Here is a 56,800-nt window from a genome sequence, read left to right as displayed (position 1 = left end):
GTGTTTTGGTCATACCCTCGATAGTAGGGAAGCTGCTACCTTGCTCTTTGAGAGGTATAAAGATCATCGTTACTTATATTTAGACTTTGCTGGGGTAGATTTTATGTCTCGTTCTTTTGCAGACCAATTTATAAAAGAGTCAAAAACTGCAAACTATAATGGAACAGTTGTAGAGTTAGAAAATATAGATAACGATTTGAAAGCTCTTCTTACTGCGGTGGAAAAAACGCAGCAAGGCTATAGAAAGGATTGGTTAGACATACCTAAACTAACATTCCATAACAAGGAGGAACTTTATCAACACCTTCAGACAATATAAAAAAAGGCGACTATGTTCAGTCGCCTTTTTTTATATTGTCTGAGTCAGTGTACCTAGACACTCGTAGGAGCTGCGCACGCTGCGAGGTCTTTGGGGGTGATTATAGCTCATCTTCTTCTATGAGTGGGGAGATGAGGGCGAAGTCGGCGGCGTTTTCTTCGTGGAAAGCTTTGTAATATTCTCTTCCTCCAAACCACTCCAGCACATCTTCCCGTTGCAGAGCTGTTTTACTTTTAGAAAGGATGCTGTGGTAAGAAGAGTAGGGCCAATCGCTGAAATCATCAAGCAGACCGTGATGCTGTGGGTTGAAATGAATATAATAGATAAGCGGGTGAAATAAGCCTCCGATGTCACTTCTTTTCTGCCGAACCGGTGCTGAAACAGCCGCCCAACACGGTCGTACCGGTTGTTTATTGTTTTAGCATAGGCATTCAGCAAGTGCGCCAGTTGTCGCGGCACACTGATTAACTTCGTTGGGTCCTCGGATAGTGTTAGCGGCTTCAGTGCCTCCTCCTCTTTTATTCGTATCAGGAAGTGCACGCGGTCCGGCAGCAGGCAATACGCAAACGTATCAGCGTAGGGCGCTATATACTTTCGGTAGAGCTGCAGGAAGTAAGCATAGTTATCCGGATGCCTGAATAACGTCTCTTTGTTGTTGCTCCGGGTGTAGAGGTGGTAGTATTTTCCTGGTTCCAGCGAAGTTGTCTTTTGCATCTATACCTGTACGAACTTACAGGAACAGTTGCTCAAAAAGACCTCGCAGCGTGCGCAGCTCCTGCGAGCGTCTGGGCCAGTAGCGCCTGCCTCAAATAATACCTGGTCCGCCAGAGCTTATTGCCAGAGAGTAACCTCAACAGAGTTATAGTAAAGTGTAGTAGTGCCTTCAAAGCCGGAGTCGGTGCCAACGATGAGCCACAGGCTACCGGTAGCGTCGGTTGTGATCTGGACGGGCTTTAGCAGATTGTTCCGGCGTACCAGCTGGTACTTTTCTTCCTGGCCTGGAATACCGATGCTGCCCAGCACCACCATGTGTTTACCACCTTGGGCTTGGTTCCCTTTGTCGATGTTCATTTGAATATCATCGCCTTCCTCAACCGCCATGGGTTCAACAGGCGCTCCACCTGCTTTCAGGTAAACACTTGCGCCGGGGCTACCTCCTATCCCAAAAGATGCCTCCGGATACTTCGAAGCGAATTCAACCTGAAAAGTGGCCCTGTAGGTATAGTTCGGCTTAAGCCCTGTTACCTTCTTCTTCATAAACAGGAACAGGTCATCGCTCATGTTCCGACCAGAGAGCATCATTCCCATCCCGTTTTTGTTTACCTCAGCAGGAAGGAACTCATGCGCAAAATCAAACTCCAGCTTCTCCTGGTCCCAATCCTTCGGAAAGTCAGCCATTCCCCCCTGCCACCCCTGGGCGTTCTGTTCGAAGTTGTACAAAAGGATGTGAGCTGGGAGTGGGATGTCTTCATCATCTTTGTTGCAACCAAAGCTTAATACAGCCAAAAGGCTCAGCAGGTAAAGTTTAAAACTTGTTTTCATGGCTCTTAAAGTGACTTGTTCCGATCATACTATATATACGATATCAGCATGAAAACGAAACACACAAAAAGCATAAAACAAGCTGTTAGTCAGGGCGTTAGAGGATGCTTGTAAGGTGAAAGCCTTGGGTAGTAGAGAGGAAGCAGCAGGTGTAGTGAAGGCAAAGATGGCTATTCTGAAACAAGCTCCTGCCTGTGCTACACGAGCTTGTGTAGACAATTGTGAAGGGGGTATTTCTTGCGAGCATCGGGGCCAGTTACTATTCCTCAAAAGGCTGCTTCAGCCAGGCCAATGCCATTACTTTGTTGTCAAAGTCTTTTGTCGCCAGGTCGCTCTGGCCCTCAGCCCGTTTGTAGATTTGCTCTACTGCTGATTTGTTAAAGAAGTCTTCAGATACCAGAACGGCATTGCGGCGCAGGCTGGAGTGCTGAAGCCGGGGCAGGATGTGCGCAACAAACCACTCCTGGTCTGCCTGCCGGATAACCCGCATCTTGCGGTTATCGCCCAGCCACCTCAGCGGTTTGTACTCCTCTATCATTTTGATGCAGGTAGTAATAGCCTCCCGGAACTCAGCACTGCTCAGGAAGCCTTCCCAGACAGCTGTTCCCAATTGCAGCTCTTTATCGTAAGAGATCGTAACCACATGATTCTGGAAATAATTGATTGACATAGCTAAAGACACAGCACCCTTTGATGAACCACAAAAATAATTTTTTGGGCACGAAGGGGCAACAGGGAAGTGCAGATAAATAGGTAAACAAGGTGAAAAAGCAATTCACTCAAAGCACGCCAGGCTTTCCGCTGAATTAGTTTGCATATGTGTCCAGACACCAGCAGCGGCATAAATGCTGACTATTCTATGCATCTATGCCGCTGCTGGTTCCCAGGAACGGTTGCTCAAAAAATGTAGCTCCTGTAAGTGCCTCAGCCGGGGTTGGAACTCCCTCATCAACAGCAGAAAAGCTGTTGCTATTTAACTTTAGCCTTAGCAGGAACATAATCCACCACAAAGGCATCCTCCAGAACATCTAGCTGGCCCAGCAGGGCACCAAACTTTTTATGCTCAGGGTGTGGCAGGTACGCATCACGCGCGGCTGCATCTTCAAACGTTAGCTGATACACGTGTGTGAAGCCCAGATTTTTGTTTTCAGGGCTATTGTTTATGCCGTGTTCATAGGCCGTAATGCCGGGTATCTTGCTTTTTAAATTAGCAAAAGCTTGTGTTACCTGCTCAATCTTTGCAGGAGCAGCATCGGGCTTGTATTTGAAAACAACAATGTGCCGCACCGGCTCTTTTTTTGAACCCTGGAATCCTGAAAGAAACGCTATCGTAGCGAATAGCGCCACTGCTAGACTAAGACCTGTTATTTTTTTCATGCTTCAATCTGATGTTCTACTGTGGTTAAACTTTATTCTAGTATAAACATAATTAACCGGATGTACAAAATAAGTATGCGCCCGCTACGCGAAAGCCCTGTCAATCTGTAAACAGAAGTGCTTGCTCCGAAACCTTATAGTTTGTCTGTTGGCAAGGAATACTCAGAGAGCCTTTACCAGCCATCCGGACCAGAGGCTGCAGCAAATTAATCAGAAGAAGTACCTGCACCGGTTAGGTCTGTTTTATCAAAAGGCTGCTTCAGCCACGCCATGGCTTCTGTTACGTTGTTGAAGTGGCGGAGAGAGATGTTGCCAAGGCCGCCACTGCGCTTCAGCATCTCCTCCATTGCCATGTTATTGAAAATGTCTTCAGAAACAACAGCGGCCATGCGGCGTAAGGGGCTTTCCAGCATTTTAGGGATATAGACTTCCACAGCCCATTGCTGGTCCTGCTGCCGGATAGCCTTCATTTTACGGCGGTCGGAGAGCCAGCGGGTAATCCCGTACGAATTTGCAAATTCGAGCGCGCGGAGTGCCATTTCCCGGAACTCACTGCTGCTCACAAAACCTTTCCATTCTCCCACTCCCAGCTGAAACTCCTCATCATAGCGCAGGCGTATGTGCTCGTTTTCGTAGTACGTTTTTAACATTGTTCATAAAGGCTGATAAATCCCTTTGCCGTAGGGGGGGGCGCAGGCTCAAAATGGCTATACGTAAAATACTGAAAAGCTACTTCTGTTCTGAAGAAGAATACTCTGGTATTTGTTAAAGAACTTACCCAGAAGCAGGTACGGGAGCCTTCAAGGCTACGATTGGTTATAAATACTTATGTGCTACGAGTTTATACTTAATATGCAGCCCTGACAACTATAAAGACACCTCCTGCTAAACCCCAGCCTCCTTTTCTGCGATCCCTTAAAAGGAACACTAAAGCGAAAACGAAATGGCAGCAGATCACATCACACAGGCATTATGGAGTGCAACCACTACATTCAAAACCTATCCGCAACTTTCAGGCGACATAGAGGTAGACGTTGCCATTGTGGGCGGAGGCATTACCGGGTTGAGCACAGCCTACAACTTAGCGAAAGCAGGCAAGCGGGTAGCGGTGCTGGAGGCACTGAAAGTAGGTTCAGGCACTACAGGCTCCTCCACAGGCAATTTATATGCCCCCATAGACGAACGCCTTCACTCCATAGCGTCAAAGCATAGCGAGGAAGCCCTGCGAACAGTGGCCGCTTCCCGAAGTGCTGCCGTAGATTTTATAGAGCAGCGGGTGCAGGAATTCAACATCGACTGTGAATTTGTGCGTGTGCCCTGGTACCTTTTTACTACCCCCGAAACCAGCAGCCAGAACAGCCAGGTAGAAAAGGAACTGGAGGCAGCAAAGAAAGCCGGTTTACCTGCAACCGGAGATGTGCCTGCAGGCTTTCCTTATCAGGTAGAGGCGATGACTAACATCCCGCACCAGGCGCAGTTTAACCCGCTTAAGTACGTGCAGGGCCTTGCAGCGGCCATAGAAAGCGATACCTGCCGGATATATGAGGGCACCAAGGTAATGGATGTGGAAGATGGAGAGCCTTGTGTGGTGCACACACAGCAAGGCAAAGTAACTGCAAAGCAGGTAGTGATGGCCACGCACTCTCCTAAGGGAATCTACATGGTGCATACTGAAATGGAGCCCTACCGCGAGTATGCAATGGCCGTACGCCTGAAAGGGGATGCCATCGCGGGCGGCGTATACTGGCACCAGATGCAGAGCCAGCAACACTCTGTTCGCCCTTACAGCAATGAGCAGGGCAACTTCCTGCTGGTGCTGGGCGAGCCGCACAAGGTGGGGCACAAGGAGCACAACGAGGATAGCTTCCTAAAGATAGAGGAATACATGACGAAGCACTTTGACGTGGACCACATTGTGTATAAGTGGGCTGCACAAAACTACAAGCCCGATGACAACCTTCCTTTTATCGGCACCAGCCCAATGCAAACCAACACCTACATTGCCACAGGCTTTGCTGCTGATGGACTGACCTGGGGAACCGTTTCGGGTATGATAATCAGTGACCTGATAACCGGCAAGGAAAACAAGTGGGCTGAAACGTTTGATCCGAAGCGTTTTACGCCTGTTGCGTCTGCCCCTAAGTTTGCGAAGGAGAACTTCCATGTGGCGAAGCACCTGATAAAGGACTACCTGTTCTACGGGGAAACCGATCAGCTAAAGGACATAAAGCCAGGAGAAGGCAAAACCATAGAGATAGACGATGAAAAGCTGGCAGCCTACCGGGATAACACCGGGCAGCTGCATGTGGTGTCATCTGTCTGCACGCACATGGGCTGCGTAGTGCACTTTAACAACGCGGAAAAGAGCTGGGACTGCCCCTGCCACGGAAGCCGTTTCTCAGTAGAGGGAGAGGTGTTGGAGGGGCCGGCGTACCATAACCTGGCGAAGCCAAACAGTACAAAAACAGAGTAAAGGGAAAAGGTGCAAATAAACAAAAGAGCCGGAGACGTTATTCAGAGTCTCTGGCTTTTTGCACCTCAGGCAGTTCCCTCAACCATGCCTCAGCTTCCCTGCTGTCTTCAAAATAGCGTACCGCCAGTTCCTTGTCTGTTACATTGGTTTTACTGTAGATAGTTTCGACTGCCTCCCTGTTCTGTTCATTTTCGGAGGGTAAGTTGGCTAATCGGAGCAATGAACTTTCCAGCAGTTTTGGCAGAAACACTTTAATGCTCCATTGCAGGTCATCAGGGCGTATAGAATTCATTTTGCGGTTATCACCAAGCCAGCCAACCAACTCATGCCTGTCTATCAGGTCCAGGCAAAGCAGCACAGACTCCCGGAATTCAGCGCCTATCAAATCGCCTTTCCAAACCGCTTTTCCCAAACCAAGGTCCTTATCAAAGTAAATATCAACAAAGTTGTTCTTAAAGTAAATTTGCTCCATAGGTAATACTGTGCTTACAGACAGGAAAAAGTGCAGGAATATAGCAAATACAATATTTTGTTTAACAAATGCAAATCAAACCTGTCCTGAAAAACTGATAAACCAAAAGCAAAAGGGAGGCTCATGCCTCCCTTTTGCTTTTGGTTTATCAGTTTGTGCGGAAATACTCATATGCCTGTATCCATTTTATGGCCCGTAACCACTACAGCCAGCATGCATCGGTGAAGTGATTGCAGCAATTACAGGCAGTTTAGGTACATGAGAAAATACTGTTACTGCTGCTGCTGTGGTTGCTGTTGCTGTTGCCTTGGTGTTGCCTGTGCCTCCTCTCCAGTAGCCACGGCTATAGCCACGCGCCTGTTCTTCTGGCGGCCGGCTGCTGTCTCGTTTGTGGCTCTTGGCTGGGCCTCTCCTACGGCATGTGTGGTCAGGCGGGCAGCGTCTATGTCTGTATTGTTCTGCAGCCAGTTTTTTACAGTGTTGGCTCGCTCCTGTGCAAGCTGCTGGTTATAAGAAGCACTGGCAAGGGAGTCTGTATGCCCGAAAATTCTGACTGGACCACTCGGGCTTGCTTCGTTGATAGACTCTGCAATGCTGCGGAGTTTGTCTTCTGCACCAGGGCGCAGTTCTGCCTTGTCCAGGTCAAAAAGCACACGCTCATCCATCAGGTAAAGGTCGTATCCCTGACCACGGCGTGTTTCTATATCGTTGCCCGTAATGCGTGGGTTGCTTACTACAGGTGCATTAACATCAATACCTGTCCAGAAGCTTTCGCCCATATCCTTTACTTCCAGGCCATCGGCAGTCAGCCTTTCCCGTGCCGCCATGTCCTGATACATTACAGCGGTGTCTTCAGAGGCCAGCTCACGCACGTCTCCGGTATCTTCCACTTCTTTATTTGTTTCACTGCAGCCAACCATAAGGCCTGCTGCCAACAATAGTGTCATTATTCTTGTGCTCATAGTTTTATTTGTTTTGGTTGCTTATTTGTACTAATTGAATCTACGGGGCTAAAAGAATGTGGTTCTAAAACTTCAGTTTACACCGACGCAGCAAGCATCCACCTGGTGAGTGCCCCGGTCTGGCGGCAGATAGCTGCAAATTTCACTGGCTTTGTCTGTGTTTTGTGCCGCTGTGCTTGCTTTAACAGGCAGTATATGGCTGCCATATGGCAGGTTGGAATGTCAATCATGCAGCAAGTTGTATTTACCAGTCCTGCATGCTGCTGCCATGCGCTTATTGAATTATATCGCTAATCTTGGTTTTTGAAAAGCATGACAATTTGGCCATGAGTTGAGGTGGTTATGCTGCAATGAGGTCATTTTGGCATACTGCATGACGTTTTCAGGATAGATTACGCACCTGGGCTATTTGGCATCGCATTTGCATTATTCTGTTTGTAAACGAAAAGAGGAGATAGAGATGAAATTGATAAAAGATAAAGAACTACTAAAGAACATAGCCCTGCAAATCGACTTGCTGAACACTTTGGGAGGCGGCGTGAGCGAAACCTATGTTGATATAAAGAAATATAAAAAAGGAGCTGTTATTAATGTTTGGGCAGCCGGTGTAGACCCTGAAGCATTTAAGGTGGTGCTGCACAACAACCAGTTAACTGTTTTCTCTGTGTTGCAGAGCAAAGAGAATCCTGAAATGGCCGCCCCTTTGTTTAACCGCATGTTCATGCTGCCTCCGCAAGTAGACTTAGGGCGCGTTGAGGCAGTATACCAGGAAGGCCAGCTGATGGTGAAGTTGCCCTTCTATGAGAGCACAGGCCAGCCAAGAGAAATCGAAATAAAACAACTATAGGAAAAAGACATTAAAACAAGAAAGGCTGCCGTAACAGGCAGCCTTTCTTGTTTTACTAAGTACTTACGCCAGGAATTTAGCTTTGATAATGGAGGTAAGGAAATCATATACTTCCACCGTCTCCTTGTCAAAATCGAAGGTTTTATAAGCTTCTGCGGATGTCTGCACGACACGGCAGCCATTCTCTATCATCATAAAAACAAGTTCCCGCAGGCGGTACGGATGACCTGCTATATTCAGCATACATACAGCATCGCTGCTTTCTACGTGCAGGAACATGTGCTGCACCTGGCTCTCATCGGCCATAACATTTTCTTCGGACATAGACACTATATTAAACGGGCCACAGTAATTAAGCAATTTTTACGCCCAAATAGTGCCCATTTTGGCAAGGCTTCTGTGTATTCAGTATAAATTCTTTAAACCGGTACGGCTGAATCTTTTTGGAATACAACACCTGCCGCCTGGCAGGGGCCCGAGGATGGGGTATACGGCTGCTGTTACCACACAGGGATGTGGCCCGAGAGTATGTATGAGCCGTGCGCTACTGCTGCAGCTTTAGCGGCGCGGGTGCTCCTTGCGCCATCCTACCACAAACAAAATAAACCAAATAGAATACAGCGGAGACAGGATAGTCGCGAAATAAGGGTCTACTACAAAAAACAGTATTACCTGCAACAGCAGGTTCAGCACCAATCCGATAATGGCAATTCTGAAGTAGCGGTTTTCTATTTTCATGCTTAAGTATACGCCTTTACCTCCAAAAAGCTGAACGGGTAAGTTAAGTAAGGCAGCGCTAGCGCTTTCTAAATTGGGCTATATCTCTTCCATCATACAACCTGGGCCACAAGGCGAGTGCTGGATCTGTTATTTATAAAGGGCGTGCTTCTGTTTAAACCCGGGAAATTGGATGTACTTCGGGAAAGGCGCCAGGAAGGTGCAATAGTAATGGGCCTGGGGTGCAAAAGGAGAGCGCAGGCAGCAGGCATACGAAAGCCCGTCCAGTTTATGGACGGGTATTCATTAGCCGAAAGGCCTGTGCCCTTGTAATATCCTTTTCTATAACAATAGGAGGGTCATCCTCTTTGGCTACTACCAGCTTATAAATGTTTTTACCATCCTGATAGTATATGAATGTAGTAAGGTCTTCATAACCTACACTAAATATTTTTCTGGCACTTCCCTCGCTATACAATTTATAATTATCTAATCTTATGTCACGTCTTAACTTCATGTCCCTGCAATCTCCTGGTATTTTAACGATATATACCCCTGTTTTTGTTTCAAGCCAGCGTAAAGTTTAGCACTGTTACAGGCATTTTAAACTACCTGTAACAGTGCTTTCTGGCGCATTTAAAAGTGCAAAAGCTGCTTTTTGATTTCTGGGTCTTATATTTGCCAGCACCTATACACATAGCTGCAAAAGAGCTGCCTTTCTGCAGTGCATCGCAGTTTTATATGCTTTTAATTTTCCCCCAGTGTCGATTATATGGCAACCTACAGTATACGCGAAATTACGAGTCTGCCTGAAATGCTGGCGCAGCACCACCTCATTCTGCAGCTAAACCCGCATATGGTGTTGTCCCGTTACGAGGAACTGTTGCGCCAGATGGTGCAAAACGGCTACCGTATGGTAGGGGCCTTCAACGAGCATGGTAACTGCGTAGGTCTCTCCGGGTTCTGGATCAGCGCGAAGCTGTACAGCGGCAAGTATTTAGAAGCAGATAACTTTGTGGTGGATGCAGCACACCGCTCCGGTGGGATAGGCAAGCTGCTGTCTGACTGGATGCTGGAGGAGGCGCAGCGGCACCGCTGCGATACCTTAATGCTGGATGCCTACGTTACAAACAGTGCTGCTCACCGGTTCTACTTCCGGGAGGGGTTTCACGTAAAGAGTTTCCACTTTTTCAAAAGCCTGTAAACATGAACTCTGGCAAGCACAGCTGGGCCCTTTGGCTGTTTTACTTTCTTATTTTTGAAGTAGTAGTTTTCTTCGGGCTGCAGTGGCTATTGTCAGGCATGGGGCTTAGCAACCAGTACCAGCCGGAAAATACAATTGTGCCCAACTGGGTAAAAGCAGTTACGTTTATCCTTTTATACCTGCTGTGTTTGTTGTTTATGGTGATGCTGATCAGCAACATGGTACCCAGCAAGCACCGCAGGCATCTGATGGTTTGGGTGTACCTGGCACTACTAGGTATGATCGTGATGTTATTTGTACTCTTTTGAGGTAAATTGTCTGCAAAAAGAGCACAATAATTTTGACTTTTCTGTGTTAATTAAAATGATGAAACATAGCTATTTAATTCTGATAATCTGCCTCCTGACAAGCTATGCCAGCTTTGCACAGACGGGAATCAACCGCCCGGGCAGACACTTTATACAGCTCCAAAGTGGAGACGTGGTATATGGAAATAAAATTCAGTACAAATCCCCTATCTTCAAGTCAAGCCATTTCCTGGTAGACGACTCGCTGAAGTATAACCCCAGCATGGTAAGTGCTTTTCAGAACGAGGATGGTTTTTTTGCCAGGGTGGAGGCTGGTAACAGCCAGGACAGTTTTGCCAAGCGAATCCTCGACGGGCCACGTATTGACAGGTTTTATACCAGCCGCACGTCGTATGACTATGGCTATCCTTACGGCGGCTACGGTTATGGTTACGGCTTCGGAGGCCCCCGCAGTAGCCGCAGGCGCATCTACTTCTTCTCGAAAGATAACGGGCCGCTTTACCTTGTGAATTACGAGAACCTGGAGCAGGTGCTTGCCGACAACCCCTCCAGTATGGCTCTGCTTCGCAGACACAGGAAGGACAAGCTCATCAACACAGGAATCAGCATCCTGGGCGGAGGCTTGCTGGCAGCCGGGGCTATATCCTCTTTTGGCAACTCGCAGGATTTAGGCAACGGTGGCGGCGTGAATGTTTCGCCCCTGATGTATGCGGGAGCCGGTGTGCTGGGTGCTCAGTTTGTTATCAACCTTTTTCAGAAGGACAAACTGACGCAGGCCATGGAGGTGTACAACTACCAACTGAAGCAGTAAGTAAAAGACTGCAGAAGCAGAAAAGCCGGAGGAGCATGTGAGCTTGTCCGGCTTTTTTTATACAAGTCGTTCCGGGAGGCCTAAGGTTTCCGCAGGGCCTGCCGTACCTTTGCTGGCAGCTTTGCCGCTACCAGTGCATAGGCCTGCTGGCTGTAATGCATCCATTCCTGCTTTGTCAGGCGGTGTAAGTTTTCAGCTAATACCCAGTGGTGCCTCGCCAGGTAGGGTGCAGGTGCAAAGCCTGCTCGGTCAGTCAGATAGGCAAACTCCTCCGGCGTAGCCTTGAAAGAGACCGTAGCAGGTGTCTGATTCAGCCCGATTACCAGAAACATTTTACCGCCTACACAAAAGCATAAGTCGTTCTCCCACTTCATGTCTTCTGTTGTGCCCGGCAGAGCCAGGCAAAGTTCCTGTAGTTCTTCTATCGTCATAGGGGTTTGGCTGCGCGAATAAGGCAGGGCGTGCGGCAGAAAACCTGGTGTAGCCTCACAACCTTCTGCTACGCAAGATAAAGGATTTAAACAGCAGGGCAGGCAATCTGTTCTTTTGTATAAAGCAAACGGCTTCGAATCATGATTTTTATGCCTCTAATGCTGTAACTTTGGTACAGCTTAACCACTACCCTTCATCATATGGAGAATTTGCTGCTGCTGCAGGTGCTTCCTGCCACCCGGCACCCCTTCGAAACTGTTACTGTGGATAAGTTAAGCCGGGAGATAAGACAATTCATAAAACAGGTTTCCGTTCAGTAATAAAGCACAGATTAGCTATGTCACAGGCCTTGCTACGTCTTTCCGCACCTTTGCAAACTGCTGTTATCGCCTGGGTAAAACAGGCAGTAGTTGCGGGCTGTCTGGCTGCTTGTATAAGTTCCTGTGCCGGTTCGGCCCCGGCTTTTGGGGAGCGCGGTTATACCGAGGAGGGAAAGGCCTCCTATTATGCCCGCAAGTTCCAGGGGCGCGACATGGCAAATGGCCAGCCATACCGCCGGGGGAAAATGACTGCGGCGCACCGCACCCTGCCCTTAGGAACCAAAGTAAAGGTGACCAACGTTCGGACAAACAAGAGCGTGAAGGTAAAAATAACAGACAGAGGCCCCTTTGTGAAAGGGCGTATCATCGATTTGTCAGAAAAGGCGGCGAGGCGGCTGGACTTTATAAAAGCAGGCGTGATACCAGTTGAGATGAAAGTAATTCAGCCTGCTAAAGGAAAATAGGATATCCTGAGTATCAAAAGTTGTATAGGTCTGCTTATCAGGAGAATATGCTTACTATAGCAAAAGTGGTGTTCTCTAAATTATCCTACTGAATTATTGTTGCTTATAAATTTAATATTTACTTTTGGGCATGAAAAATCTGTGGCAGCAAATGCGCGAATACTTACCAATGGCAGCTATACTGCTGTTGTGTATGATAATTGTGCCTACTGTCCAGGCAAGCACAAACAATAACGGTGGTAGCACTGCTGCTACACAGCAGGTTAGCACTTCTTCTGCCGTTTCTGATGATACTGCCCCTTCCAAAGCAAAGGAGAAAGTAAGCACCAAGCCTCGTGAAAAATCGATACTGGATACAGAGGTGCTGGAAAGCCCGATGGCCTACTTCAAAAACGCCTTCTCTTCAGACGAAGATGATTCAGATGCAGAGGCAAGCTCCGATGCCATTACCATTGCCTTGAAAGCACTAGTGGCAACACTGCTTTCCACTATCATGTAATTTTTACTCCCGGCGGAGATTTGTTCCCGATAATTAGCCCTGTGCACCTTCGTTGCGACTGGCTTTAAAGCCCTGCCTGCCCCGCAAAATATCAAAGAAAAGTTTAAAGTCTGATGCTAAGCTGTAAAACGGGTACCTGAACGTTGCCGGCTTATTGCGTTCAAAAAAGAAATGGCCCACCCACGCAAAGCCATAGCCAATAACAGGTATAAGTAACAGCCACTTAAATTCACCCAAAGCAACAGCCGCTATAGCCACCATCAATAATAAACCGGTACCGGTAAAGTGTAACACGCGGCTGGTCGTGTGCTGGTGCTCTGACAGGTAATAAGGGTAAAACTCCTTTAAGGAAGTGTAGCGTTTTGAAGGGGCAGGCTGCGGCATGGCTGTCTGTTTCTGTTGCTCTTAAGGAAGATACTGAAAATGCCACTTCTGCTCAAAAAAGATTCTGGTAAAATAATGCATTGCTGTGTAAACAATCACAAGCCGGGCCGGTTCTTATTAGAGCAGAGCTTAAAAGTTGTATCTTAAAGTTTTGTTGTTTGTTTAAGGTGTGTTCGGCCGGAGGCTTCCCCCTCTGGTCTTTCCTTTTTCCGGCATTCTGGCCGTAGCGGCTGGTGCCTCAGTTAGTCTTCTTCAGGGGCGTCTTCTGTTATGCTCCTCAGGTGTCGGTACAGGGCTCCAAGCATAAGGATAAGTGAATTATACTTTTTATCTTTACTTATACATCTCGGCTAGGGAAGTAAACCCTGCTGCCCTTATAAAACAAACTTAACAAACACATGAAATGCATCTCACTCCTTGGCTCTCTTCTCCTGTTATCGTCTGTAGTAATGGCGCAGCAGGCCTACACTGTTTCCCTTGACCTTAAGAATGTTCTGAACGACAAGGTGAAGGTGGTGGTGAATACGCCAGAGGTAAAAGAGGACAGGATTACGTACATTATCCCAAGCGTGATTCCGGGTTCTTATTCCCAGAAGGACTATGGCCGTTTCATCAGTAAGTTTAAAGCTTACGACGCTAAAGGAAAAAAGCTCAAAACCACGCAGCAGGGAAAGAACCTCTTCGTAATTGAGAAGGCAAAAAAACTGGCCCGCCTCGAGTACCTTGTGGATGATACCTGGGATGTGGAGAAAGACGATAATTATATCTTTCAGCCGGGTGGTACCAACATTGAGGCTAACAGTAACTTCGTCATCAACCACTTCGGATTCTACGGCTACCTGGAGGGGTACAAAATGCTTCCTTATATGCTGCAGATTCAGAAACCGGAACACCTGCTGGCAGCTACCTCGCTGCCTGTCACGCACCAGTCGCCGGAGCAGGATGTAGTACAGGCGACCGACTTTGTGCGCCTGGCCGATGCCCCCATTATGTACAGCCGCCCCGATACCGCCAGCTTCCGCACCGGCAACACCACGGTTTCAGTAGCCGTGCACTCCGAGACAGGCATGGTGCAGGCCGATACAATCCGGGAGATGATAAAGCCGCTGGCTACAGCGCTTACTAACTTCTTCGGCGGCATGCCTGTGGACCACTACCAGTTCATCATGTACTTCCCGAAGATGGGGCAGTCTGCAGTTACCCGGTATGGTGGCTTCGGCGCTTTAGAGCACTCTTACAGTTCTATGTACTTCCTGCCCGAGCAAACCGGCGATGATTTGAAAAGCATGGTACTGGACGTCGCCTCGCACGAGTTTCTGCACATCCTCACGCCGCTGAACATACACAGCGAGGAAATTGAGTATTTTGACTTTAAAGATCCGAAGTTGTCGCAGCACCTGTGGTTGTATGAGGGAGTGACAGAGTACTTCTCGCACCTGGTGCAGCTGCAGGAAGGGCTAAAATCGTACGAGGCGTTCCAGGAAGAGATGATGGAGAAAATGCGCCGTGGCAGTGAGTACAAAGGTGTGTCCTTCACCGAAATGAGCCGCCGTATTATCGAGCCCGAATACCAGGAGATGTACAGCAATGTGTATCAGAAAGGGGCACTGATTGGTTTCCTGCTCGACATCCGGCTGAAAGAGCTGAGCAACGGGCAGATGGGTCTGCGCGAACTGATGCTGAACCTGTCGAAGCAATATGGTCCTAACAAGCCCTTTAAAGATGATGCGCTTATTGATGTGATCGTGGCGAATACCTATCCTGAAATCCGCCAGTTCTTTGAGGACTATGTCATAGGCAATAAGCCGCTGCCCTACCGGGAGTATTACAACAAGATTGGCTGGGCCTATGCAGACCAGAAGGAGGGCACGAAGCTTACCTTCGGGGAGTTCCGGCTGGGCTACGAAAAGGACAAGAAGTTTTTCTGGATAGCAGAGCCAATGGATAACAGGTTTGGCCTAGAAAAATATGACATTCTGTATGCAATAAATGGCGAGCCTCTGACAGAGGAAAACATTTACCAGCTGATAAAACCGCTGATTGAGGTGGAGGGTAAGGATGCTGTGGAGCTAGCCTATCTAAGGCAGAACGAACTACACAAAAAGACTTTTACCCCGGTAGAAGAGCGTGTGGAGCTGAAGTTTGTAGTAGAAGATAACCCGGAAGCCCTTCCAGCGCAACAGCAACTGCGCCAGCACCTGTTGCTGAAAGCGCCTCAGGATTTATAGGTGTTTAGCCTTAGCCTGTAAATCTTGATCTGAATCAAGGAATCGAATAGGTGTGCCACTTAATTTTGCTCTACAACATAAAACGATACACATTATGAGCACTTTAAAGCAGTTGAGCCAGGTTACACGCAGCCTCTCCCAAACCGTTTCTACTGAGTTCGCGCCGCTGGACCTGGGCGCCCTCAGCTTTAAAACTGCCCCCGATCGCTGGAGCATACTGGAGTGCCTGGAGCACCTGAACCGCTACAGCCGTTACTACAACCCTGCCTTCGCCAAAGCCATTGCCAACAACGCTGATAGTGCCTCTATACAACATATCAGTTACAGCTGGTTCGGCAGATATTCGCTGGAGATGGTGCGGCCCCAGAACCTGAAGAAGCATAAGACGGTGAAGCACATGAACCCCAGCAATAGTAACCTGGGCCGTGCCACAGTAGAGGAGTTCTTAGAGCACCAGGCAGAGTTGCTGAGCCTGTTGAAACGTGCCGGGAAAGCAAATATAAATAAGAAAGCCGTTCCGGTAGAGTTCTTTAAGCTGCTGAGGCTGCGCATTGGCGAGGCGCTGGAGTTTGTCGTGCTGCACGAGGAGCGCCATGTGCAGCAGGCCCTGCGCGTAAAGGCGCAACTTACAAGGCAGGCAGCAGCATAGGGCATTTTTTATTTGTCAGTTGTTATTTAACACTAAGCTGAACCGCGTCAGCTTTTTAGTCCATTAGCAGCCTATAGCACTAGGGGGCGGCCTGTAAGTATACTCTAAACAGGTCACCTCCCAGGGCTGTTTCGTTATGGCATTTCATTCATGATTTAACTCCTTTTGCTGCCGTGCTTTGTCTCCTCTATACCTGTTCCCGTATAAATTCGCTTTCTTGCGACGTTTTTGTCTGTTGTGCAGGCAGGATGAAGCAGTTAGTTATGAAGAAATGCGTGATCGGGTAATACAGTATACTTTCTTTTTTCTGGGTTTAGTTTTATTTGGCTTAGGCAATGCCATTGCTGTTAAGGTAAAGTACCTTGGGCTTCACCCTTGGGAGGTGCTGAATGTGGCACTTTTCCAGAAGTTTGGCCTCACAATTGGGGCGTGGAGCGTTATCGTAGGCCTGCTGGTGGTGGTGGTGTCGTGGTTCATGAACAAGAAGTACATCAACGTTGGCACCTTCCTGAACGCCTTGCTCATTGGTCCCATCATGGACTTCTTCCTGTGGGTAGGTATTCTGCCGGATGCCTCCCACACGCCCTGGGATTATCTGCAACTGGCATGCTCCATTATTATTGTAGGTATCGGCGCGGGTTTATATGTGGCCGGAGGCATCGGTGCAGGTCCCCGCGATGGCTTTATGCTTTCTATTGCTGAAAGAACAAAGCTGTCGGTGAGCCGAGCCCGCATTGTGGTGGAGTGCATTGTGCTGGGCATCGGCTGGCTTATGGGCGGACCGGTGTTTGTGGTTACGTTCTTCTATACCTTCATCATCAGCCCAATCTTCCAGGTTACGCTGCGGTTCTTCCAGAACCTGCGCGCCTCCCTCACTGATGAGGGAACAAAGGCAGAAGCGGAGAACTTAAAAGCATAAAAAACATATAACCCATAGGTGAGGCGCTTGTGTGAGCGCTGGATTTAGGTAAGGCACAAACATCCCGGAATGACGAAAGAAGCAGAAAGGTTTTGCATTACATCTATGCTAAAGCCGGACGACAACCTCTTCCTTTTCGCCGGTGTGCGGCTCTACCTGAAATAGCTGATGACTGTTGGTGCTGGTTACCCACAACTGCCCGTTCAGAAAAAGAACGTCATTTGGCTCGCTGAGGCCATCTGTAACTGTGTGCACCCGCAGCCTGCTCATGTTCAGCATTTTGACTTTGCCATTGTAGGTGTCGGCAATGTAGACGTTGCTGTCAACAATCTCCAGCCCTACGCAATGCTGAAGCAGTGCATCGTCCACGTGCCCGTCCACATCGCCAAAATCAAAAAGGCCTTTGCCCAGCGGCGTCAGCACCATACCGGTATTAATGTTCACCGTCCGGATAGCACTGGCCTCGGCATCGGCTACATACAGCACAGGACCGTTGTTGGCTAGTCCGCTGGGTTGGTTAAAAGCCGCCTCTAACAGATAACCGTCTGCAAGGGCTTCGTGGCCGTTGCCGGCAAAGCGGTACACCTTTTCAGTGTTCAGGTCCATGCGCAGAATCTGGTGGTTGCCGGCATTGGCAATGTAGAGGTTGTTTTCCCATAGCAGCAGGTCCCAGGGGCTGTTTGGGTTCACAGGTACATCTGCCTGATCCTCCATAAAGTAGTAGTCCAGTTCGCCTGTGCCGGCGGCCGTGCTGACGTGGCGCTGTTCTAAGTCTACTTTCCGGATGGCGTTGTTCTTGGCATCGGCCACATACAGGAGGTGGCCGTGCAGCGCCATGCCGTGGGGCTCGTAAAAAGATGCCTCTGCATAACTGCCGTTGTCGAAGCCCTGCCTGCCGCTGCCGATTACTTCCAGCACCTGCCCCTCCTGGTTCAGCTTCAGGATGCGGTGGTGGCCGCTGTCAGAAAGATAGATGTTGCCCTCGCTGTCGCTGATGAGTTTGGACGGGAATGACAGCACCGTCTCCTCCTTTGGCTGTTCTGGCTGAAAGTTGATTGGCTCCCGGTTTAGTTGATCTTTAAACTCCTCTAGCAGCCGCTGGATGTAGGGCTGCACTGTCTGGTATACACCCTCGCCGGCATGCTGGCCTATTACCTTCCCGTTTGGGTCGATGAGCACGGTAGTTGGCCACGCCCGTATGCCATATTCGTTCCATAGCTTGTAATTTGCATCGTTGACAACGGGGTGCTCTATGCCGAATTTTTGGGCGGCCTGCTGAATAGTCTCGCCCTGCTTCTCGGCGTCGAACTTGGCAGAGTGTACGCCCACTACCACCAGCACATCCGCATACTCCTCCTCCAGTCGCTTCAGGTCTGGTATAATGTGCTGGCAGTTAATGCAACCGAAGGTCCAGAAGTCAAGAAGCACAACCTTGCCTCTGAAGTCTTTAATAGACCAGTTACGGTTGGTGTTGAGCCAGCCATATTCTGTTTGTATCTCTGGTGCGTTAACACGTCCGGTTAGCATATGTATGTTTCTTTTACCTTTCCTGGTTAGTACGGGAAGTTGTGGCGCTGTGGCTAGCTTTACAGGGGGCATAAAAAAGGCCTGCTCTTTAAGCAGGCCCTTCTGAAAATCTGGAAATGTGGTGCCGTTACCGGCAGCTACAACATCTTTGCAATTAGAATATAGCCGGAGTAAAGGGCTTGCGTGAGAAAACAGTTGCTTCGTCTACATCTTTCAGGCGGCATATAAAGCGGGTCATGCGCTCTACACCAAAGCCACCACCGGCAGACTTAGGGAGACCACCTTCTTTTGCCACCTCTAAATAATGCCTGAAAATGTTTTCGTCTGTACCAACTTCCTCCATGCGCTTCCGGATTTGGTCGTATTCGTTTTCGCGCTCTGCTCCGGATAAGCCTTCTCCGTAACCTTCCGGCCAAATCACATCATAGTTCAGGTAGGTTCCCGGTTTTTTGGGGTCTTCTTTGTCGTAGAACTCGCGGCGGTGGTTCAGCAGCCAGAAAGGAGCAGTGGCCTCTTTAGATTTCAGGTGCTCATACTCCGGCCCCATGCTGGCCTCAAGCTTTTCAGTGCGGTACACAGGCCATTTCTCATACTGGGGCAGCAGTTCACCGCGAAGCTCCATCAGCACCTCGGGTATTTCGCTGTTCAGGCGGGCAAAGATAAAATTTACCAGCTCCTCCATAAATTCCATCACATAGAAGCGATCCTTGCCTTTGAACTCGAAATCAACCTGCGTGAACTCGAACAGGTGGCGACCCGTATCGGCACGGTCGGCAAATTCGAGGCGCACGTTAGGCGAAACTATATACAGGCTGCTTAATTCTGAATTCAGTAAAGCCAGCTGTTTATGAAAGATCATTGATTTGGTCAGGCTCCAGTGTTGCCCGGCATATTGAATGGTGGCATCTACCACACCATGGTTCAGCGGATCAGTAATAGGGGAGAGCATGAGCGGCATAAGCTGCGTAAGGCCTTTTTTAAACATGAACTCATGCGTAGCGCGAATAATGCCCTGCTGCACCTGCAAAATCTTGGGCAGCGCAGTACGGTTTAGGTGGCTCAGGGTAGCATTCAGTGCTGTTGGGGTTCCTATTGTTTGTTGCTCCATTATTTTGCTAATTTGTTAAGATCTTCCAAAAATATACCTAACAAATATAACCATGCTTCGCATTAATTATAAACACGATAAATATATTTTTCAGAAATTAATATATCTCTATGAAATAGATGTTATATTTGAGACATTGTTAAAAACAGCAAGTATAGGAGCTTATGAATTATGAAATCGATAATCTGGATAAGCAGATTTTGAGGCTGCTGATGCAGGATGTAACTCGTGCTTATACTGACATCGCCAAAGAGTTAGGCGTTTCGGGTGGTACCATACACGTGAGAATGAAGAAGTTGAACGAGATGGGCGTGGTAAAAGGAGCACAACTGTTAGTTAACCCATCGGCGGTAGGTTTTGACATCTGTGCCTTCATCGGGGTGTTCCTGGAAAAAGGCTCGGAGTATAAGGATGCCGTGGAGCAGCTAAAAGCAATACCGGAAGTGGTGGAACTGCACTATACCACCGGAACTTACAGCATGTTCGCCAAACTTATCTGCCGCGATACCAAGCACCTGCGCGAAGTGCTGAACGAAAAGCTGCAGGCTGTAGAAGGAGTTCAGCGTACAGAAACACTTATTTCGCTGGAGGAAAGCATTAGCCGGCAGATACTCCTATAAGCAAACCACCATACAGAAAAGCCGCTGCAACCATACTGCAGCGGCTTTTCTGTGTGATAACCTGCAGTCTCTCCTTTAACAGGCCGGCACGTTCTGTTGCAGAGGCCTTATCACTCCAATCCACTTAGGTCCCCCCTTGCTAGCTGGCAGCACAACTGGCGCAGGGCGAATAGCAGCAGGAAGTTTTTCTTTCCAAGATGGCTACCTCGGTTCTAGGATCGAGCCTCCCCCTTGCGTTGATGTTGGCGTCCTGCAGCTTTATCTAAAGTTGCCCTGCACAAAGCTTTACTGCGGGCAGCCAAATATTATAGAGGAAGATACTTGTATTTGATGACATATTTCCCTTATATTTATAAATGTAATTTAGACATTTAAAATAATAGTACAGAACACCTCCTCATTATGAATTACTTAAAAACAAGATTGAGCATGAAAAAGACAATAGCTGCTCTCCTGATGCTTGTGTGCGGCTTCTCTGCTTATGCGCAGAATACCGGCGAACTGCAGGTGCCAGCTAAACCGGACAGGGTGATAAGCCGCCATATCTACGGGCACTTTGCAGAGCATTTGGGGCGTTCCATTTACGGAGGCTTTTATGTAGGCGAAGGCAATACCAAAATACCTAACACCAATGGTGTGCGGAACGATGTGGTGGAAGCGCTGAAGCGACTGAACATACCGAACCTGCGCTGGCCCGGCGGCTGCTTTGCCGACACCTATCACTGGAAGCACGGCATCGGGCCGAAAGATCAGCGCCCTACTATTGTGAATGCCTGGTGGGGAGGTGTAACAGAGGATAACAGCTTTGGTGCGCACGACTTCCTGAACATGTGCGAGTTGCTGGGGACAGAGCCATACCTGGCAGGTAACATGGCAACAGGTACTGTGCAGGAACTGGCTGACTGGGTGCAGTATGTGAACTTTGCCGGTAAGAGCCCTATGTCGGACCTGCGCCGCCAGAACGGACGTGATGAGCCATGGAACGTGAAGTACTGGGGTATTGGTAACGAAGCCTGGGGTTGTGGTGGTAACATGGCACCGGAGTACTATGCCAACGAGTACCGCAAATATGCGACTTTCTTAGCTGACTGGAATAACTCAGGCGGTCTGTTCCGCATTGCGTCCGGTGCCAACTCAGCTGATTACAACTGGACAGAAGTGCTGATGAAGAACATCCCTAAAAACCTGATTGAAGGGGTAGCGCTGCACCACTATTCTGTTATTGACTGGGCCGCAAAAGGACCTTCCACTACCTTCAACGAGGAGCAGTACTTCAAAACGATGAAGAGTGCCTTGTTTATGGAAGAACTGATCCAGAAGCATACTGCTATCATGGATAAGTATGACCCGGAGAACAAAGTAGCGCTTGTAGTGGACGAGTGGGGTGGTTGGTATGAGGTGGAGCCAGGCACGAACCCTGGTTTCCTGTATCAGCAGAACACCATGCGTGATGCCATGATTGCCGGTGCAACCCTGAACATCTTCAACAATTACAGCAACCGTGTGAAGATGGCAAACCTGGCACAGTCTATCAATGTGCTGCAGGCTGTTATCCTGACGGATGAGGAAAAGATGATCCTGACGCCTACATACCATGTGATGGAGATGTACAAGGTGCACCAGGATGCTACCTGGCTGCCGCTGACAATCAAAAGTGACAGTTATGTAGTAGGTAACGAAAAGCTGCCTGCTGTTTCCGGTTCGGCCTCAAGAGATAAGAACGGCGCAACGCATATTTCGCTTGTAAACATCGATTCCAAAAAAGCGCAGGAGGTTTCTATCAACATCGACGGTGCAAAGTATAAGAATGTAACAGGCCGTGTGCTGACATCAAAGAAGCTGCAGGATTACAACTCTTTCGATAAGCCGAATGTTATCAAGCCTGAGAACTTCAAAGGTGCCAGATTGAGAAACAACAACCTGAATGTAAAGATACCGCCATTCTCTGTTGTGGTGCTGGAGCTAAAGTAAGTTGAGCCGTAAGGCAGCTACAATCAGATAAAGCAAATGAACTTTTTTCAGAAGATTGCCAGTGTAGCAAGCCCTTTGGCGGTGGCAGCAGCATTGTTTGCTGCTGCCCCGGCATCGGCAGGCGCATATTCCTCTCCTGCGGATACTACTTTCAAGGCGCAGGGGAACCCGATTATTACACACAAGTATACGGCCGACCCGGCTGCCCTTGTGCATGATGGCAAAGTGTATCTATATGCCGGCCACGATGAAGCGCCAAACGACTTCCATTTTTACAGAATGAATGAGTGGCTGGTGTTTTCATCACCGGACATGGTTAACTGGACAGAGCACCCGGTACCTTTAAAGCCGTCTGACTTTAAGTGGGCAAAAGGTGATGCCTGGGCGGCAGAGGTTATTGAAAAGAATGGCAAGTTCTATTGGTATGTAACTGTTACGCACGACGACTCCAAACCAGGCAAGGCCATAGGTGTAGCTGTTGCCGATAGCCCGATTGGTCCGTTCAAAGATGCGAGAGGTTCAGCACTCATCACCAATGACATGACCACCGGCACCCCTATTGACTGGGATGACATTGACCCTACTGTGTTCATTGATGATGACGGACAGGCTTATTTGTTCTGGGGAAATACCAAAGCTTATTATGCGAAGCTAAAGGATAGCATGGTAGAACTGGATGGCCCGATTAAAACCATTGACAACCTGCCTCACTTTACTGAAGCCCCTTATGTGCACAAGCGTGATGGGAACTACTATCTCTCCTATGCATACCAGTTCCCTGAAAAAACTGCCTATGCCATGAGCAAAAGTATAGAGGGCCCGTGGGAGTATAAAGGCATCCTGAACGAACTGGCAGGTAATTCCAATACCAACCACCAGGCTATCATCGATTTCAAGGGTAAAACCTACTTCATTTATCATACCGGTGGCATCCAGCCGCACGGGGGTAGTTTCCGCCGCTCTGTTGCCATTGATGAGCTGTTTTACAATCCGGATGGAACAATGAAGCGCGTTATCATGACAACGGAAGGTGTGCAGCCTGCAAAAGAAGGAGCAAAGCCCGCTGGCAAAGCTAAAAAGAAGAAAAGCAAATAAAGCTTTTTCAGGCAGTGGCCCTCTAAGTTTAAACAAAAGTAATATTTTGTAGTATATATAGTGGTTAAAAAGCAGGCAAGCGAATGATTGATTGCCTGCTTTTTTTTCACTGTATTTAATAAATGTAAAAAATACATTAATACTAGCCGGAGCTACTGCATTTCAGTATATAAAAGAAATGCTTTTGGAGTAAAGTACATCGTTATGAATAAAGAGCGAAAGAGTTTTGTTGCAGTAGCTACTGCCTATCTGTTGAGCCTGAGTATGTTGTCCTGCTCAAAAGAGAAGGACACCCCGGCACCAGGCACAGGTACAACTCCCCCGGTAACGAATGTGCCGGATTTTGATATAGACCAGCTAAACGACACATACGCCAATATTGCGCCCTACGAATTCCGCTACAGGTGGGGCCCTTACAATACACATGATCCCTCCATCATAAAGGCGGGGGAATACTATTACAGCTACAGCACAGATGCTGCGTATGGCATAGAGGCCCCGGCGGGTATACAGGTCCGAAGATCAAAGGACCTGATAGACTGGCAATTTGTGGGGCTGGCTTTTGATGGCTTGCCTAAAAAAGGGCGTGAATTCATCACCCAGCGCGGAGGTACCCCTTTTAACTCTTTGTGGGCGCCTTACATCATGAAGGTCGGCAATGAATATCGGCTCTATTACTCCTTGTCCTCACCCACACCCCGTTTAAGCGTTATTGGGCTGGCTACATCCTCCAGTCCGGAGGGGCCCTGGGTGGAGAGGGACCTGGTGGTTACTTCTGTTAATAACAACACCGGGCAAACCAATGCCATAGACCCTGCAGTAGTTGTGGATAAGGCCGGAGAGCACTGGTTTTATTATGGTTCGGCCTGGGACGGCATTTACGTGCTGAAACTGAACCCTGCTACAGGCCTGGCCGCAACAGCCGGCGACAAAGGCAGGAGGATTGCACAGAGAGGTTCTACCGGTAACTCTATCAATGGTAACATAGAAGGGCCTGAGGTTATCTATAACCAGGAGCTGGACAAGTACTTTCTCTTTATATCCTACGACTGGCTGGAGACAAAATACAATGTGCGTGTTGGCCGCAGCGATTCTCCGGAGGGGCCTTTTTATGATTTCAACGGAAAGGATCTGAATGAGGAAGAAGACAACCTGCCAATGATCCTGGCGCCTTACCAGTTTATGGGCCACAGCGGCTGGCAGGGTACCTCGCATCCTGCCGTGTTCAAGGCAGATGATGGCCAGTACTATATGGCGCACCAGGGCCGGCCGGGAGAAAACAAATACTTTATGGTGCTGCACGTGCGCAAAATACACTGGACAGAAGATGGCTGGCCTGTGGTGTCTCCGCAACGCTATGCAGGTGTGGAGCAATCAGCAGTAACTGCCGGTGAGTTAGCAGGAAACTGGGAGCGCATTGTGTTTAACTACAGCATTGTACCGGGTTATGCCAATGAGCAGATTACCCCGGATTTTCAGGTAGCCACCGCTTTGCAAATAAACGCAGACGGTACGCTCAATGCCGACCCATTCAGCACCTGGACCTATCAGGCACCTTGGCTGGAACTGAGGTGGAGCAACGGCCGCACAGAGAAAGTACATGTGGAACGAGGAAGAGACTGGGAAAATAAAAAAGCCAGCACTATACTCTTCACAGGATTGAACAACCAGGGCACTGCCATCTGGGGGAAGAAGCTTTAGACAGTACATGAGCAAGGCGCTTCATAGCACTTTGCTCATGTACTGTCTTTAAATCTTGAGTTATATCAAAAAACTAAAACCAAAGGAATGTTTCATAGTCTGAAGAAGACAGGTGTGCTTGGTCTGGTGCTACTGCTGTTCTTATGGCTGGCAGCTATGCCTTTTGCCCTTGCTCAGAAACATAAGGACAAAAAAATACCTGTGCACGACCCGGTTATGATCAAACAGGGCGATACATACTATCTTTTCGCCACGGGCAGGGGGGTAGCAGTATGGTCTTCAAAAGACATGAAGAACTGGGAGAGAGAAAAGCCTGTTTTTGACGAAGCACCAAAATGGGTTGAGAGCGTGGTGCCGGATTTCAAGAACCACATATGGGCGCCAGACATAGCGTACCACAACGGGCAATACTATCTCTATTACTCTGTGTCCGCCTTTGGTAAAAACACTTCTGCCATTGGTGTGGCGACAAATAAAACACTAAACTCCGATGATCCCAATTACCAATGGGTGGATCAGGGGATAGTCGTGCAGTCGGTGCCGGGTCGCGATATGTGGAATGCCATCGACCCTAACCTGATTATCGATGAGCAGGGGCAGCCATGGCTTTCCTTCGGTTCTTTCTGGGAAGGTTTGAAGTTAGTGAAGCTGAAGAAAGACCTTCTTTCTGTCGCAGAAAACCCGCAGGAGTGGCACACAATTGTAAAGCGAAACCGCATTGACACATTGGATGTAAGAAGCGCGGGCAATGCTGCGGTGGAGGCCCCGTTCATCTTCCGGAAAGGCAACCACTACTATCTTTTTGCCTCTTTTGATTACTGCTGTCGCGGGCCTAAAAGCACTTATAAAATGGCTGTAGGGCGATCTGAAAAAGTGACAGGGCCTTATGTAGACAGGGAAGGGAAAAAGATGACGCAAGGGGGCGGCAGTTTGCTGCTGGAAGGCGATGAGAACTGGCACGGCGTCGGGCATAACTCTGTTTATAATTTCGATGGCCAGGACTACCTGGTCTTTCATGCCTATGATGCAGCAGACGAGGGCAGGTCAAAACTAAGGATAGAAAAGTTGCGCTGGGACAAGAACGGATGGCCTGTGGTAGCCGGGAAGAAAGCCGGAGGAAAAAGGAAAAAGTAAGTTATTACTCTTCCGAAGGTACAATAAAACAAAAGCATCGTATAACAAAATAGTTATAAAATAAATAAGGTTCATTATTTGAAACAAGGGAAACTAGTGGGCTGAATCGGCTGATTTTCTATTAAAAATTTTTTAATCGTCAAAAAGACGCTTAAATTTGAGTAGTCACTCACAAGCTTTGCCTGAAACATCTGGTTTGCTTGATATAGAACCTTCTTACAGTAAGTAAAGTTGGATGCATCTGCCGCTGTGAATTTAGTGATTGATGCAAGGCTGTACAGGCAGTGTCGCCTCTTTGTGGGCTTCTGTTGCTTGTTAAAGACCCCCGGTACTATTCCGTTTGGTAGAATAGATAGACCCATTACCGCACTAAAAAAATTGTTTCATCTAACACCTATAGAAGCAGGCAAAGAGAATTAAACAAGTAAAGAAATAAGCCAGCCATTCAGATGGCTAAGATGAAATAAGTTTTGAATACTAAACGACTCACAAATTAAAACTACATGATGAAACCTTTCCGCAAATTTCCGCTACTGATGCCAGTAGTACTGTGTGCCGGGCTGCAGCTACCTGCCCACGCGCAGGCGCTCACGGCAATGTCAGGAACGTTGCCTGGCATGAACCTGGCTTCTGAAAAGACAAGCAAGGATACAAATCTGAATTTTTCTGCCGCTCAGGATGAGCGCACAGTATTGGCTGTTAGATCTGCTGTTAAATCAAACAGAGCAGTGGCTATCACGGTGTCAGGCAGAGTAACAGGCGAAGACGGCACAGGTTTGCCTGGAGTAAGTGTTGCCCTGAAGGGAACATCTGTAGGCGCTATCACAGATGTAGAGGGCCGCTATACCCTGACTGTGCCGGATGGCCAGGAAAATGGCACCCTTGTGTTCTCTTATATCGGTTACACCACACAGGAAGTGCCGGTAAACAACAGAAGCACCATCAATGTACAGTTAGCACCTGATGTAAGAGCCCTTGAAGAGGTGGTGGTAATCGGTTACCAGACCATTCAAAAGAAGGACCTGACAGGTGCAGCCTCTGTGGTAAGTCCGGAAGCAGCTAATAGGGTTACGGCCGCTACCGTAACGGAGTCTATCCAAGGCTTGGCGCCTGGGGTAACAGTACGTAACTCGGGCCGTCCGGGAGCAGGTGCAGCCGTAGATATCCGCGGTGTGGCCAGCTTTACGAACACAAACCCCCTATATGTGATTGACGGTATGATCGCCGATGCGACCCCTACCCTCAACCCGAATGATGTGGAGTCCATCCAGATTCTGAAAGATGCTTCTGCAGCGGCTATCTATGGCTCAAGAGCCGGTAACGGTGTAATCATCATTACAACCAAAAGAGGAAAGGAAGGACCTGCAAAAATTGGCGTATCTGTAAAACATGGTGTACAGCAACTGCCTAGGCTGTGGGACGTGATGAACTCAGAACAGTTTGCAGCTACACAAAGGCTACAGTACGAAAATTCCGGCGCTACACCTCCGGCAAGTGTTTCACTTACTCCACCTCCTGCTACTGGTCCTAACAGCGTAAGACACTGGACCGTGACAGATACAGACTGGCAGGATGAGGCAACACAACTGGGAACTTTGGCCGATTACAACGTTACCTTATCTGGTGGCTCAGAGGCCGGTAGTTATCTTATTTCCGGCTCGTATTTCACAAATGAAGGCGTTGTGGTTGGTAATACCTTTGACCGTGCCAGCCTTCGTATAAACACACAGGGGAAAAAAGGCAGAGTAACTTTTGGCGAGAACCTGGTGTTAACGCACTCCTGGGAAGAGCGGCCTTTGCTGGTTAACCCTTTCTATGACATGCCACAGTTACTTCCTGTTATCCCGGTGAGAGACCCTGCTTTGGTGGGTCCGGGCAATCCGGGAGGCTGGGGACTAGGTGACCAGACGGCAGCTCCTATTTATGCCTGGAACTACCTTGCCATGACAGAGTTATTCAACACCACGCACAGGTACTCCAGAGTAGTAGGTAATGCTTTTGCTGATGTGAAGATAACAGACTGGTTGAGCTACCGCTTTAATGCGGGTATAGATGCAGGTTTTGACTTCCACCAGAACGTTCGAACTGAAGGAAGCTGGGTACTGGCTCAGCCCTATGAACCGACGCACGTGTACCAGGATCGGCAGAATTTTCATTCCTTACTGTTTGAAAACACGCTTAATTTTAACAAGGATTTTGGGCGCCACAGCATCAATGGTGTGATAGGATACACCCAGCAGTGGAACCAAAGAGAGCGAATGGAAGCCAGACGCAACGACCTTGTAAACTTTGGTGGTAACCTCTTTACCACGATTAGCTCTGCTATTGGTGAACAGTCTTCAGAGGGTAGCATACCAGTTGATTATCGAATTAATGGAACGCTGGGTAGGATTAACTACACCTTCGATGATAAATACCTTTTAACACTGACTGGTCGTTATGACCAGGATTCCCGCTTTGGTGCGAACTACCGCAATGCCTTCTTCCCTTCTATAGCCCTGGGCTGGAGAATAAGTGAGGAAGACTTCATGAATGTTGATTGGTTGTCAGACCTGAAACTTCGCGCTTCTTACGGCCAGTTGGGTATTGTTACTGTTGGTTCCTGGGATAACATCGGGGTGATCAACAATAACCCTAGAGTTGTTTTCGGTCCCAACAACGATATCATCGCTGTTGGTGCGTACCAGGCTCGCCTGGTTAACCCTGACCTCCGCTGGGAAACCAGAACGTCAAGGAACATCGGTTTTGATGCATCCTTCTTCAATAATAAATTTCTCTTAACAGCTGAATACTACCACTCTTTGTCTGAAGATGTGCTGGTTGCGCTTGAGATACCTTTCTATACCGGTAACCTGGGTGGTGCTCCTTTTGTGAATGCGGCTTCTATCAGCAACCGTGGACTGGAAATGTCTGCCACGTACCGCAGCATGGAGAACGCCTTCAAGTGGGACGTATCGGCTAACTTTACTACCATCAAAAACAGAGTAGAGGATGTTGGTAACCAGGGAGAAGGAATAGATTATCTTCAGGTTGGAGCAACACGCTCTCAGATAGGCCGTGGTATTGGTGAGTGGTATGTAGTGCGTACAAACGGTATCTTCCAGAGCGAGGAAGAGGTGCTGAACCACACGAATTCAGCTGGTGAGGTTATTCAGCCTTTCTCTAAGCCGGGGGATATCCGGTTTGTGGACCTGAATGATGATGGCCAGATAAATGACGATGACCGGGATTTTGTTGGCTCGCCATGGCCTACGCTGCAAACGGGTGCCCAGTTTAATGCCTCTTACGGCGGCTTTACCTTTAACCTGCAGTTAGTGGGAGTGTTCGGGCAAACTGTGTTTAACGACGTGAGAAGAATCCTTGACTCTTATGTGAATACTAACTTCCGCAGCGACATCAGCCCTTGGACACCGACAAATACCAATACCTCTGACCCAAGGCTAGCCCGAAATACGGAGCTGGGTGTGATATTGAATAACCGTTATGCGAGCGACCGCTGGTTAGAAAATGCTTCTTACGTGCGGGTTCGTAACTTAGAAATTGGTTACAATCTGCCAGCAACGTTCCTGAGCCGCATTCACACCAACAATGCCCGTGTGTTCATCAGCGGACAGAACCTGCTGACATTTACAGGATACTCAGGTCTTGACCCGGACGTAACCGGTGCCGGCCTTTTACAAAGAGGCCTGGATGCAGGAAACTGGCCAGCAAGCCGTGTGTACTCGCTTGGCCTGAATTTTGAGTTTTAATACTTATTTAAGAGAAGAATTTCTTTATGAAAAAGATACTATATTTTGCGCTCGCAGCCGGACTGTCACTGTCCAGTTGTGAGAATGACCTGGACATCATAAATCCAAATGCGCCTACCAACAGCGTCTTCTGGCAAAATGCCACGGATGCACAGCAGGGGGTAAACGCCATTTACAGTACATTGCACAGAGGACCTATCGTGCTGTGGCAGTGGTTTTACTACACCGTGCGCTCCGACGAAGCCTTTAGCCGAAGCCCAAGAGTAGATATCCCGAACAACATGGACAAGTTCCTGATAACGGACTACAACTTCGGGGAAACAAACTGGATCTACGGGGATAACTACATTGGCATTTTCCGGGCCAACCAGGTGCTGGCCAATGTGCCGGACATCGAAATGGATGAGAACCTAAAGGCGCGCCTCCTTGGAGAAGCGAAATTCCTCAGAGGCTTTTTCTACTATAACCTGGCCAGCCTATACGGAAACGTGCCGCTTATCCTGGAGCCATCTACCCCGACCCTTATGCCTGCAAATGCAACAAGAGCGGAAGTGTATGCACAGGCGGCACAGGACCTGACTGAAGCAGCAGCAGTATTGCCAACAAGCTATTCTGGTGAAAATGTAGGCCGTGTTACCAAAGGAGCCGCAAATGCTATGCTTGCAAAAGTATATATGCAGATGCGTAACTATCAGGCAGCTTTGGAGCCACTACAGTGGTTGGTAGAAGGAGAAGGAAGTAACATTTACGGTTTGATGCCTAACTACCGTGACAACTTCCTGTCTACAACAGAAAACAATATGGAGTCGGTGTTTGAGTGGCAGTTTGCCACAAACGAGTCTGAGTTTACAGACAACGACGTGGCAACACCTAACCAGAACTATGGTTCTCCGCTGGCCCAGTTTATTGCACCGGCAAACGTGGGCTTCTCCGATGCTGAAATTCACCGTTGGGTAGTAAATGAGTTTCATGAAGAGAGAACTGAGAACGGGCAAAGAGACCCTCGTTTAGCAGCTTCCTTCTTCTTCGACTCTACTGATGTGCGCGGACCAGAGTTTACTATGATTTACGGGCAGACGTTTGCACAGCGATACGGCATGAACGATGCGAGGGTGTGGGTTAGAAAATTCTCTAACGATGCGGAGCCTGGTCGTACCGGAGAGGGATTCCGTTCTGCTAATAACTACCGCTTTATCCGCTATTCGGATGTGTTGCTGATGTATGCCGAAACGCTGAACCAATTGGGCAGAACACAGGAAGCCTACCAGTATGTAGACCGTGTGAGACAAAGAGTAGGGCTTGAGCCTCTTTCAGCGGTGAGACCTGGCATGACGCAGGCGCAGTTCCATGAGCAGATTGAGCATGAAAGAGTAACCGAATTGGCCGGTGAAGGCCACCGCTGGAACGACCTGGACCGATGGGGTTACTTTGAAAGCGAGGATAAACTGCAGGAACTCATTCAGCGGGATCCGGCTTTCTCAACCTTTATGCTGGACAGGCACCGTTTATTGCCTCTTCCACAGCGGGATGTTGATATCAACCCGAACTTGATACAGAATCCAAATTACTAAGTTGAATGTTTATCTCAGGGTCCTGGGGGTTGTCTTGGCAACTTTCAGGACCTTGAGTTTTTTATATTGATGACAGTCTGCCGTTAATTAGCAGTATAACCTGTCAGCAGCATAGTTTAACTCCTCCAGCATGAAGTTCTTCAGAATAAAAGTTCTTGTACTTCTATTAGGGCACCTGGTTTTTGTCTCCTGCAAAGAGGACACAAAGAAAAACCCTATTACCCCGACTCCTGTCACGGATACACCTGAAGAGCTGCCACCGGTAGATACTTCTACACCCAACCTGACCATTACGTGGGAGGACGCCGCCGTAAAAATGTCGCATCAGGTGTACTCAGCAGAGTATGGGCGGGCACACAGGGTGAAAGGAGACACAGTACTGTTTACCTACCACTTTGGGCCACCCGCAAATGAGTGGGACAATATTGCCATCAGAAGAAGCATTGACGGTGGCAATACCTGGTCTGAGGCAGAAACAATTGTGGCAGACGATAACCCCAACTACTACGGGTTTGCCAACCCGGAATTGATTACACTACAGAACGGTGACGTAATCCTTGCCTACACCGGGCGCGGGAAACCAGATGATAACGCGCACGCCAACATTCAGATTCGTGTCAGCAAAGACCGTGGCTGGACATTTGGACCACCACAGATAGTAGCGACTGGCCGCTCCTGGGAGCCTGCCATGATACAATTGCCGGATGGTGAAATCGAACTTTTCTATTCAAGCGAGGCCCTTTGGTGGAGTGGCCCTGGCGACACAGCCGAGCAGCAGGAGATACTGATGGTGCGTTCTACAGATAACGGTGCTACCTGGTCAGCACCCATACAGGTGGCCTACACGCCAGGCATGCGCGACGGCATGGCAGTTCCCTTAGTACTGCAGGATGGCAAAGGCATTGTTTTCCCCATCGAATCTGTGAATAACACAGCTTCCCCCTGGATTGTGTGGTCGTCGCTGGAGGCAAGGTGGAATTATGACAGAGTAGGTTCCTTGCAAAACGAAAGACGCTGGCTGGCAACAAAGGCACCTATATGGGGAGGAGCTCCTTTTATTATTCAACTGCCGACAGGCGAAACGATTCTGTCGGTGCAGGACAGGGGAGGCAGGGCAATCGGATCAGACTGGAAAAAGAACACCATGCTGGTGCTGGTCGGCAACAGCGTTGCCAAAAATTTTACAAATATCTCTTATCCCTGGCCGGGTTTGCCCACAAACGAAGGGGCTTATTATAGCTCTCTCTTCTTAAAAGATGCACAGACGCTGGTGCTCGTTACAACCCGAAACTATGCGGATGGGCACAGTGAGGTGTATTGGAAAGAAGGACACATTCAGTAATTCATAATTGCCTGCAGCAGATGGTATAGGCTGGTACAGTCACCAGATGCTGCGGAAGATTTAGCTTCGGTTCCAGAAATTAAAAGCTTAAAGATTATGAAAAGAATATTTGCACTCATTGCCGGCTGCTGCCTTTTTTTCAGCGCTTGTGCCCAGAAAGCAGGCAGTTTCAATGGGCTTGAAATGAACATGGGCAACCTCTATCGCCTGTCTAATGCCGAAACCCGTTCCATCAGCCCCGAGAACTTTACCGGCGAAAAAGGCAAGGGGGGCATGGCCACGCTGGAAGAAGGCGTACACGGGCGGCAGGCCCGGGAGTTGGGGCAGGGCTGGAAGGTAAACCCCTTTGTCTGGATAGAGGGTGGCCAGACCATTACGCTCGCAGAGATAGATGGACCCGGCGCCATACAGCATATCTGGATGACCCCCACCGGGAACTGGCGCCACACGATCATCCGCTTTTACTGGGACAATGAAAAAGAGCCGTCTGTGGAGGTGCCTGTGGGCGACTTCTTCGGGATGGGCTGGGGCGAATATGCGCCACTGAACTCGTTGCCGGTTACTGTGAACCCGGGCAGCGCGTTCAACTCCTTCTGGCCAATGCCTTTCCGCAAGAAGTGCCGCATTACAATGGAGAACCTGAGCACTGACCGCATGAATGTGTTCTATCAGGTTGATTATACCTTAACCCAGGTGCCGGACGATGCAGCTTACTTCCACGCCCAGTTCAGAAGAAGCAATCCAACGCAAGGCTCCATACATACCCTGATTGACGGCATCAAAGGCAAAGGCCACTATGTAGGCACTTACCTGGCATGGCAGGTGAATAACAAGGGCTGGTGGGGCGAAGGCGAGATAAAATTCTATATGGACGGTGACAGGAAGTTCCCAACCATCGCCGGTACTGGTACAGAAGACTACTTTCTGGGCTCCTATAACTTTGAGAATAAGAAAACAAATGCGTACGAGGCGTACTCAACACCTTATGCCGGGCTGCACCAGATTATCAGGCCAGACGGCCTGTACAACTCGCAGCAGCGCTTTGGCATGTACCGCTGGCACATCATGGACCCCATTCGCTTCGATAAGGAGCTGCGGGTAACAATACAGGACCTGGGCTGGAGGAGCGAGCACCGCTACCTGCCGCAGCAGTCAGATATTAGTTCGGTCGTGTATTGGTACCAGGCCGAGCCGCACGCTCCATTCCCTAAGCTGCCGTCTAAAAACGAGCTGGAGGTAATTTAAGGCTATTGAAACAGCATATAAATACGGTCAGCAGAACTAATAAAGAATGTTTATATTTAAATAATGAGAAAAACACAAATATTCTTTTTGCTCTTCCTGCTGCTGCAGACAGGTATAGCAGGGGCGCAAAACACCGGTTGGAGCATGGTGAAAGGCCGGATTGCTTCCCCCTGGGCTGAAAAAGTAAATCCATCTAACCCCTTACCCGAATACCCGCGCCCGCAAATGGTGCGCGGGAACTGGCAGAACCTGAACGGGCTCTGGGACTACGCCATCGTGCCGAAAGCACAGCAGGCTAACGTGCCAGCTGCCTTACAGGGGAAGATACTGGTGCCTTATGCCATTGAGTCAGCCTTATCGGGAGTAGGCAAAACTGTAGGAAAAGATAGTGTGCTGTGGTACAGGAAAAGCATCAATGTACCGGCCAAAATGCGCAGGCAGAACGTGCTCCTGCACTTCGGTGCCGTAGACTGGCAGGCGGATGTGTATGTGAACGGCCAGAAGGCGGGCAGCCACCAGGGCGGCTACGATCCCTTCTCTTTCGACATTACCCCTTACCTCAAAAAAGGTAGCCAGCAGGATATTGCCATCAGCGTGTGGGATCCCAGCGATGACGGGCCGCAGCCGCGTGGCAAGCAGGTAAAAAAACCAGAGTCCATCTGGTATACTCCTGTAACCGGTATCTGGCAAACAGTATGGCTGGAGTCGGTTCCTAAAACGTATATCACCTCTACCAGGCAAACCCCGGATATTGACAAAGGGACAATTACTGTAGCGGCGGAAGTACAGCAAGCGCAGGCAAATGACCGGCTAAGGGTATCGGCCTGGGACGGTAAAACGAAAGTGGCGGAGCAGGAAGTTAGCGCCAACAGTCCTGCCGTGCTGCAGGTAAGCAACGCGAAACTGTGGTCTCCTAAGAATCCTTCCCTGTATGATCTGCGGGTGGCTGTGGTGCGGAACGGAAGGGTACAGGATGAGGTGAAAAGCTACTTTGCCATGCGCAAGATAAGCATGGAGCCTGATGCAAACGGAATCCAGCGCATGCTCCTCAACAACGAATTCGTATTTCAGTATGGTCCGCTGGACCAGGGTTGGTGGCCAGACGGACTGTATACAGCACCTACTGAAGAAGCCCTTGTTTTTGATATTGAGAAGACAAAAGAGATGGGCTTCAACATGATACGCAAGCACGTGAAGGTGGAGCCTGCACGCTGGTACTATCATACTGACAAGACAGGGATGCTGGTGTGGCAGGATATGCCGAGCGGCGACATGGGCAACAGGTGGGAGTCTCGCCCGGGTGTGACAGGACGCGGTACTGAAAAAGAACGGACGCCGGAATCAGAGAAGATATTCCGCACCGAGTGGGCGGAGATAATGGATGATTTGCACAACTTCCCGAGCATCGTGGTGTGGGTGCCATTTAACGAGGCCTGGGGGCAATTTAAGACAGAAGAAATTACGAACTGGACAATGGAGCGCGACCCGTCACGGCTGGTGAACAGCGCCAGCGGCGGAAACTTTCATCCGGTGGGTCAGATCATCGACCTGCACAACTACCCGGATCCGGTGATGCCGCGGCCCGATCTGTTTGGAGAAAAGCAGGTGATTGTGCTGGGAGAGTTTGGAGGATTGGGTTTGCCGGTGGAAGGACACACCTGGCAGCAGAAAGACAACTGGGGCTATCAGAGCTTTAAGAACGCTGATGAGCTGTTTGCGAGGTATCAGGAATTTACTGAGAAACTGGAGGACCTGATCCAGCTAGGACTTTCGGCTGCAATATATACACAGACAACGGATGTGGAAATCGAAACAAACGGCCTGATGACGTACGACCGGAAGGTGATCAAGGTGCCTGCCGAAAAGCTTCGGCAGGTTCATTCCAAATTGTATGATCCGTCACTGGTTAAGATGAAGAAATAAGCTACACAGGCATCCTGTTACACCTGTGCTAAACCGAAAGCTGAACAGAAATACTGCAACTAAATGGACATTGCTGATTACAGGTATATAAGGCTGAACAAGGCGCTGCTCGTGCTGCTGTATCCGCTTTTTCTAATGGGCTGCACCACGGCTGTGGCGCCAGTAAAAGAGCCGGAGAGCAGCCAGCCGGCAGCGGAGGCATACTTTACTAACCCGATTGCCGATGGTGCTGACCCGTGGGTATATAAAAAAGACAATACTTACTACTTTTGCAGTTCCGGCAATGGGGGAATACAAGTCTCCAAATCAGAAAAGCTGACAGAGCCAGGTGAGAAGGTGGTGGTGTGGAAGACGCCTGACACAGGCTGGAACAGGAGCAATGTGTGGGCACCGGAGCTGCATCATTTTGGGGGAAAGTGGTACATCTATTATGCCGCCGCCAAAAAGCCTGGTGCTCCTTTTCTGCACCAGCGGTCCGGGGTGCTGGAGTCAGTGGCAGACGACCCGTTTGGCCCTTACGTAGACAAAGGAATGCTGTACACCGGCGATAGTATCCAGTACCCGTCCTCTGCATCCAGATGGGCCATAGACCTGACGCCGCTGCAACTGAACGGGCAGCTGTATGCTGTCTGGTCGGGCTGGGAAAATGATGCGGATACAGATAAGACAAAGCAGCACCTGTACATGGCCACCATGAGTAATCCCTGGACGATCAGCAGCAATAGAGTGCTGATTTCGTCTCCCCAGGAGCCCTGGGAGACAGGTGGCCCGTTGGATTTGAACGAGGGACCTCAGGTGCTGAAGCACGGGGAAAAGGTGTTCATCATTTACTCTACGCGCGAGTCGTGGCTCAAGGAGTACCGGCTGGGGCAGCTGACACTTTCTGATACCCTGCTTAACCCGATGCAGGCTTCGCACTGGGAGAAGTCAGGGCCAGTTTTCGAGGGAACAGATGAGGTGCTGGGCGTAGGTCATTGCAGCTTCACTACGTCTCCGGACGGTACAGAACACTGGATTCTGTATCATTCTAAAAAAAGCGAGGTGCCGGGATGGGACCGGAACATACGGGCGCAGGAGTTTACCTGGACTGCAGACGGCTATCCTCATTTCGGGACACCTGTGCCGGCAGGCGTACCCCTGCCCGTGCCTTCCGGGCAGGAAGAGTAAGGTGCATTACAAAAGCAAAGATTCAGCTCCGCTTCATGTAGCGCTAGAAGGAAGAAAAGCGGGGCGCTAAACAAATAACTGTGAAAAATGAAAAAACAAACATGGCTCTTATACCTGGCTGGTCTGCTGGTCTTTTCCTGTACCAGCAATACCGCCACAAACCAACAGGAGACTGCTGTCAGTGAGCCTGTCGCCACGCAAACCATCTCCTACACCAACCCTGTGTTACCCGGCGATTATGCCGATCCTTCCGTGGTGCGGGTTGGGGATGATTACTGGGCAACGGCTACCTCCTCAGAATGGGCTCCCCTGTATCCTATCCTGCACTCCAAAAACCTGGTGGACTGGGAGACGGTAGGGCACGTGTTCCCTGATAAGGTGCCGGATTGGGCGGAGGCGCATTTCTGGGCTCCTGAGATTGCCCATGAAAACGGCCGTTACTACATTTACTATACAGCCAAGAAGAAAGGCGGGAACCTCTGCGTAGGAGTGGCCAGTTCCGCAAGCGCCACAGGCCCCTATGTAGACCACGGGCCGCTGGTGTGCCAGGAGGTAGGTTCTATAGACGGTTATGAGATAAGGGACAAGAACGGAGACCTGTACCTTGTCTGGAAGGAAGACGGCAACAGCCGGGGACTGCCTACTCCTATCTGGGCACAGCGCATGAACGAAGAGCGTACTGCCCTGACAGGAGAAATGTTTGAGTTGTTCCGCAACGACCCCGGTACCTGGGAAGGTGGACTGGTAGAAGGCCCTGCCATTGTGCGTCGCGGCGACTACTTTTATACCTTTTACGCCGGCGACAAGTGCTGTGGCCGGGAGTGCACCTACGGGGTGGGCGTGGCACGGTCCAAAAGCATCAAAGGGCCATGGGAGAAACATGAGGAGAACCCGATTATGAAACAAAATGAGGAGTGGAAATGCCCTGGCCACGGCACGGTGGTGACAGACCCAAGCGGCCGCGACTATTTCCTCTACCACGCCTACAGCACCGACAGCTTTGTGTACCCGGGAAGGCAGGGGCTGCTGGACGAGATAAAGTGGGGTGAAGATGGCTGGCCATATTTTGAAAACAGCTTACCGGCCATCACAGGCGAAGTAGTTGCTTCCGGTTCCGCTGCCGCCACAGCTTCTAAAGACACGGACATCAATGAGGAATTTGAGGCCGGCAACCTCGCGGCCACCTGGCAGTGGCCCGTGGAGCAGAAGCCAGCCTACACTTTCAATGAGGGACAGCTGGTGCTGGAGGCTTCCCCTGAGAAAATAGGAACAGTGCTAGGAAAGCGCACCGTGGACGGTGACTATACGGCAACGGCAGCCTTGAAGAAAAGCAGCCTTCAGGGTAGCACCATGGCGGGTATTTCTGCCATCGGCGATAGGGACAATGCCGTGGGCATAGGCGTAAGCAACGGCGAGATTGTGCTGTGGTCGATGAAAGGAGGCACCATGTCAACTATTGCCAAAGCTCCCGCACCGCAGGGAGAGACGGTACAGCTGCAGCTCGTTACAGACGAAGGCGACCAGATGCAGTTCTCCTGGAGCGCAGACGGCACCAGCTGGAACGCGATGAACAATGGCAAAGCGGTAGATGCATCCTATTTGCCGCCCTGGGACAGGGGAGTGCGTGTGGGGCTGACTGCAAAAGGCCCGGAAAACACCACTGCCGCCTTCGACTGGTTTCGGGTAGACAATTAGGCAGGAAAGAATACCGTTTCCCGTTTAGAGAGTGCATAAAGAGAAAAACCACATATTTATAACACCCAAATTCAAAATGAAGAAAAAACAACTAAGCAGAAAGCTGTTAATGCTAGCTTTGGCAGGATGTATGAGTGCCACCGGCTTAAGCAGCTGCTCAGGCCAGGAAGGCAACGAGGCAGACACAGAGACAACAACAGCAAACAACCAGGAAAACATGAACATTAAACAAGAACCCTTCGGCACAACACCAGAAGGCGAAGAAGCCACACTCTATACCCTCACCAATGCCAACGGGATGCAGGTGCAGATTACGAATTATGGAGCCACTATTACCTCAGTGCTTGTGCCTGACAGGGAAGGAGAAATGGGCGACGTAGTGCTGGGCTTCGACAGCCTGGGGGGCTATTTTACTCCGGAGTATGTGAAGAGCGGTCCTTACTTTGGTGCCATCGTAGGGCGTTATGGTAACCGCATTGCCAAAGGCAGGTTCACCCTCAACGGGGAGGAGTACCAGCTGGCCACCAACAACGGTGAAAACCACCTGCACGGAGGTAATAAAGGCTTTGACAAAGTGATGTGGGAGGCAGAGCCGCTGCAGGGGCAAAACTCCGTGCGCTTCACCTACGTGAGCCCGGACGGAGAGGAGGGATACCCTGGTAAACTGACCAGTGCCGTTACCTACACCCTGACCAACGACAACGAGATACGCATCGATTACCAGGCCACTACAGACAAGGCCACGCCGGTAAACCTGACCAACCACAGCTATTTTAACTTGGCGGCAGGTGAGGCCGAGGACGCACTGGGCCACGTGGTGACCCTGAATGCTGACAAATACACAGTAGTAGACGAGTCGCTGATCCCGACAGGAGAACTGCGTAACGTGGAAGGCACGGTAATGGACTTCCGGGAGCCGCAAACAATTGGCGCGCGCGTGAACCAGGTGGAAGGCGGCGGCTATGACCACAACTACGTACTCAATGGCGAAAAAGGAGAAATGAAGAAGGCAGCCACGGTGTACGAGCCAACGAGCGGACGCGTGATGGAGGTCTTCACCACTGAGCCTGGTATCCAGTTCTACTCAGGCAACTTCCTGGATGGTACCATCACTGGCAGCGGTAACCAGACCTATAAGAAACACTACGGCTTTGCCCTGGAGACGCAGCACTTCCCAGACTCTCCTAACCAGCCGGAGTTCCCTTCCACTATCCTGGAGCCGGGAGAGACTTATGAGTCAACCACCGTCTACAAGTTCTCGACAAGAGAAGAAGGACAATAGTGAAGTTGAAAAGCATAAAAACAAAAAGCCTGCGTGAAGCAGGCTTTTTGTTTTTATCTGTTACGCTCTTTCCAGAGCTGGTTAAACGACTTGGCAGGCACCTGCAGTGGCTCACGGCGTTTGCTCCAGGTATCTTTCAGCACCTGCTTGAGCACAAAGTTTTTGGCAAAGGCAGGAGCCAGGTTCAGTAGTGTGCGGCTCTTCATGGCCTTCAGCCAGAACTTGATAGCTGTTTTCTCACTGCTGTCGGCCATTCCCTGATCCACACTTTGCTTGCGGTTTAGCAGCAGCAGGTTGTGGATATTGATTTTAACCGGGCACACGGAGGTACAGGCACCACACAGGGAGCTGGCAAAGCTTAGGTGCTTGTGTTCGGCCATTCCGTTGTAATGCGGCGTGATAACAGAGCCAATCGGGCCGCTGTAGGTGCTCTCATAGGTATGGCCCCCGATGTTTTTGTAAACCGGGCACACGTTAAGGCAGGCTCCGCAGCGGATACAATTCAGGGCCTCGCGTTTTTCAGGCAGCGCCAGCAGGTCAGTGCGGCCATTGTCCAGCAGTATCACGTACATCTCCTCAGGGCCATCTTTCTCTTTTGGCTGGCGCGGGCCCGTCATAATAGTATTGTAGACGGTAACGCCCTGGCCGGTGCCGCTGGTGCTCAGGAGCGGCCAGAAGAGGTCCAGGTCCATGATGGACGGAATCATTTTCTCGATACCCACAATAGCGATGTGCGTTTTGGGAAAGGTGGTAGAGAGGCGGGCATTGCCTTCGTTCTCCGTTACGGCTACGCCACCCACGTCTGCTATTAAGTAGTTGCCGCCGGTAATGCCTACCTCGGCAGCGGTATACTTCTCTCGCATCAGCTTCCGGGCCACGCCTACCAGTTCCTCAGCATTGTCAGTAGGAGCAATGCCCAACTTGCGCACAAACAGTTCAGAGATGTCTTTCTTAGACATGTGCATGGCCGGTGTCACGATATGGTAAGGGCGCTGCTCCGCCAGCTGCACAATGTATTCCCCAAGGTCGGTTTCTACAGTTTCGATACCGTTCTTCTCCAGGAACTCGTTCAGGTGTATTTCCTCCGTTGTCATCGACTTGGACTTTACAACAGAGCGGGCGCGCTTGCGCTTCATTATTTCGCCTATTTCTTTTAGCGCCTCCTTGGCGTCGCGGGCCCAGATAACCTTGCCGCCACGCGCCGTAAAATTGGCCTCAAACTCCATCAGGTACTTATCTAGGTTGTTGATGGTGTTGGTTTTGATATAGGAACCCCGCTCGCGGGCCAGTTCGTGGTCGGAGTATTGGGTCAGGCCACGTTGCACAGCGGTATTGTACTTGCCGATGTTAAACTTGATGGTCGCGCGGTGGTCCTGGTCAAATGCTTTTGTTTCTGCATCCAGCAGAAACTGTTTCAGTTTACTCATGATTGTTCTCCCCTACGTTCTTTCTCTATATGTAACTGCTCCTTAGGTAGTCATAAAAAGAAAAACACCCTTAAAGTTAGGGTGTTTTTCTGAAAGCTAATAAAGCTGTGAATATTTATACTTATAACGGCTGTTATGGCCGCTGTAGTATACTATTTTTTGTTGCTGTCTACTACAATGCGGTTTTCGCGGTTTGCTAGCTCCCATGTTACGTGGAAAGCCAGCCTGGCTACTTTCTCAGCACTCTCGAAGATGATTTTGTCTACCTCGTCTGATGGCTGGTGGTAATCTGCGTGCACCCCGTTGAAGTAAAACACAATCGGAATGCCGTGTTTTGCGAAGTTATAGTGGTCGGAGCGGTAGTAGAAGCGGTTCGGATCGTTCTCATCGTTGTAAGTATAATCCAGCTTCAGGTTCACATACTTCTCGTTCATCTCCTCGTTTATCTGGTGCAGCTCTGAAGATAGCTTGTCTGCTCCGATAGAGTAAATGTAGTTGCTGTCATTGGTCTTTTCATGGTCGGTGTCCATGCGGCCAATCATGTCGATGTTCACGTTGGCTACGGTGTTCTCCAGCGGGAAAACAGGGTTCTCCGAATAGTACTCAGAACCAAGCAGGCCTTTCTCTTCGGCTGTTACGGTCATAAACAGGATGCTGCGGCGGGGGCCAAAGCCGTCTTTCTTCGCCTGTGCAAAAGCCTCAGCCAATTCTATCACCGCCACTGTACCCGAGCCGTCGTCGTTGGCACCATTGTAAATCTGGTCGCCCTGGCGTGTGGTGTCTACGCCTACGTGGTCGTAGTGAGCTGTTACCACTATTACTTCGTCTTTTTTGTCAGAGCCTTCAACATAGCCCAACACGTTTTCAGTTGGGAGTGGGGAGGATTCGCGCGACGTTTTGATTTTTACATCTTTTGCTGCCGTGAAATTGGCTGCGGTCGGCTTACCAGCCTGTGCCACCTGGTTTCCGTGGGCAAAAAGCTTTTCCGGGGTAGTGCTTAGCAGCGCGGCTCCCGCAACAGGAGAAATAAAAACAGCTGCAGCGGTTTCCTGATTACCGTTACTTCTTAAGCCGATAGACGGACGGCTGGCGTAGGCCTTGTAGCGCTGCGTCAGGCTGTTGAATTCAGACTCATTGGTGCCTGTTACTATCAGCACCGCCTTGGCGCCATGCTTTGTGGCAGCATTGCGCTTCATCCGGTAGTCGTTGCCCCAGTCAGAGGCTTTGTCAGTGCCGCTGATAAGGTAATTGCCATTGCTGCCTCTGGGCTCGCCTGCCAGTACTACGACAACTTTGCCGCTTACATCCTGGTTCGTGTAGTCGGAGTATCTGTCAGCATCAATGCCATAGCCGGCAAAAACTACGTCTACTGCCTGCTCTGTCTGGAACGGGGAACTGCCCAGCACAAAGAAATCCTGCATCATCAGGTACTTTTCTTTGCCGACTGTCATGTAGCCGTCTCCCCACTGGCTTCTTTCCAGGTCGAAGGCTTGATAGTATGGATTGCCGCCGCCCTGTACCGGCCCAACCAGGCCATCCTCACGAAACTCCCGGGAAATGTATTCGGCAGCCATTTTCTGGCCTTTTTCGCCTGTATTGCGGCCTTCATATTCATCTGAAGCCAGGATAGTCAGGTGCCTGGACAGGTCAGCGGCGGTAACGGTACTGGCATACTTGGGAGCGACTTCTGTTAGCTGGGCCACATCTGTAATGGGGCCTTGCGGAGTGGAAGTGGTGGGTGTTTTTGCACAGCCAAACCCAAGGGCGGCTAACAGCAAATACCCATAGGCATTGTGTTTCATAAGTTCGATTTGTTTTTAATAAGGTGTGTTTGTTCGATAAAGGTTGTCAGGGCAATGCTAGAGCAATCAGCCGGTCTGAGCATAAAAACATGCTTCTGCAGCATCGGTTGCTTTTTAGAGCGTACTCCTGCTTTTACTGCTTCATAATCAGTACGGTTGCGTAGGCGGCTACGCCTTCTTTTTTACCCACAAAGCCTAAGTGCTCAGTGGTAGTGGCCTTAATGGAAATATCCCCCTCCGGAATGCCCATCACCTCTGCCAGGCAGGTTTTCATAGTCGGGATATGGGGGTTCACCTTTGGCTCCTGCAGGCATACCGTTGAGTCTACGTTGCCAATCTCGTAGCCTTCCATGGCCAGCAGGTGCACCACCTCCTTCAGCAATATTTTACTGTCGATGCCTTTGTACTTCGGGTCTTTGTCGGAGAAGTGAAAGCCGATGTCACGCATATTGGCTGCGCCCAACAGAGCGTCGCAGATAACGTGAATCAGCACATCGGCGTCAGAATGGCCCAGGGCACCGTGTGTATGTGGTATTTTGATACCGCCGAGCCAAAAATCCAGCCCCTCCTGCAACTGGTGCACATCGTAGCCAAAACCGGTTCTTATTTTTAGTTTCATGTAAGGTTTACTTGTGTCCGGGCCTGTTGTGCTGCTTTTCAGCAGCAGGCCTAAAAAGTAAAAGTAGCTTAATTTGCGCTTAAATGAGTAAAAAGCATTCTGGTTTTTCAGGATTATACCTTGTTCAGGCCTTTCACCCATAGCTTCGGTCAAGAACAGAATGCTGTGTGCAGAAGCCCAACCCTTAAGAAAAGAAACAGCCAGCTGCCTTGCGGCAACTGGCTGTAAACTTAGGTATATATAGAAAAGCGCCTCAGGCTTAGGCCTGCACCTCCGCTAGGGAAGGGTAATCGATATAGCCTTTGGCACCAGTAGAGTAAAAAGTCTTCTGGTCTGCCTTCTGTAGTTCTGCGTTCTGCGCAAAGCGCTCCGGCAGGTCTGGGTTGGAAATAAACGGTACCCCGAAAGCTACCATATCTGCATCGCCTTCCTCTATTACTTTATTGCCTGACTCCTGGTTGAAACCAGCGTTGATGATCAGGTTGCCTTTGTAGATAGGGCGGTAGCGCTTCGCAATATTTGGCTCTGCATGCGGCACATCACTTACATCGGTGAACGGCTCTGACAGGTGCAGGTATGCAAGTTCGTAGCTGTTCAGCTTCTCAATAATGTAATCGTAAGTAGGGATAGTATCCTCGTTCAGCGTGATGCCGAAGGAGTTGTGCAGGCTTGGGTTCAGGCGTACGCCCACGCGCTCTATTGGTGCCACTTCTTTGATGGCGTCTAATACCTCAAACAAAATACGGGCACGGTTTTCCTTGGAACCGCCATACTCGTCTGTCCGGATGTTAGCGGAGGTCACGAAAAACTGGTGGAACAGGTAACCGTTGGAGGCGTGCACCTCAACGCCGTCAAAGCCTGCGGCAAAAGCGTTTTTGGCTGCGTTTTTGAAATCCTGCACAATTTGTTTTATCTCCGGCACAGTCAGTTCACGAGGTGTTACGGTATCTTTAAAACCTTCCGGTGTGTAAGACTTGGCTTCCGGGTTTATAGCGGAAGGAGCTACTGGTAACTCGCCGTTGTGGAAGTCAGGATGCGACATGCGGCCTACGTGCCACAGTTGCAGGAAAATCTTACCGCCCTCTTCGTGCACGGCATCTGTTACCTTCTTCCACCCTTCCACCTGCTCTTCAGAGTAAATTCCAGGTGTATTGATATAGCCTACGGCCTGCTTTGATATCTGCGAACCTTCTGATATGATCAGGCCTGCTCCGGCACGCTGTGTATAGTACTCCACCATCAGGTCGTTTGGTACACTGCCCTCGTTATCGGCGCGGCTGCGTGTCATCGGGGCCATAACTACCCGGTTGTTCAGTTCCAGGTCGTTTAATTTTATCGGTTTTAAAAGTGCTTGCTTTGTCATGTTAAGTTAGAAAGTTAGAGCGTCAGAAGGTTAGAGAGCCAGGCCCTTGTGTGGTGCACCGTCTTTTCCTTCTTCACTCATAATTCAAAATTCAGTTATTCAGTCATTCAAAATATAACTAGTCCCAGCTAGGTGCGAAGCCGGGGTCGATGAGGCGGTTGTTGGCCTGTGTCAGCTCGTTTATTTGCTGCACCTCGTCCTGTGTCAGTTCAAAATCAAAAATGTTGAAGTTGGACTGCATGTGGTTTTCTTTCGAGGATCTTGGAATAGCTAAGACTCCGTCCTGCTGTATAAGCCATCGGAGCGTAATCTGCACCTCATTCTTGTTGTGCTTCTCGCCTATGTGCTTCAGGGTCTCGTTCCCCATCACTTTACCGTGTGCAATCGGGCTATAAGCTGTCAGTGTCAGGTCGTGGCTGCGCAGGTAGTTGTATAGTTTGTCCTGGTTAAGGAAGGGATGGTACTCCACCTGGTTGGTAATAATGCTGGCGCCTGTAGCGAGTACTTTGTCCAGCAGGGCTGTGGTATGGTTGCTCACACCGATATGTTTGGTGTAACCCTTCTCCTGTGCCTTCACCAGTTCACCGATATACTCCTCTACCGGTACCTCAGGGTTTGGCCAGTGAATCAGCAGCAGGTCTACAGCGTCCGTTTTCAGCTTCCGCAGGCTTTCCTCCACTGACGGCAGAAAACTCTTCTGCGCCAGGTTAGAAGGCAGCACTTTCGTGGTCAGGAATACCTCTTCGCGGGCGACCCCTGATTCCTTTATGGCACTACCTACGGCTTCTTCGTTACCGTACATCTGGGCTGTGTCGATGTGGCGGTATCCTGTATCCAGAGCCGCTTTCACCAATCGGAGCGCTGTATCGCCGGTGAGTTCAAAAGTGCCGAATCCTAATGCCGGAATGGTTACGCCTTTTACTTTTATTTCTTTCATAGTATGTTATTTATAGGCAAGTACATAATTTGTATGTACAAATATTGGGTTAAAAATAAATCCTATCCGCGTAGTTTATCTAACAGGTTACTTGCTAAAACAGCTTCCTCCTGCGTCAGGTTATGCAGCTTTGCAAACAGCTTTGGGAAGTTCTCATCCACTTGCTGCAGCTTTCGAAGCCCCGGTTCTGTGATACGCACCTCAATCATGCGGCGGTTTGTCTGGCAGATATCGCGGGTTACGTAGCCTTTCTCAATCAGCTTGTCGATAAGGCGCGTTACGTTCGAATTACGGTCCACCATCCGGTTCTGGATATCGCCGAAGCACACAGGGTCTGGCTGCTGCCCCCGCAGAATAGCCAGCACGTTGTGCTGCTGCAGTGTAAGCCCCAGATCTTTAAAGAAAGGCATCAACTGCTGGTTCAGCCAGTTGTTTGTAAACAACAGGTTGGCCAGCAGACGACGGTAGTCATCCTTAAAGTTCTTCTGGTGTATTTCGTCTTCTATGCGCATATATTTCTTGGAGGTACAAAGATACGAATGATATTTGTATATACAAAGTTTGTAAGTGTAAGGTTTCGGAGTGGCATAAGAGATGAACCAGAAAAATGTTAAATGCCAGCGGGGAAAAGTATTTTTGATTTTTATAAATGTAATTTATACATTTAATCGATAAAGCATTCCATCTTATCTTCCTGAAAAGACTATATGCCTGAAGAGGAATGAGAAGATGCGGACGCAAACAGGCTGTACATGCTCTTACTCCATTGTAATTAAAATAACCATTAAACTATACCTCTATATGAATAGACTTCATGGTAACATCAGATTACTCCTTTCCCTGGTTTTAATTTTATTGATGGGAAATGCTGATTTGCTGGCTCAGTCACGTGATGTTATCGCGCATGATCCGGTCATGATCAAGCAGGGCGACACGTATTATGTTTTCCATACAGGAGAAGGGATAAATGTCAAATCATCGAAGGACATGAAAAACTGGAAAGAAGAAAAGCCGGTTTTTGCCAGCACACCGAAGTGGGTCACTGAAATGATCCCGAAATTCGACGGAAATATCTGGGCTCCCGATATCCTTCACCACAACGGCACCTATTACTTGTTTTATTCAGTGTCCTCTTTTGGCCGCAACAATTCAGCAATAGCTGTAGCCACCAATAAAACCCTGAACCCCAGCGACCCTAATTTTAAGTGGGAGGACAAAGGTATTGTGGTTCGCTCCGTGCCTGGCCGCGATATGTGGAATGCTATTGACCCGAATGTCATTTTTGATGACAAAGGCACACCCTGGATGACTTTTGGTTCGTTCTGGCAGGGCATTAAACTGGTGCAGTTAACCCCGGACCTGACTTCTGTCGTGAACAGCCCCCAGAGCTGGCATACTATTGCTGCGAGAGAACGAAACTGGTTACTGGATGAAAGAGATGCAGGTGATGCTGCCAATCCTGAGCTGGACTACGAAAAGCTGTATACGCCGGAGATGTTGGAGCAGGCCAGGAACATGAAAAATGGCTCTATCGAAGCACCATTCTTATTCAAGAAGAACGGATACTATTACCTCTTTATGTCCTGGGACCGCTGCTGCCAGGGAGTAAACAGTACCTATAAAGTTTTAGTAGGTCGTTCAAAAGATATTACCGGCCCTTATCTTGACAAGGATGGAAAGAAACTGGCACATGGTGGTGGAACACTGGTGGCGCAGGGCAACGACGAATGGGCTGCTGTAGGGCATCCTGCTGCATATACCTTCGATGGAAAAGACTACCTGATTTTCCATGCCTATGACAAGAAGGATGAAGGCAAACCAAAACTGCGAATCCATGAAATAAAGTGGGGTAAAGACCAGTGGCCTTCTATTGATATGAAGAAATAAGCTTCTGTAGCACCAAAGCAGGCGTTTTCAGAAGGCGCAAAAGAGAAATAAAAAAGGAATGGCTGCCATGTTGATGGCAGCCATTCCTTTTTTATTTAGGTATGTAACCAAAGCTTATGCTTCTGCCTCCACCGGCTCTTCTTCCTTTACTTTCTTCTTCTCCGCTTTATATAGGAGCGTGGAGCAGTTGTTTGGGTCCAGTACCTCTTTGGCGCAGCGCAGAATATCCTGTGGCGTAACGGCCTGCACTTTTTCGCCTTCCTGGTTTATCAGGTTAGCATCGCCCATGAGTTTGCTGTAGGCCAGGTTCATGGCGCGGTTCAGCAACTCAATCTCAGAAAATACAATAGAGGTCTCTGCCTGGTTCTTCACCTTGTTCAGTTCCTCCTCATCTACCAGTTGCTCCATCAGCTCCTGGTTAATGGCCTCGATAGCAGCATTGGCTTCCTGCAGGTCTACACCTTCGTTCAGCTTGCCCTGAATAATCAGCAGCCCCTGCTCTACAGAGCCTGTAACGGAGGCTGCGATAGAATTAAAGAGTTTCTGCTCTTTCACCAGTTTCTCATACAGCCTGCTGGACTTGCCGCGGCCCAGAATATCGCTGATAAGGTCTACGGCATGATAATCTTTGTCGGTGCGGGCGGGCATGTGGTAAGCTTTGTAAATAGCGCTTAGCGGTACATCGGCACTTGTTTCCAGCACGCGTGGCTCTGTTTGCTTTGGCTCTTTCGGGTTGTTGCGGATGTATTTCTCACCGGCCGGTATCGGGCCGAACCATTTTTCTGTCAGTTCCTTTGCCCGCTCAAAAGTTACGTTGCCGGCCACTACCAGGATGGCGTTGCTCGGGGAGTAGTGCTTCCGGAAAAAAGCCTTCACAATATCCATAGAGGCTTCTTCTATATGTGAAATCTCTTTGCCGATGGTCGCCCATTTGTATGGGTGCTCTTTGTAAGCCAGCGGGCGCAGTTTCAGCCACACATCACCGTAAGGCTGGTTGAGGTAGTTTTGCTTAAACTCTTCTACCACTACCTTGCGCTGCACCTCCAGGCCGTTCTCGCTAAAAGCCAGTTCCAGCATACGGTCCGACTCCAGCCAGAAACCAGTCTCAATATTCTGCGCAGGCAACGACAGGTAGTAGTTTGTAATGTCAGGGCTGGTGAAGGCGTTATTTTCACCTCCAACACGCTGCAAAGGCTCATCATAAACAGGTATGTTTTTCGAGCCGCTGAACATCAGGTGCTCAAATAGATGGGCAAAACCGGTGTGGGCTTCCTCTTCGTCCCTGGAGCCTACATCGTACAGCACGTTCAGTACAGCCATCGGGCTGGTATGGTCCTCGTGCACAATCACGCGCAGGCCATTATCAAGTGTAAATTCTTTAAATTCTATCATAAAGTAGTTTTTGACTGGTTGAATCGCTTGTACATTATTTAAGGCTTTGGGCGCTTAAAATTGAAACCGATGGTGAAATCATTCAACAATTACACCATTTAGCCATTCAAGTAAGAACAAAATTAAAAAATAGCGGCATAAATTTCAGGTCACCCGCCAATACATTAACTTGCCCCCATATAACAAGGTTTCCTTTTAGAGATGAACTATAACATCAAAGACTATACTGAAGACGAGCTGATCCGCCTGTACCGTGCTATTCTGAAGCCGCGCATGATTGAAGAGCGTATGCTGGTGCTGTTGCGGCAGGGCAAAGTGAGCAAATGGTTTTCTGGTATCGGGCAGGAAGCTATCTCGGTAGGGTCGGCGCTGGCTCTTGAAAAAGGTGAGTATATTCTGCCCTTGCACCGTAACCTGGGCGTGTTCACAAGCCGTGAGGTTCCTTTGGATAGATTGTTCGCGCAATTCCAGGGAAAAACGACCGGCTTTACCAAAGGCCGCGACCGCTCTTTCCACTTTGGGAGTAATGAGCATCATATAGTAGGTATGATTTCGCATCTGGGGCCGCAGCTGGCAGTAGCAGATGGCATTGCTCTGGCAGATTTACTGGAGAAAAAGGAGAAAGTGACGCTGGTGTTCAGTGGCGATGGCGGTGCCTCGGAAGGAGATTTCCACGAGGCGCTGAACGTAGCAGCTGTGTGGGGGCTTCCGGTTATCTTCATGATCGAAAACAATGGCTACGGTTTATCCACACCAAACAATGAGCAGTTTAAGTTCCGCCATTTTATAGACAAAGGCCCGGCTTACGGTATAGACGCTCTGCAGATTGATGGCAACAATGTGCTGGAAGTGTACGATACCGTGCGGCAGGCAGCAGCCAGCATCCGCAAGAATCCGCGCCCTATGCTGATTGAGGCAATTACGTTCCGGATGCGCGGCCATGAAGAGGCCAGCGGAACAAAGTATGTGCCGCAGGAGCTGTTTGAGAAGTGGGCGAAGAAAGATCCTGTGGAAAACTATGAGAAGTTCCTGTTAGAGGAGCTCATCCTGACACAGAAGACAATGGACGGTATAAAAGAGGAGATCAGAGCCGAGGTAGAAGCCGGTCTTCAGGCAGCCTTTGCCACTCCCATGCCGGAAGCCAACCAGCAGGAAGAACTGCAGGATGTGTATAAACCTTTTGAGCAGGAGATAATAAAGCCAGCCTCAGAAGGAAAAACAGAGCGCCGCTTTGTGGATGCCGTTTCGGATGCCATACGCCAGAGCATGGAGCGGTACCCGGAACTAGTATTGATGGGACAGGACGTTGCAGAATATGGCGGCGTCTTCAAAGTGACAGAGGGTTTTGTGGATAAGTTCGGCAAAGAACGCATTCGCAACACGCCTTTATGCGAATCAGCTATTCTGGGTATTGGCCTGGGAATGTCGGTACGTGGTAAAAAGAGCATTGTAGAGATGCAGTTTGCCGATTTTGTGAGCGCCGGCTTTAGCCAGATTGTGAACAACCTGGCCAAGAGCCACTACCGCTGGGGTCAGCATGCTGATGTGGTGGTGCGTATGCCAACAGGTGCCGGCGCAGCAGCAGGGCCTTTCCACTCGCAGAGCAACGAAGCCTGGTTCTTCCACACGCCCGGCCTCAAGATTGTTTACCCGTCTACCCCATACGATGCCAAAGGCCTGCTGAATGCGGCCATTGAGGACCCGAACCCGGTGATGTACTTCGAGCACAAGCTGCTGTACCGTGCCATTTCGCAGGAAATTCCAGACGACTACTACACTGTAGAAATCGGCAAGGCCAGAACAGTGGCAGAAGGCACAGACCTGACCATTATTACGTACGGCATGGGCGTGCACTGGGCAAGCCAACTGCAACAGGAATTGACGGATGCCAGCCTGCATATTCTGGACCTGCGCTCGCTGCTGCCCTGGGACAAAGAGGCCGTGCAGCAGGCTGTTGCCAAAACAGGCCGTGTGCTGGTATTGCACGAAGACACTTTGACGGGCGGCATTGGTGGTGAGATCGCTGCCTGGATTGGGGAAAACTGCTTCGAACTGCTGGATGCGCCGGTAGCCCGTGTTGCTAGCCTGGATACGGCTGTGCCGTTTGCGCCACCGCTGGAGCAGGAGTTTCTGCCAAAGCAGCGCCTGCGACAGAAAGTTGAAGCAATGTTGCAGTATTAAATTATATTTGTTGTATACTATATATTTCAGGTAGCAAACTTAAGTTGTTTCGTCATGCGTATTCTTCGGTCATTTCTTTTAGCCTCGCTTTGCATGGGGCTCTTGCTGGGCACCGGTTGCCAGCGCAAAGGCATTCCATGCCCTAAGCCAACCGGCAAGAAGAACCGCGTGAAAATGACAACGCAGGGAGGGCAGGGGCTGGAGGCCATCAAGGTGCCGAGAGATAAAAATGGCAATGTGAAGAAGGGCGGCTGGCGTATATGGTAAGCAAAGGAAACTAGTTTTTTGAAGAACAGTATAATCTCCTGTAAAGATGGACGTAAAGACTGTGTGCATTGATGTGAAAAAGGCCATGAAATATTCGCTGCCCCTGGTGCTGCTCCTCCTTTTGGTAGCATTGCCAGGTTACGGGCAGATAAGCTTTAAGACGCATGATAACCATGGGAGGGAAGTGCGTAAATCACTGAAAGAGGCTGCCAAAGTGGACCCAGCCTACAAAGAAACCCATCTGAATACAAACGCTTACAGCTTCAGGAAGGGAACTGCTGCCCGCAGGCGGGCAAAGAAAGATGAGCTTGCCAGTTATAAGTTTAATGAGAGAGGCAAACCCATGCGATGGTACCATTTCCTGAAGAAGAAAAGAAAGCAGGAGAGAAAGAAAGATTAATTTAACCTAAAGAAGGAAAAAGGAGAGACTGATATGAATTGGCACCCGCTAACAAGCCCGGAGCAACTCGATGAGGTAATACAGGAATCAAAAGAAACACCGGTGGTCATTTTTAAGCACAGTACCACCTGTTCCATTAGTGCCACTGCCAAAAGCCGCATCGAGCGACAGTGGGATGGCGCCGGCTTAGACCATGTAAAAACATATTACCTGGACTTGCTGCGCTACCGCCCTGTTTCTAACGAAGTGGCGGAGGTACTGCAGGTCGAGCACCAGTCACCGCAGTTGCTGCTGTTGCAGGACGGTGTTTGCACTTATGATGCCTCTCACATGGCCATTGGCGTAGATGCGCTGAAGAAAAAAGTGACGGCGTAGCAAAATGATAAGGCTGCTACGCCGTTTTACTGCTTAGTAATGGAATGTAACAGTCTGCTTGATGTCTGGGTGCAGGCTAAGCGCTACAGGGCAGGTGCGGGCAGCATTTTCCAGCATCGCCTTCTCCTTATCAGAATAAGACTTACCGGCAGGCATTTTAAAATTTAACACTACTTCCGCAATACGGCGTGGCTCGGCAGCCATGATTTTCGTGGTTTCTATCTCTATGCCATCAATGTCGATGTTGATACGGTTGGCGACAATGCCCATAATGGTCATCATGCAGGAGCCCAGTGCGGCTGCTACAAGGTCTGTTGGTGAGAAAGCCTCTCCTTTGCCGTTGTTGTCAACGGGAGCGTCGGTGATAATGGTGTTGCCAGAGGCAAGGTGTTGAGCAGTAGTGCGCAAGCCTCCTTTGTAAGTGCTGCTTATAGTAGCCATAGGTATAAACTCTGTTTTGAAATCAGCGTAAAGATACTTACTTTTATACAATTTAAAACCTACATAAACACTTGGTGAGAACCCTTATACTCCTGCTTGCTTTCGCGCTGTTTGTAGCCGCACCGGCTAAAGCTCAGTCGGAGGAAGATGAAAGCTTTCAGAATGAGCTGAGCTACGGTGTTAACTTTAACTCCAATGGAGGGCTTATCGGAGGCGCCTTTATTCGTTCTACTTATTTTATCACAGAGGACATGTACCAGTTTGGAAGCCTGGAGATTGTAGAGGTAAAGCATCCGAAAGAGAACCGCTACTTCAGCCCTATTTCCGGTGAGTCTTTTGTAGATGGAAAGCAAAACTACTTTTTTGTGGTGCGCCCGCATTATGGCCGCGAGCTGGTGTTGTTCCGGAAAGCTCCAGAGTCGGGTGTGCAGGTAAATGCCCTTGCAGCTGTAGGTCCTTCCCTTGGCTTGCTGTTGCCTTATTACATTGACTATAATTACGGTGGCCAGGGCAATGATATCCGCACTGAACAGTACGACCCAAGCCGCCACCTCGACAGAGACTATATCCTTGGCAGCGACAACGTGTTCAGAGGGATTGGAGAAGCGAAATTAAATCCTGGTGTGCACCTAAAGGCTGGGCTTACCTTTGAGTATGGCCGCTACCGGGAGAGTATCGCTGGTATAGAAGTAGGCTTCCTGGTTGAGCGTTTCGTAAACACGCCCATCATTATCCCGGATGCTGATAATCACAAAACCTTCACCTCCGTTTACCTCAACCTGTACTACGGCAGCCGTAATTAGTCTTTTCCCGAACAAACATAGCAGCTCCGTTGTTAGAGAGGCAAAACCTGCCGGGGTTACATTTTTGCCCTAAGGTTAACCTCTTAAAACATAACTTCCTATCTTTGCACCATGGATGAATTAATGACACTTCCGGTTATACAGCCTAACGCAAAGCCCGAGGGGCTGAATGCACTGGGCCAGCCACGAAAGCCGAACTGGCTGCGTGTAAAACTACCGGTTGGGAAGGAGTACGCCAAAGTAAGAAGCATCGTAGACGAATATAAGCTGCACACCATTTGCGAAAGCGGCAATTGCCCCAATATGGGTGAGTGCTGGGGTGCAGGTACCGCCACCTTCATGATCTTAGGCAATGTGTGTACCCGCAGTTGCTCTTTTTGCGCTGTGGCTACCGGCCGCCCAAACGAGTACGACGAAGATGAGCCCCGCCGTGTGGCAGAGGCCATCAAACTGATGGGCGTAAAGCACGCCGTAATTACTTCGGTTAACCGCGACGAATTGAAAGACCGTGGCGCCGCCATCTGGCACGAAACGGTAAGGCAGGTAAAACTGATGTCCCCAACCACCACCATCGAGACCCTTATTCCGGATGTGAAAGCAAACTGGGATGCTTTGATTACAATGATATCACCTGGGCAGGAGGTTGTGTCGCATAATATGGAGACAGTAAAGGAACTGTACCGACAGGTGCGCCCGCAGGCCAAATACGATCGTAGCTTGGAGCAAATTCGTCGCACCAAGGAGTATGGCAAACGTACCAAAACAGGTATTATGCTGGGGCTTGGCGAAACCCGCGAGCAGGTGTACCAGGCAATGGATGACCTTGCGGCCAACGGTTGCGACATCCTGACCCTGGGTCAGTACCTGCAGCCTACTAAAATGCACCTCGAGGTGGCAGAGTTTATTCACCCCGACCTGTTTGACCACTACCGGGAGGAAGGTTTGAAGAGGGGAATAAAATATGTTGAGTCTGGCCCGTTGGTTAGATCATCTTACCACGCAGAGCGACACGTTAACGTTTAACATAGGTTCTACATCAGAAAAAAAGTAAAAGCCCGGCTACACTATGTGTAGCCGGGCTTTTTTTATGGCACTGGGGGATGTGTATAATCAGCCAGCATATTTTAAAAAACTACTTATTGGTGCTCCTAAACGCTTTTTAAGCAATGTATTATTTTAATAGATATATATTAAAACATATAGTTTTAGTAAATATAAATATGATTACTTTTGCTTCCTTAAAATTACGTGCTGTGCTATCTGGTTTTTAAAAAGGTGCTGCTAAGCCTCGGCTTTAAGTCCTTTCTGTATAGATTGATCATTATATATAGGTTGGTTTATATATTATTTACAAATTTTTCTTTGTTTTGAAACTAAATAAAGAAAACTAAGTATATATGTGGGTATATATTTATGTACTTATATCTATTTATAATTGAATTTATCTAAACAATAGGAACTATCATTTTGCTTTACTGATACTCTATGATCCGAGCTTTACTCCTAACCTATTTTTTCATGACCGTGGGGATTACCCTTGTCCTCGCGCAGCCAGACCCAACGCTTGGGCAGGCAAGTAGCTTTGTCGTGCTGGCAAAGACTCAAATCATCAACAATGGCGAAACCGGCTTGATGGGCAATGTCGGGTTATCTCCAGCAGGAACCATATCGGGGCAGGACAAAATCCTTCTTACGGGCGGGGTGTATGAAATAAACACTGCTCCATCTGCCAGTGCGCTGGCAGATGCGAATACTGCTTATAATACCTTCTCAGCCAGGCCGTCTACTCCTCTTTCTTTTCCTATAACCGGTGGAGCGACCATTACCCCCGGCACCTATAGGATAACCGGTGACGCCACTTTAAGAGGTACTTTAACATTGGATGGCTCTAGCCAGCAAAATGCTCTTTTTGTCTTCATAATAGACGGGAACCTGTTTTCTGATCCAACTAACTCGAACATTAGATTGATAAACGTAGAGCCAAAGAATGTCTTCTGGATAATAAGAGATGGAGTGGAGTTAGGAACAAACACGCTTTTCCAGGGTACTTTATTGGCTAAGCGGGACATTATTTTAAATACGGGTGCAAATGGAGCGGGCCGTGCTATCTCGCTGGAAGGCAAAGTGGAATTAGATGGTAATAACCTGTTTCTGCCAACGTTTGTGAACCCCAATTTAAGTATCACCAAAACAATAGGAGCGTTGCCTGATAATGTTTACAACGTAGGTGATGAGGTTACTTATACCATTGTTGTAAACAACGCTGGACCAGGTACTGCCACAAATGTTGTTGTGACTGAAAACTTCCCTGCAAACCTTCGATACATTCCTGGTTCGGCTTCTTATGCCGATGGTACATTTAATGAGAGTACTTATACCTGGATACTAAACCACTTGCAATTTGGAGAGAGACGCGAATTGCAATTAAAGTTTGAGATTGTGTCTCCAGGTACAATTCTAAATAATGTGTCTGTTGATGCCAATGAGACGGATCCAAATCCAAATGACAATGAAGATGATGTGACTATCGAAGTGCCGTTGCCTCCGGCCAATNCGAGGGCGTGGTGGTGCAGGAGAACATTCCGGACGGCCTGACGCTGGTGAGCGCTGAGCCAGCGGCAGACTACGACAGAGCCACCAACCGCTGGACGGTGGGAAACCTGAACAACGGGCAGAGCGCGGTGCTGACGCTGGTGTTCACCATCAACAAGCCAGGCACGCTGGTCAACGGCGTGACGGTGGACGCAGACAACACAGACCCGGACACAGGCGACAACAACAGCGAGTCCCCTATCGACGTGCCGCTGCCTCCTGCCAACGTGAGCGTTGTGAAGGTGGCAGCACCAGGA

The 56,800-nt window shown here is 49.3% G+C and carries 55 protein-coding genes (1 of these 55 cut by a window edge); 33 read left to right on the top strand and 22 right to left on the bottom strand.

The genetic code is table 11. The features are described from left to right. Positions 1-319, top strand: partial view of a hypothetical protein gene (locus tag ACYVB1_RS00275; RefSeq protein WP_460919269.1) — the 3' portion only. It extends 26 nt beyond the left edge of the window; 319 of the gene's 345 nt are visible here — the last part of the coding sequence; its start codon lies off the left edge, out of view; its stop codon occupies positions 317-319. A 117-nt stretch (positions 320-436) separates the two neighbouring features. Here the strand turns inward: ACYVB1_RS00275 and ACYVB1_RS00270 are convergent, their stop codons facing one another. The 5 genes from ACYVB1_RS00270 to ACYVB1_RS00250 all read right to left on the bottom strand — a co-directional run bounded on the left by ACYVB1_RS00270 (position 437) and on the right by ACYVB1_RS00250 (position 3,888). After that, entirely contained in the window at positions 437-1,033 is a 597-nt protein-coding gene (locus tag ACYVB1_RS00270; RefSeq protein ID WP_460919266.1) for a transposase, read from the bottom strand. A gap of 117 nt (positions 1,034-1,150) precedes the next feature. After that, on the bottom strand, positions 1,151-1,861 hold the full coding sequence (locus ACYVB1_RS00265) for a hypothetical protein (RefSeq protein ID WP_460919263.1): 711 nt from the start codon (positions 1,859-1,861) through the stop codon (positions 1,151-1,153). 259 nt (positions 1,862-2,120) lie between these two features. Then, positions 2,121-2,531 carry a hypothetical protein gene (locus ACYVB1_RS00260; protein WP_460919260.1) on the bottom strand — a complete coding sequence of 137 codons (411 nt, stop codon included), beginning with the start codon at positions 2,529-2,531 and terminating at the stop codon, positions 2,121-2,123. 299 nt (positions 2,532-2,830) lie between these two features. Next, positions 2,831-3,238, bottom strand: coding sequence for a Dabb family protein (locus ACYVB1_RS00255; protein WP_460919257.1), 408 nt, complete (start codon positions 3,236-3,238; stop codon positions 2,831-2,833). Between the two features lie 206 nt (positions 3,239-3,444). After that, entirely contained in the window at positions 3,445-3,888 is a 444-nt protein-coding gene (locus tag ACYVB1_RS00250) for an STAS/SEC14 domain-containing protein (protein ID WP_460919254.1), read from the bottom strand. Positions 3,889-4,181: 293 nt separating this feature from the next. Here ACYVB1_RS00250 and ACYVB1_RS00245 point away from each other — a divergent pair, with 293 nt between their 5' ends. Beyond that, entirely contained in the window at positions 4,182-5,711 is a 1,530-nt protein-coding gene (locus ACYVB1_RS00245; RefSeq protein ID WP_460919251.1) for an FAD-dependent oxidoreductase, read from the top strand. Positions 5,712-5,748: 37 nt separating this feature from the next. Here ACYVB1_RS00245 and ACYVB1_RS00240 read toward each other — a convergent pair whose 3' ends face one another. The 3 genes from ACYVB1_RS00240 to ACYVB1_RS00230 all read right to left on the bottom strand — a co-directional run bounded on the left by ACYVB1_RS00240 (position 5,749) and on the right by ACYVB1_RS00230 (position 7,375). Beyond that, a complete protein-coding gene (locus ACYVB1_RS00240) occupies positions 5,749-6,183 on the bottom strand; it encodes a hypothetical protein (protein ID WP_460919249.1) in 435 nt (144 codons plus the stop codon). Between the two features lie 272 nt (positions 6,184-6,455). Next, a complete protein-coding gene (locus tag ACYVB1_RS00235) occupies positions 6,456-7,145 on the bottom strand; it encodes an OmpA family protein (RefSeq protein ID WP_460919246.1) in 690 nt (229 codons plus the stop codon). Between the two features lie 77 nt (positions 7,146-7,222). Further along, the gene (locus tag ACYVB1_RS00230) at positions 7,223-7,375 is read right to left on the bottom strand and encodes a hypothetical protein (RefSeq protein ID WP_460919243.1); all 153 of its coding nucleotides are present in this window, start codon (positions 7,373-7,375) and stop codon (positions 7,223-7,225) included. A 230-nt stretch (positions 7,376-7,605) separates the two neighbouring features. Between ACYVB1_RS00230 and ACYVB1_RS00225 the strand changes: the two genes are divergently transcribed. Then, the gene (locus tag ACYVB1_RS00225) at positions 7,606-7,992 is read left to right on the top strand and encodes an Hsp20/alpha crystallin family protein (RefSeq protein WP_460919240.1); all 387 of its coding nucleotides are present in this window, start codon (positions 7,606-7,608) and stop codon (positions 7,990-7,992) included. Between the two features lie 63 nt (positions 7,993-8,055). Here ACYVB1_RS00225 and ACYVB1_RS00220 read toward each other — a convergent pair whose 3' ends face one another. Next, the gene (locus ACYVB1_RS00220; protein WP_460919237.1) at positions 8,056-8,316 is read right to left on the bottom strand and encodes a hypothetical protein; all 261 of its coding nucleotides are present in this window, start codon (positions 8,314-8,316) and stop codon (positions 8,056-8,058) included. Between the two features lie 234 nt (positions 8,317-8,550). Beyond that, entirely contained in the window at positions 8,551-8,730 is a 180-nt protein-coding gene (locus ACYVB1_RS00215; RefSeq protein WP_460919234.1) for a hypothetical protein, read from the bottom strand. Positions 8,731-9,481: 751 nt separating this feature from the next. Between ACYVB1_RS00215 and ACYVB1_RS00210 the strand changes: the two genes are divergently transcribed. The 3 genes from ACYVB1_RS00210 to ACYVB1_RS00200 are packed head-to-tail and all read left to right on the top strand — an operon-like array spanning position 9,482 to position 11,032. Further along, entirely contained in the window at positions 9,482-9,913 is a 432-nt protein-coding gene (locus tag ACYVB1_RS00210; RefSeq protein WP_460919231.1) for a GNAT family N-acetyltransferase, read from the top strand. A gap of 2 nt (positions 9,914-9,915) precedes the next feature. Beyond that, a complete protein-coding gene (locus tag ACYVB1_RS00205; RefSeq protein ID WP_460919228.1) occupies positions 9,916-10,221 on the top strand; it encodes a hypothetical protein in 306 nt (101 codons plus the stop codon). 55 nt (positions 10,222-10,276) lie between these two features. Continuing rightward, a complete protein-coding gene (locus ACYVB1_RS00200; RefSeq protein ID WP_460919225.1) occupies positions 10,277-11,032 on the top strand; it encodes a hypothetical protein in 756 nt (251 codons plus the stop codon). An 80-nt stretch (positions 11,033-11,112) separates the two neighbouring features. On the opposite strand, the gene ACYVB1_RS00195 is transcribed toward ACYVB1_RS00200, so the two are convergent. Next, positions 11,113-11,463: an MmcQ/YjbR family DNA-binding protein gene (locus ACYVB1_RS00195; RefSeq protein ID WP_460919223.1), complete on the bottom strand. Its 351-nt coding sequence runs from the start codon at positions 11,461-11,463 to the stop codon at positions 11,113-11,115. Between the two features lie 338 nt (positions 11,464-11,801). Here ACYVB1_RS00195 and ACYVB1_RS00190 point away from each other — a divergent pair, with 338 nt between their 5' ends. Together ACYVB1_RS00190 and ACYVB1_RS00185 are read left to right on the top strand one after the other, a co-directional pair. Continuing rightward, entirely contained in the window at positions 11,802-12,248 is a 447-nt protein-coding gene (locus ACYVB1_RS00190; RefSeq protein WP_460919220.1) for a septal ring lytic transglycosylase RlpA family protein, read from the top strand. A 151-nt stretch (positions 12,249-12,399) separates the two neighbouring features. Next, the gene (locus tag ACYVB1_RS00185; RefSeq protein ID WP_460919217.1) at positions 12,400-12,747 is read left to right on the top strand and encodes a hypothetical protein; all 348 of its coding nucleotides are present in this window, start codon (positions 12,400-12,402) and stop codon (positions 12,745-12,747) included. Between the two features lie 33 nt (positions 12,748-12,780). Here the strand turns inward: ACYVB1_RS00185 and ACYVB1_RS00180 are convergent, their stop codons facing one another. Beyond that, complete coding sequence (locus ACYVB1_RS00180; protein ID WP_460919214.1) at positions 12,781-13,131, bottom strand: Mpo1-like protein; 351 nt, start codon at positions 13,129-13,131, stop codon at positions 12,781-12,783. Between the two features lie 398 nt (positions 13,132-13,529). Here ACYVB1_RS00180 and ACYVB1_RS00175 point away from each other — a divergent pair, with 398 nt between their 5' ends. The 3 genes from ACYVB1_RS00175 to ACYVB1_RS00165 all read left to right on the top strand — a co-directional run bounded on the left by ACYVB1_RS00175 (position 13,530) and on the right by ACYVB1_RS00165 (position 16,927). Further along, positions 13,530-15,359, top strand: coding sequence for a M61 family metallopeptidase (locus ACYVB1_RS00175; RefSeq protein WP_460919211.1), 1,830 nt, complete (start codon positions 13,530-13,532; stop codon positions 15,357-15,359). Between the two features lie 94 nt (positions 15,360-15,453). Next, the gene (locus ACYVB1_RS00170) at positions 15,454-16,008 is read left to right on the top strand and encodes a DinB family protein (RefSeq protein WP_460919208.1); all 555 of its coding nucleotides are present in this window, start codon (positions 15,454-15,456) and stop codon (positions 16,006-16,008) included. Positions 16,009-16,279: 271 nt separating this feature from the next. Beyond that, positions 16,280-16,927, top strand: a complete 648-nt coding sequence (locus ACYVB1_RS00165; protein ID WP_460919205.1) for a YczE/YyaS/YitT family protein — start codon at positions 16,280-16,282, stop codon at positions 16,925-16,927. Positions 16,928-17,035: 108 nt separating this feature from the next. On the opposite strand, the gene ACYVB1_RS00160 is transcribed toward ACYVB1_RS00165, so the two are convergent. Beyond that, positions 17,036-18,454 (bottom strand): thioredoxin-like domain-containing protein, encoded by a 1,419-nt coding sequence (locus ACYVB1_RS00160; protein WP_460919202.1) that lies wholly within the window; start codon positions 18,452-18,454, stop codon positions 17,036-17,038. A gap of 154 nt (positions 18,455-18,608) precedes the next feature. Beyond that, on the bottom strand, positions 18,609-19,562 hold the full coding sequence (locus ACYVB1_RS00155; RefSeq protein ID WP_460919199.1) for an asparagine synthetase A: 954 nt from the start codon (positions 19,560-19,562) through the stop codon (positions 18,609-18,611). A gap of 164 nt (positions 19,563-19,726) precedes the next feature. Here ACYVB1_RS00155 and ACYVB1_RS00150 point away from each other — a divergent pair, with 164 nt between their 5' ends. The 13 genes from ACYVB1_RS00150 to ACYVB1_RS00090 all read left to right on the top strand — a co-directional run bounded on the left by ACYVB1_RS00150 (position 19,727) and on the right by ACYVB1_RS00090 (position 40,057). Beyond that, positions 19,727-20,182, top strand: a complete 456-nt coding sequence (locus ACYVB1_RS00150; protein ID WP_460919196.1) for an Lrp/AsnC ligand binding domain-containing protein — start codon at positions 19,727-19,729, stop codon at positions 20,180-20,182. 429 nt (positions 20,183-20,611) lie between these two features. After that, entirely contained in the window at positions 20,612-22,153 is a 1,542-nt protein-coding gene (locus ACYVB1_RS00145) for an alpha-N-arabinofuranosidase (protein WP_460919193.1), read from the top strand. Positions 22,154-22,189: 36 nt separating this feature from the next. Next, a complete protein-coding gene (locus tag ACYVB1_RS00140; RefSeq protein WP_460919190.1) occupies positions 22,190-23,248 on the top strand; it encodes a glycoside hydrolase family 43 protein in 1,059 nt (352 codons plus the stop codon). 204 nt (positions 23,249-23,452) lie between these two features. Continuing rightward, entirely contained in the window at positions 23,453-24,949 is a 1,497-nt protein-coding gene (locus tag ACYVB1_RS00135) for a family 43 glycosylhydrolase (protein ID WP_460919187.1), read from the top strand. An 87-nt stretch (positions 24,950-25,036) separates the two neighbouring features. After that, positions 25,037-26,083 (top strand): family 43 glycosylhydrolase, encoded by a 1,047-nt coding sequence (locus ACYVB1_RS00130; RefSeq protein ID WP_460919185.1) that lies wholly within the window; start codon positions 25,037-25,039, stop codon positions 26,081-26,083. Between the two features lie 503 nt (positions 26,084-26,586). Continuing rightward, positions 26,587-29,832, top strand: a complete 3,246-nt coding sequence (locus ACYVB1_RS00125; RefSeq protein ID WP_460919182.1) for a SusC/RagA family TonB-linked outer membrane protein — start codon at positions 26,587-26,589, stop codon at positions 29,830-29,832. 26 nt (positions 29,833-29,858) lie between these two features. Next, complete coding sequence (locus ACYVB1_RS00120; RefSeq protein ID WP_460919179.1) at positions 29,859-31,403, top strand: RagB/SusD family nutrient uptake outer membrane protein; 1,545 nt, start codon at positions 29,859-29,861, stop codon at positions 31,401-31,403. A 130-nt stretch (positions 31,404-31,533) separates the two neighbouring features. Next, positions 31,534-32,745 carry a sialidase family protein gene (locus ACYVB1_RS00115; RefSeq protein ID WP_460919176.1) on the top strand — a complete coding sequence of 404 codons (1,212 nt, stop codon included), beginning with the start codon at positions 31,534-31,536 and terminating at the stop codon, positions 32,743-32,745. Positions 32,746-32,841: 96 nt separating this feature from the next. Continuing rightward, positions 32,842-33,990: a glycoside hydrolase family 172 protein gene (locus tag ACYVB1_RS00110; RefSeq protein ID WP_460919174.1), complete on the top strand. Its 1,149-nt coding sequence runs from the start codon at positions 32,842-32,844 to the stop codon at positions 33,988-33,990. Between the two features lie 63 nt (positions 33,991-34,053). After that, positions 34,054-35,913 carry a glycoside hydrolase family 2 protein gene (locus ACYVB1_RS00105; RefSeq protein WP_460919172.1) on the top strand — a complete coding sequence of 620 codons (1,860 nt, stop codon included), beginning with the start codon at positions 34,054-34,056 and terminating at the stop codon, positions 35,911-35,913. Positions 35,914-35,976: 63 nt separating this feature from the next. Next, a complete protein-coding gene (locus ACYVB1_RS00100; protein WP_460919169.1) occupies positions 35,977-37,080 on the top strand; it encodes a glycoside hydrolase family 43 protein in 1,104 nt (367 codons plus the stop codon). Between the two features lie 87 nt (positions 37,081-37,167). Then, on the top strand, positions 37,168-38,775 hold the full coding sequence (locus ACYVB1_RS00095; protein ID WP_460919166.1) for a family 43 glycosylhydrolase: 1,608 nt from the start codon (positions 37,168-37,170) through the stop codon (positions 38,773-38,775). Between the two features lie 76 nt (positions 38,776-38,851). After that, on the top strand, positions 38,852-40,057 hold the full coding sequence (locus ACYVB1_RS00090) for an aldose epimerase family protein (protein ID WP_460919164.1): 1,206 nt from the start codon (positions 38,852-38,854) through the stop codon (positions 40,055-40,057). Between the two features lie 53 nt (positions 40,058-40,110). Here the strand turns inward: ACYVB1_RS00090 and ACYVB1_RS00085 are convergent, their stop codons facing one another. The 6 genes from ACYVB1_RS00085 to ACYVB1_RS00060 all read right to left on the bottom strand — a co-directional run bounded on the left by ACYVB1_RS00085 (position 40,111) and on the right by ACYVB1_RS00060 (position 46,717). Beyond that, positions 40,111-41,484 carry a LutB/LldF family L-lactate oxidation iron-sulfur protein gene (locus tag ACYVB1_RS00085; protein ID WP_460919161.1) on the bottom strand — a complete coding sequence of 458 codons (1,374 nt, stop codon included), beginning with the start codon at positions 41,482-41,484 and terminating at the stop codon, positions 40,111-40,113. 152 nt (positions 41,485-41,636) lie between these two features. After that, entirely contained in the window at positions 41,637-43,286 is a 1,650-nt protein-coding gene (locus ACYVB1_RS00080) for a M28 family peptidase (RefSeq protein ID WP_460919159.1), read from the bottom strand. Between the two features lie 133 nt (positions 43,287-43,419). Beyond that, positions 43,420-43,905, bottom strand: coding sequence for a 2-C-methyl-D-erythritol 2,4-cyclodiphosphate synthase (ispF, locus tag ACYVB1_RS00075; RefSeq protein WP_460919157.1), 486 nt, complete (start codon positions 43,903-43,905; stop codon positions 43,420-43,422). Positions 43,906-44,164: 259 nt separating this feature from the next. Next, the gene (locus ACYVB1_RS00070) at positions 44,165-45,268 is read right to left on the bottom strand and encodes an alkene reductase (protein ID WP_460919154.1); all 1,104 of its coding nucleotides are present in this window, start codon (positions 45,266-45,268) and stop codon (positions 44,165-44,167) included. Between the two features lie 118 nt (positions 45,269-45,386). Beyond that, positions 45,387-46,205 (bottom strand): aldo/keto reductase, encoded by an 819-nt coding sequence (locus ACYVB1_RS00065; RefSeq protein ID WP_460919151.1) that lies wholly within the window; start codon positions 46,203-46,205, stop codon positions 45,387-45,389. A 62-nt stretch (positions 46,206-46,267) separates the two neighbouring features. After that, on the bottom strand, positions 46,268-46,717 hold the full coding sequence (locus ACYVB1_RS00060) for a MarR family winged helix-turn-helix transcriptional regulator (protein WP_460919149.1): 450 nt from the start codon (positions 46,715-46,717) through the stop codon (positions 46,268-46,270). Between the two features lie 289 nt (positions 46,718-47,006). Between ACYVB1_RS00060 and ACYVB1_RS00055 the strand changes: the two genes are divergently transcribed. Next, positions 47,007-48,092, top strand: coding sequence for a family 43 glycosylhydrolase (locus tag ACYVB1_RS00055; RefSeq protein ID WP_460919146.1), 1,086 nt, complete (start codon positions 47,007-47,009; stop codon positions 48,090-48,092). Between the two features lie 114 nt (positions 48,093-48,206). On the opposite strand, the gene ACYVB1_RS00050 is transcribed toward ACYVB1_RS00055, so the two are convergent. Beyond that, the gene (locus ACYVB1_RS00050; protein ID WP_460919144.1) at positions 48,207-49,484 is read right to left on the bottom strand and encodes a M16 family metallopeptidase; all 1,278 of its coding nucleotides are present in this window, start codon (positions 49,482-49,484) and stop codon (positions 48,207-48,209) included. A 201-nt stretch (positions 49,485-49,685) separates the two neighbouring features. Between ACYVB1_RS00050 and ACYVB1_RS00045 the strand changes: the two genes are divergently transcribed. From ACYVB1_RS00045 to ytxJ, 4 genes are all read left to right on the top strand, one after another. After that, positions 49,686-51,665: an alpha-ketoacid dehydrogenase subunit alpha/beta gene (locus ACYVB1_RS00045; RefSeq protein WP_460919141.1), complete on the top strand. Its 1,980-nt coding sequence runs from the start codon at positions 49,686-49,688 to the stop codon at positions 51,663-51,665. Between the two features lie 93 nt (positions 51,666-51,758). Beyond that, positions 51,759-51,932: a hypothetical protein gene (locus tag ACYVB1_RS00040; RefSeq protein WP_460919137.1), complete on the top strand. Its 174-nt coding sequence runs from the start codon at positions 51,759-51,761 to the stop codon at positions 51,930-51,932. Between the two features lie 46 nt (positions 51,933-51,978). Beyond that, entirely contained in the window at positions 51,979-52,332 is a 354-nt protein-coding gene (locus tag ACYVB1_RS00035; protein WP_460919134.1) for a hypothetical protein, read from the top strand. Positions 52,333-52,365: 33 nt separating this feature from the next. Continuing rightward, a complete protein-coding gene (ytxJ, locus tag ACYVB1_RS00030) occupies positions 52,366-52,707 on the top strand; it encodes a bacillithiol system redox-active protein YtxJ (RefSeq protein ID WP_460919131.1) in 342 nt (113 codons plus the stop codon). A gap of 33 nt (positions 52,708-52,740) precedes the next feature. On the opposite strand, the gene ACYVB1_RS00025 is transcribed toward ytxJ, so the two are convergent. Beyond that, positions 52,741-53,148, bottom strand: coding sequence for an OsmC family protein (locus ACYVB1_RS00025; RefSeq protein WP_460919129.1), 408 nt, complete (start codon positions 53,146-53,148; stop codon positions 52,741-52,743). 74 nt (positions 53,149-53,222) lie between these two features. Here ACYVB1_RS00025 and ACYVB1_RS00020 point away from each other — a divergent pair, with 74 nt between their 5' ends. The 4 genes from ACYVB1_RS00020 to ACYVB1_RS00005 form a co-directional block, all read left to right on the top strand. Continuing rightward, a complete protein-coding gene (locus ACYVB1_RS00020) occupies positions 53,223-53,951 on the top strand; it encodes a hypothetical protein (protein ID WP_460919126.1) in 729 nt (242 codons plus the stop codon). Between the two features lie 111 nt (positions 53,952-54,062). Further along, positions 54,063-54,974, top strand: a complete 912-nt coding sequence (gene lipA / locus ACYVB1_RS00015; protein WP_460919124.1) for a lipoyl synthase — start codon at positions 54,063-54,065, stop codon at positions 54,972-54,974. A gap of 462 nt (positions 54,975-55,436) precedes the next feature. Further along, complete coding sequence (locus ACYVB1_RS00010; protein ID WP_460919121.1) at positions 55,437-56,546, top strand: ice-binding family protein; 1,110 nt, start codon at positions 55,437-55,439, stop codon at positions 56,544-56,546. Beyond that, a partial coding sequence (locus ACYVB1_RS00005) for a DUF11 domain-containing protein (protein ID WP_460919119.1) occupies positions 56,519-56,800 on the top strand: 282 nt, incomplete at its 3' end. The genes ACYVB1_RS00010 and ACYVB1_RS00005, both read left to right, overlap by 28 nt.

The sequence above is a fragment of the Pontibacter brevis genome, from assembly GCF_054779655.1.
Note: the sequence above shows the minus strand (reverse complement) of the source record. Positions and strands in the feature narration are given on the sequence as shown.

Excerpts from the sequence above, each read along its gene's own strand:
- ACYVB1_RS00065 (WP_460919151.1), bottom strand. The coding sequence starts at position 46,205 with ATGAAAGAAATAAAAGTAAAAGGCGTAACCATTCCGGCATTAGGATTC.
- ACYVB1_RS00190 (WP_460919220.1), top strand. The coding sequence starts at position 11,802 with ATGTCACAGGCCTTGCTACGTCTTTCCGCACCTTTGCAAACTGCTGTT.
- ACYVB1_RS00055 (WP_460919146.1), top strand. The coding sequence starts at position 47,007 with ATGAATAGACTTCATGGTAACATCAGATTACTCCTTTCCCTGGTTTTA.
- ACYVB1_RS00050 (WP_460919144.1), bottom strand. The coding sequence starts at position 49,484 with ATGATAGAATTTAAAGAATTTACACTTGATAATGGCCTGCGCGTGATT.
- ACYVB1_RS00025 (WP_460919129.1), bottom strand. The coding sequence starts at position 53,148 with ATGGCTACTATAAGCAGCACTTACAAAGGAGGCTTGCGCACTACTGCT.
- ACYVB1_RS00105 (WP_460919172.1), top strand. The coding sequence starts at position 34,054 with ATGAGAAAAACACAAATATTCTTTTTGCTCTTCCTGCTGCTGCAGACA.
- ACYVB1_RS00220 (WP_460919237.1), bottom strand. The coding sequence starts at position 8,316 with ATGTCCGAAGAAAATGTTATGGCCGATGAGAGCCAGGTGCAGCACATG.
- ACYVB1_RS00110 (WP_460919174.1), top strand. The coding sequence starts at position 32,842 with ATGAAAAGAATATTTGCACTCATTGCCGGCTGCTGCCTTTTTTTCAGC.
- lipA (WP_460919124.1), top strand. The coding sequence starts at position 54,063 with ATGGATGAATTAATGACACTTCCGGTTATACAGCCTAACGCAAAGCCC.
- ACYVB1_RS00085 (WP_460919161.1), bottom strand. The coding sequence starts at position 41,484 with ATGAGTAAACTGAAACAGTTTCTGCTGGATGCAGAAACAAAAGCATTT.
- ispF (WP_460919157.1), bottom strand. The coding sequence starts at position 43,905 with ATGAAACTAAAAATAAGAACCGGTTTTGGCTACGATGTGCACCAGTTG.
- ACYVB1_RS00090 (WP_460919164.1), top strand. The coding sequence starts at position 38,852 with ATGAAGAAAAAACAACTAAGCAGAAAGCTGTTAATGCTAGCTTTGGCA.
- ACYVB1_RS00260 (WP_460919260.1), bottom strand. The coding sequence starts at position 2,531 with ATGTCAATCAATTATTTCCAGAATCATGTGGTTACGATCTCTTACGAT.
- ACYVB1_RS00080 (WP_460919159.1), bottom strand. The coding sequence starts at position 43,286 with ATGAAACACAATGCCTATGGGTATTTGCTGTTAGCCGCCCTTGGGTTT.
- ACYVB1_RS00170 (WP_460919208.1), top strand. The coding sequence starts at position 15,454 with ATGAGCACTTTAAAGCAGTTGAGCCAGGTTACACGCAGCCTCTCCCAA.
- ACYVB1_RS00270 (WP_460919266.1), bottom strand. The coding sequence starts at position 1,033 with ATGCAAAAGACAACTTCGCTGGAACCAGGAAAATACTACCACCTCTAC.
- ACYVB1_RS00045 (WP_460919141.1), top strand. The coding sequence starts at position 49,686 with ATGAACTATAACATCAAAGACTATACTGAAGACGAGCTGATCCGCCTG.
- ACYVB1_RS00225 (WP_460919240.1), top strand. The coding sequence starts at position 7,606 with ATGAAATTGATAAAAGATAAAGAACTACTAAAGAACATAGCCCTGCAA.
- ACYVB1_RS00095 (WP_460919166.1), top strand. The coding sequence starts at position 37,168 with ATGAAAAAACAAACATGGCTCTTATACCTGGCTGGTCTGCTGGTCTTT.
- ACYVB1_RS00235 (WP_460919246.1), bottom strand. The coding sequence starts at position 7,145 with ATGAGCACAAGAATAATGACACTATTGTTGGCAGCAGGCCTTATGGTT.
- ACYVB1_RS00060 (WP_460919149.1), bottom strand. The coding sequence starts at position 46,717 with ATGCGCATAGAAGACGAAATACACCAGAAGAACTTTAAGGATGACTAC.
- ACYVB1_RS00185 (WP_460919217.1), top strand. The coding sequence starts at position 12,400 with ATGCGCGAATACTTACCAATGGCAGCTATACTGCTGTTGTGTATGATA.
- ACYVB1_RS00130 (WP_460919185.1), top strand. The coding sequence starts at position 25,037 with ATGTTTCATAGTCTGAAGAAGACAGGTGTGCTTGGTCTGGTGCTACTG.
- ACYVB1_RS00165 (WP_460919205.1), top strand. The coding sequence starts at position 16,280 with ATGCGTGATCGGGTAATACAGTATACTTTCTTTTTTCTGGGTTTAGTT.
- ACYVB1_RS00205 (WP_460919228.1), top strand. The coding sequence starts at position 9,916 with ATGAACTCTGGCAAGCACAGCTGGGCCCTTTGGCTGTTTTACTTTCTT.
- ACYVB1_RS00240 (WP_460919249.1), bottom strand. The coding sequence starts at position 6,183 with ATGGAGCAAATTTACTTTAAGAACAACTTTGTTGATATTTACTTTGAT.
- ACYVB1_RS00160 (WP_460919202.1), bottom strand. The coding sequence starts at position 18,454 with ATGCTAACCGGACGTGTTAACGCACCAGAGATACAAACAGAATATGGC.
- ytxJ (WP_460919131.1), top strand. The coding sequence starts at position 52,366 with ATGAATTGGCACCCGCTAACAAGCCCGGAGCAACTCGATGAGGTAATA.
- ACYVB1_RS00200 (WP_460919225.1), top strand. The coding sequence starts at position 10,277 with ATGATGAAACATAGCTATTTAATTCTGATAATCTGCCTCCTGACAAGC.
- ACYVB1_RS00195 (WP_460919223.1), bottom strand. The coding sequence starts at position 11,463 with ATGACGATAGAAGAACTACAGGAACTTTGCCTGGCTCTGCCGGGCACA.
- ACYVB1_RS00210 (WP_460919231.1), top strand. The coding sequence starts at position 9,482 with ATGGCAACCTACAGTATACGCGAAATTACGAGTCTGCCTGAAATGCTG.
- ACYVB1_RS00265 (WP_460919263.1), bottom strand. The coding sequence starts at position 1,861 with ATGAAAACAAGTTTTAAACTTTACCTGCTGAGCCTTTTGGCTGTATTA.
- ACYVB1_RS00230 (WP_460919243.1), bottom strand. The coding sequence starts at position 7,375 with ATGATTGACATTCCAACCTGCCATATGGCAGCCATATACTGCCTGTTA.
- ACYVB1_RS00120 (WP_460919179.1), top strand. The coding sequence starts at position 29,859 with ATGAAAAAGATACTATATTTTGCGCTCGCAGCCGGACTGTCACTGTCC.
- ACYVB1_RS00150 (WP_460919196.1), top strand. The coding sequence starts at position 19,727 with ATGAATTATGAAATCGATAATCTGGATAAGCAGATTTTGAGGCTGCTG.
- ACYVB1_RS00100 (WP_460919169.1), top strand. The coding sequence starts at position 35,977 with ATGGACATTGCTGATTACAGGTATATAAGGCTGAACAAGGCGCTGCTC.
- ACYVB1_RS00125 (WP_460919182.1), top strand. The coding sequence starts at position 26,587 with ATGATGAAACCTTTCCGCAAATTTCCGCTACTGATGCCAGTAGTACTG.
- ACYVB1_RS00245 (WP_460919251.1), top strand. The coding sequence starts at position 4,182 with ATGGCAGCAGATCACATCACACAGGCATTATGGAGTGCAACCACTACA.
- ACYVB1_RS00035 (WP_460919134.1), top strand. The coding sequence starts at position 51,979 with ATGGACGTAAAGACTGTGTGCATTGATGTGAAAAAGGCCATGAAATAT.
- ACYVB1_RS00135 (WP_460919187.1), top strand. The coding sequence starts at position 23,453 with ATGAATAAAGAGCGAAAGAGTTTTGTTGCAGTAGCTACTGCCTATCTG.
- ACYVB1_RS00250 (WP_460919254.1), bottom strand. The coding sequence starts at position 3,888 with ATGTTAAAAACGTACTACGAAAACGAGCACATACGCCTGCGCTATGAT.
- ACYVB1_RS00255 (WP_460919257.1), bottom strand. The coding sequence starts at position 3,238 with ATGAAAAAAATAACAGGTCTTAGTCTAGCAGTGGCGCTATTCGCTACG.
- ACYVB1_RS00180 (WP_460919214.1), bottom strand. The coding sequence starts at position 13,131 with ATGCCGCAGCCTGCCCCTTCAAAACGCTACACTTCCTTAAAGGAGTTT.
- ACYVB1_RS00070 (WP_460919154.1), bottom strand. The coding sequence starts at position 45,268 with ATGACAAAGCAAGCACTTTTAAAACCGATAAAATTAAACGACCTGGAA.
- ACYVB1_RS00215 (WP_460919234.1), bottom strand. The coding sequence starts at position 8,730 with ATGAAAATAGAAAACCGCTACTTCAGAATTGCCATTATCGGATTGGTG.
- ACYVB1_RS00115 (WP_460919176.1), top strand. The coding sequence starts at position 31,534 with ATGAAGTTCTTCAGAATAAAAGTTCTTGTACTTCTATTAGGGCACCTG.
- ACYVB1_RS00155 (WP_460919199.1), bottom strand. The coding sequence starts at position 19,562 with ATGGAGCAACAAACAATAGGAACCCCAACAGCACTGAATGCTACCCTG.
- ACYVB1_RS00140 (WP_460919190.1), top strand. The coding sequence starts at position 22,190 with ATGAACTTTTTTCAGAAGATTGCCAGTGTAGCAAGCCCTTTGGCGGTG.
- ACYVB1_RS00040 (WP_460919137.1), top strand. The coding sequence starts at position 51,759 with ATGGGGCTCTTGCTGGGCACCGGTTGCCAGCGCAAAGGCATTCCATGC.
- ACYVB1_RS00175 (WP_460919211.1), top strand. The coding sequence starts at position 13,530 with ATGAAATGCATCTCACTCCTTGGCTCTCTTCTCCTGTTATCGTCTGTA.
- ACYVB1_RS00145 (WP_460919193.1), top strand. The coding sequence starts at position 20,612 with ATGAAAAAGACAATAGCTGCTCTCCTGATGCTTGTGTGCGGCTTCTCT.